General features: G+C 55.5%; 40 protein-coding genes. 19 read left to right on the forward strand and 21 right to left on the reverse strand.

Features of this window, described 5'->3' with window-relative positions:
• Positions 1-605 precede the first annotated feature (605 nt).
• Entirely contained in the window at positions 606-2,603 is a 1,998-nt protein-coding gene (locus Pla100_RS27875) for a right-handed parallel beta-helix repeat-containing protein (RefSeq protein WP_146582248.1), read from the reverse strand.
• A gap of 691 nt (positions 2,604-3,294) precedes the next feature.
• On the reverse strand, positions 3,295-3,585 hold the full coding sequence (locus Pla100_RS27880) for a transcriptional regulator (RefSeq protein WP_146582250.1): 291 nt from the start codon (positions 3,583-3,585) through the stop codon (positions 3,295-3,297).
• 500 nt (positions 3,586-4,085) lie between these two features.
• Here Pla100_RS27880 and Pla100_RS31305 point away from each other — a divergent pair, with 500 nt between their 5' ends.
• Both Pla100_RS31305 and Pla100_RS27890 read left to right on the forward strand, forming a co-directional pair.
• Positions 4,086-7,097 (forward strand): hypothetical protein, encoded by a 3,012-nt coding sequence (locus Pla100_RS31305; RefSeq protein ID WP_197168298.1) that lies wholly within the window; start codon positions 4,086-4,088, stop codon positions 7,095-7,097.
• 90 nt (positions 7,098-7,187) lie between these two features.
• The gene (locus Pla100_RS27890) at positions 7,188-7,649 is read left to right on the forward strand and encodes a ferritin-like domain-containing protein (RefSeq protein ID WP_146582252.1); all 462 of its coding nucleotides are present in this window, start codon (positions 7,188-7,190) and stop codon (positions 7,647-7,649) included.
• Positions 7,650-7,691: 42 nt separating this feature from the next.
• Here Pla100_RS27890 and Pla100_RS27895 read toward each other — a convergent pair whose 3' ends face one another.
• Positions 7,692-8,504 carry a hypothetical protein gene (locus tag Pla100_RS27895; RefSeq protein WP_146582254.1) on the reverse strand — a complete coding sequence of 271 codons (813 nt, stop codon included), beginning with the start codon at positions 8,502-8,504 and terminating at the stop codon, positions 7,692-7,694.
• Positions 8,505-8,865: 361 nt separating this feature from the next.
• A complete protein-coding gene (locus Pla100_RS27900; protein WP_146582256.1) occupies positions 8,866-9,195 on the reverse strand; it encodes a hypothetical protein in 330 nt (109 codons plus the stop codon).
• A gap of 224 nt (positions 9,196-9,419) precedes the next feature.
• Here Pla100_RS27900 and Pla100_RS27905 point away from each other — a divergent pair, with 224 nt between their 5' ends.
• Genes Pla100_RS27905 through Pla100_RS27915 form a run of 3 tightly spaced genes read left to right on the forward strand, consistent with a single transcriptional unit; the run spans position 9,420 to position 11,787 of the window.
• The gene (locus Pla100_RS27905; RefSeq protein WP_146582258.1) at positions 9,420-10,094 is read left to right on the forward strand and encodes a hypothetical protein; all 675 of its coding nucleotides are present in this window, start codon (positions 9,420-9,422) and stop codon (positions 10,092-10,094) included.
• Positions 10,087-11,034, forward strand: coding sequence for a hypothetical protein (locus tag Pla100_RS27910; RefSeq protein ID WP_146582260.1), 948 nt, complete (start codon positions 10,087-10,089; stop codon positions 11,032-11,034). Before Pla100_RS27905 ends, Pla100_RS27910 begins: the two co-directional genes overlap by 8 nt.
• A gap of 6 nt (positions 11,035-11,040) precedes the next feature.
• Positions 11,041-11,787 (forward strand): hypothetical protein, encoded by a 747-nt coding sequence (locus tag Pla100_RS27915; RefSeq protein WP_146582262.1) that lies wholly within the window; start codon positions 11,041-11,043, stop codon positions 11,785-11,787.
• A gap of 17 nt (positions 11,788-11,804) precedes the next feature.
• Here Pla100_RS27915 and Pla100_RS31310 read toward each other — a convergent pair whose 3' ends face one another.
• From Pla100_RS31310 to Pla100_RS27935, 3 genes are all read right to left on the reverse strand, one after another.
• Positions 11,805-12,299 carry a hypothetical protein gene (locus Pla100_RS31310; RefSeq protein WP_197168299.1) on the reverse strand — a complete coding sequence of 165 codons (495 nt, stop codon included), beginning with the start codon at positions 12,297-12,299 and terminating at the stop codon, positions 11,805-11,807.
• A gap of 7 nt (positions 12,300-12,306) precedes the next feature.
• Positions 12,307-12,717 carry a DUF1016 N-terminal domain-containing protein gene (locus Pla100_RS27930; RefSeq protein ID WP_146582312.1) on the reverse strand — a complete coding sequence of 137 codons (411 nt, stop codon included), beginning with the start codon at positions 12,715-12,717 and terminating at the stop codon, positions 12,307-12,309.
• A 316-nt stretch (positions 12,718-13,033) separates the two neighbouring features.
• Positions 13,034-13,513, reverse strand: a complete 480-nt coding sequence (locus tag Pla100_RS27935; protein ID WP_146582264.1) for a hypothetical protein — start codon at positions 13,511-13,513, stop codon at positions 13,034-13,036.
• A 262-nt stretch (positions 13,514-13,775) separates the two neighbouring features.
• Here Pla100_RS27935 and Pla100_RS27940 point away from each other — a divergent pair, with 262 nt between their 5' ends.
• Positions 13,776-14,330 (forward strand): CBS domain-containing protein, encoded by a 555-nt coding sequence (locus tag Pla100_RS27940; RefSeq protein ID WP_231603713.1) that lies wholly within the window; start codon positions 13,776-13,778, stop codon positions 14,328-14,330.
• An 18-nt stretch (positions 14,331-14,348) separates the two neighbouring features.
• On the opposite strand, the gene uppS is transcribed toward Pla100_RS27940, so the two are convergent.
• On the reverse strand, positions 14,349-15,074 hold the full coding sequence (gene uppS / locus Pla100_RS27945; protein WP_146582266.1) for a polyprenyl diphosphate synthase: 726 nt from the start codon (positions 15,072-15,074) through the stop codon (positions 14,349-14,351).
• A gap of 120 nt (positions 15,075-15,194) precedes the next feature.
• Positions 15,195-16,463, reverse strand: a complete 1,269-nt coding sequence (locus Pla100_RS27950) for a lactate racemase domain-containing protein (RefSeq protein WP_146582268.1) — start codon at positions 16,461-16,463, stop codon at positions 15,195-15,197.
• A 242-nt stretch (positions 16,464-16,705) separates the two neighbouring features.
• On the opposite strand from Pla100_RS27950, the gene Pla100_RS27955 reads away from it, so the two are divergent.
• Together Pla100_RS27955 and Pla100_RS27960 are read left to right on the forward strand one after the other, a co-directional pair.
• Entirely contained in the window at positions 16,706-17,620 is a 915-nt protein-coding gene (locus Pla100_RS27955; protein WP_146582270.1) for an ATP-binding response regulator, read from the forward strand.
• Positions 17,621-17,669: 49 nt separating this feature from the next.
• Positions 17,670-20,102 (forward strand): PAS domain-containing sensor histidine kinase, encoded by a 2,433-nt coding sequence (locus Pla100_RS27960; RefSeq protein WP_231603714.1) that lies wholly within the window; start codon positions 17,670-17,672, stop codon positions 20,100-20,102.
• Between the two features lie 54 nt (positions 20,103-20,156).
• On the opposite strand, the gene Pla100_RS27965 is transcribed toward Pla100_RS27960, so the two are convergent.
• Positions 20,157-21,074 carry an outer membrane protein assembly factor BamB family protein gene (locus Pla100_RS27965; protein ID WP_146582274.1) on the reverse strand — a complete coding sequence of 306 codons (918 nt, stop codon included), beginning with the start codon at positions 21,072-21,074 and terminating at the stop codon, positions 20,157-20,159.
• Positions 21,075-21,188: 114 nt separating this feature from the next.
• On the opposite strand from Pla100_RS27965, the gene Pla100_RS27970 reads away from it, so the two are divergent.
• On the forward strand, positions 21,189-22,715 hold the full coding sequence (locus Pla100_RS27970) for a sulfatase family protein (RefSeq protein ID WP_146582276.1): 1,527 nt from the start codon (positions 21,189-21,191) through the stop codon (positions 22,713-22,715).
• Here the strand turns inward: Pla100_RS27970 and Pla100_RS27975 are convergent.
• A complete protein-coding gene (locus Pla100_RS27975) occupies positions 22,712-24,370 on the reverse strand; it encodes a putative transporter (protein ID WP_146582278.1) in 1,659 nt (552 codons plus the stop codon). The two genes, Pla100_RS27970 and Pla100_RS27975, sit on opposite strands and share 4 nt — an antisense overlap.
• Before the next feature lie 66 nt (positions 24,371-24,436).
• Complete coding sequence (locus tag Pla100_RS27980; RefSeq protein ID WP_146582280.1) at positions 24,437-25,636, reverse strand: glycosyltransferase family protein; 1,200 nt, start codon at positions 25,634-25,636, stop codon at positions 24,437-24,439.
• Between the two features lie 323 nt (positions 25,637-25,959).
• Here Pla100_RS27980 and Pla100_RS27985 point away from each other — a divergent pair, with 323 nt between their 5' ends.
• Both Pla100_RS27985 and Pla100_RS27990 read left to right on the forward strand, forming a co-directional pair.
• Positions 25,960-26,916, forward strand: a complete 957-nt coding sequence (locus Pla100_RS27985) for an HD-GYP domain-containing protein (protein ID WP_146582282.1) — start codon at positions 25,960-25,962, stop codon at positions 26,914-26,916.
• The gene (locus Pla100_RS27990) at positions 26,877-27,305 is read left to right on the forward strand and encodes a hypothetical protein (RefSeq protein ID WP_231603715.1); all 429 of its coding nucleotides are present in this window, start codon (positions 26,877-26,879) and stop codon (positions 27,303-27,305) included. Before Pla100_RS27985 ends, Pla100_RS27990 begins: the two co-directional genes overlap by 40 nt.
• Positions 27,306-27,383: 78 nt before the next feature.
• Here the strand turns inward: Pla100_RS27990 and Pla100_RS27995 are convergent, their stop codons facing one another.
• The 5 genes from Pla100_RS27995 to Pla100_RS28015 all read right to left on the reverse strand — a co-directional run bounded on the left by Pla100_RS27995 (position 27,384) and on the right by Pla100_RS28015 (position 32,728).
• Complete coding sequence (locus Pla100_RS27995; RefSeq protein WP_146582284.1) at positions 27,384-28,631, reverse strand: LamG domain-containing protein; 1,248 nt, start codon at positions 28,629-28,631, stop codon at positions 27,384-27,386.
• 55 nt (positions 28,632-28,686) lie between these two features.
• Positions 28,687-29,376, reverse strand: a complete 690-nt coding sequence (trhA, locus tag Pla100_RS28000) for a PAQR family membrane homeostasis protein TrhA (RefSeq protein ID WP_146582286.1) — start codon at positions 29,374-29,376, stop codon at positions 28,687-28,689.
• Positions 29,373-30,350, reverse strand: coding sequence for an alpha/beta hydrolase (locus tag Pla100_RS28005; protein WP_146582288.1), 978 nt, complete (start codon positions 30,348-30,350; stop codon positions 29,373-29,375). The genes trhA and Pla100_RS28005 overlap by 4 nt, the downstream gene beginning before the upstream one ends.
• A gap of 93 nt (positions 30,351-30,443) precedes the next feature.
• On the reverse strand, positions 30,444-31,571 hold the full coding sequence (locus Pla100_RS28010; protein ID WP_231603716.1) for an A/G-specific adenine glycosylase: 1,128 nt from the start codon (positions 31,569-31,571) through the stop codon (positions 30,444-30,446).
• Positions 31,568-32,728, reverse strand: a complete 1,161-nt coding sequence (locus tag Pla100_RS28015) for a PDZ domain-containing protein (protein WP_146582291.1) — start codon at positions 32,726-32,728, stop codon at positions 31,568-31,570. The genes Pla100_RS28010 and Pla100_RS28015 overlap by 4 nt, the downstream gene beginning before the upstream one ends.
• Before the next feature lie 443 nt (positions 32,729-33,171).
• On the opposite strand from Pla100_RS28015, the gene Pla100_RS28020 reads away from it, so the two are divergent.
• The gene (locus Pla100_RS28020; RefSeq protein ID WP_146582320.1) at positions 33,172-34,605 is read left to right on the forward strand and encodes an ammonium transporter; all 1,434 of its coding nucleotides are present in this window, start codon (positions 33,172-33,174) and stop codon (positions 34,603-34,605) included.
• A 25-nt stretch (positions 34,606-34,630) separates the two neighbouring features.
• On the opposite strand, the gene Pla100_RS28025 is transcribed toward Pla100_RS28020, so the two are convergent.
• Positions 34,631-35,587 (reverse strand): WecB/TagA/CpsF family glycosyltransferase, encoded by a 957-nt coding sequence (locus Pla100_RS28025; RefSeq protein ID WP_146582293.1) that lies wholly within the window; start codon positions 35,585-35,587, stop codon positions 34,631-34,633.
• 105 nt (positions 35,588-35,692) lie between these two features.
• On the opposite strand from Pla100_RS28025, the gene Pla100_RS28030 reads away from it, so the two are divergent.
• The 4 genes from Pla100_RS28030 to Pla100_RS28045 all read left to right on the forward strand — a co-directional run bounded on the left by Pla100_RS28030 (position 35,693) and on the right by Pla100_RS28045 (position 44,782).
• The gene (locus Pla100_RS28030; protein ID WP_146582295.1) at positions 35,693-36,826 is read left to right on the forward strand and encodes a hypothetical protein; all 1,134 of its coding nucleotides are present in this window, start codon (positions 35,693-35,695) and stop codon (positions 36,824-36,826) included.
• Between the two features lie 209 nt (positions 36,827-37,035).
• Entirely contained in the window at positions 37,036-37,956 is a 921-nt protein-coding gene (locus tag Pla100_RS28035) for a DUF1559 domain-containing protein (protein WP_231603717.1), read from the forward strand.
• A gap of 176 nt (positions 37,957-38,132) precedes the next feature.
• Positions 38,133-44,261 (forward strand): alpha-2-macroglobulin family protein, encoded by a 6,129-nt coding sequence (locus Pla100_RS28040; RefSeq protein ID WP_146582299.1) that lies wholly within the window; start codon positions 38,133-38,135, stop codon positions 44,259-44,261.
• A 107-nt stretch (positions 44,262-44,368) separates the two neighbouring features.
• Complete coding sequence (locus tag Pla100_RS28045) at positions 44,369-44,782, forward strand: response regulator (protein WP_146582301.1); 414 nt, start codon at positions 44,369-44,371, stop codon at positions 44,780-44,782.
• 107 nt (positions 44,783-44,889) lie between these two features.
• Here Pla100_RS28045 and Pla100_RS28050 read toward each other — a convergent pair whose 3' ends face one another.
• The 3 genes from Pla100_RS28050 to Pla100_RS28060 all read right to left on the reverse strand — a co-directional run bounded on the left by Pla100_RS28050 (position 44,890) and on the right by Pla100_RS28060 (position 48,323).
• Complete coding sequence (locus Pla100_RS28050; protein ID WP_146582302.1) at positions 44,890-45,612, reverse strand: hypothetical protein; 723 nt, start codon at positions 45,610-45,612, stop codon at positions 44,890-44,892.
• Between the two features lie 381 nt (positions 45,613-45,993).
• Positions 45,994-47,301, reverse strand: a complete 1,308-nt coding sequence (locus Pla100_RS28055; RefSeq protein WP_146582304.1) for an App1 family protein — start codon at positions 47,299-47,301, stop codon at positions 45,994-45,996.
• A gap of 134 nt (positions 47,302-47,435) precedes the next feature.
• The gene (locus tag Pla100_RS28060) at positions 47,436-48,323 is read right to left on the reverse strand and encodes a dienelactone hydrolase family protein (RefSeq protein ID WP_146582306.1); all 888 of its coding nucleotides are present in this window, start codon (positions 48,321-48,323) and stop codon (positions 47,436-47,438) included.
• A gap of 110 nt (positions 48,324-48,433) precedes the next feature.
• Here Pla100_RS28060 and Pla100_RS28065 point away from each other — a divergent pair, with 110 nt between their 5' ends.
• The 3 genes from Pla100_RS28065 to Pla100_RS28075 all read left to right on the forward strand — a co-directional run bounded on the left by Pla100_RS28065 (position 48,434) and on the right by Pla100_RS28075 (position 53,194).
• Positions 48,434-50,914: a ligase-associated DNA damage response DEXH box helicase gene (locus Pla100_RS28065; protein WP_390620671.1), complete on the forward strand. Its 2,481-nt coding sequence runs from the start codon at positions 48,434-48,436 to the stop codon at positions 50,912-50,914.
• 115 nt (positions 50,915-51,029) lie between these two features.
• Complete coding sequence (pdeM, locus tag Pla100_RS28070) at positions 51,030-51,704, forward strand: ligase-associated DNA damage response endonuclease PdeM (RefSeq protein WP_146582308.1); 675 nt, start codon at positions 51,030-51,032, stop codon at positions 51,702-51,704.
• 101 nt (positions 51,705-51,805) lie between these two features.
• Complete coding sequence (locus Pla100_RS28075) at positions 51,806-53,194, forward strand: chromosome condensation protein (RefSeq protein WP_231603719.1); 1,389 nt, start codon at positions 51,806-51,808, stop codon at positions 53,192-53,194.
• Positions 53,195-53,367: the final 173 nt, after the last annotated feature.

Consider the following 53,367-nt stretch of genomic DNA (forward strand, 5'->3'; position numbering starts at 1 on the left):
CCTATCCTCGCGCCCTGATCACACCCAAACCGAACCCGAATTCGGATTCAGCTGGGGAATAATGCTAGCAAATACCGACGGAAGAATAACCCCGACTTCTATGGAGGCAGTATGACTGGACGATTGAAACGACCTTCCAAGAGATGCGTGAACACTTCGGCCTGGAGACAACACGCGGTTGGAGTCGCCGCACAGTGCTGCGAATGGCCCCCTGTTTATTTTTACTTTACACGATTGTCGTTTTGTTTTACGACACGATGCCTCAAAGCAGCGGGCACTTTCGGCAGCGTCACTGGGTGGGCAAAGAGTCGGTGACGCTGAGCGATATGATCATTAGCGTACGGCATCATTTGTGGATGGAATGGGTTTTTGCACAAGTGCCCGGAGGTGGTGCTGTCCAAAAACTCCCACCTCCAATCCGCAAACTGCTAGACTTTGGCCTTACCCAGGCTGCGTAGCCTGGAAAAAGTCGAGCTAAGAGCCTATTCGAAAAGGGGTCTGACCCTTTGGAGGCGAGTCGTTATTCATTCGTTTGAGGGTATCGCCGGAGAGGGTCAGACCCCTTTTCGGATAGGTTCTAAGGGCTACTTTTCAACACGAGATTGTTACTCTCGCGTTGAAGCTGGAACGGGATTTGAAATCAGTTGCGTTGCCGAGGATCGTGGTCCGATGCTCAGCCAACTTTCAGTGTCTTGCACGACGGACCGTACGGTGGAGTCTTTGGTTAGTTGTTCCAGATTCCAAACAGATTTTTCGTTTGGAGATTGCGGATGCCGTAGGTTGTTGACCATGCTCGGTTCGCTCGCGTCAAGTGATTCGTCCAAAGCGATCCCGCCGCTCTCGATCAAGACGTTCCTTTCCAGTCGGTTTCCGATCGCTCGACCGGCTGAGTCACTTTCGCATGCCTCCAGCTCGGGATACCGCTTCATATAAAGCGAGCGGCTGGCCCCGAGTTCTTGAAGTAAGCCCTTGAGAGAGTCGTCGCCTTGGTCGATTCGCTCGGCGGCCCACGTTTGGCCGCGTGAGTCCAGTTGAATCCCGACGGGGCAATTGACGATGACGTTGCCCGAAACTTGATTGTCACGCCCGCCTCCTACGGCAATGGCGCGGCCCACATTTCGGATGACGTTCTCTTCGATAACGGTTCCGCTGGCAAAGTCATCGAGGTAGATTCCCATTACGTCGAGCATTCCTGAATGTCCGACATCCGATATCAGATTGCGCCGAATGACGTTTCCTCGCTCGGTCCAATCATGACCAAGGTAGATCGCTCCAGTATCGACGGATTCTTTGCAGACATTCCGAATTTCATTGAACACGACCTGGTGGTCATTTCCGTCAATTCGAATGGCAGCGTCCGAACCATCCCAGATGCCACAGTTTGCGACCGTCGAGCCAACGCCGGCTAGATAGATGGCGGCGGAAAAGCCAATACGGGATCGGCCGAAGTCATGAATTCGACAATGCGAAATGGTGTGTTGGCAAGGCACTAAGGTTGTTCGATCGCCCGCTTCGACTCGAACCGCATAACGGCCCATGTGCTCGATGTCACATTCGGTCACATGAATCTCACTGCCGCCGTACAGATGGACGCCGGTGTCGCCGACTCCCCGAACCGTACATCCTTCCAATTCGATGTGATGGGATCGGACCAGTTCAATACCGATGTGCGTCGATTGTTGGAACGTAAGATGCGAGAAATGCAGGTCATGGGCATCGTAAACCGCAAGCAATGCATCGGTTTGTGTAATGGCGGGGGCCGCATCATCAGGCATCCACGTGATCAAGAGTTCGTGATCGCGGTCGTAGTACCATTCACCGACTTGATCGAGAAACTCGATCGCATGCACACCACGATGGCGAACGATTTCATTCCGGTTCGCTTCGCTGGTCAACTCATCCTGATCAATACCAATCGCAAGTCGAGAATCTGCCCACGGAGCCGCGAAGAACCCGTGCAACCATGCTTCAGAAGCATGCAAAGCAGTCGGCAAAATATCACTTTGAAAATGCCCTTCGTGCGACCAACTGCCATCGGCCCATTGCTCGTTCGGGGTCCTTGCCGGTCGCATGAAAATCGAATCGGCGGCAACTTTGGCAAACGTATCCTCACGCCACGACGCGGACGCGCAATTCATTGTTTCTCGAGGCACGAGCCATCCGGTCGCATTTGATTGCGCCGACACAGGGAGTCGGCTCAGGAGTTCGTGCGGAATCGTAACGGGGTCGGAGGACGTCGTGGCTCCGGAAATCACCACCTCTTCGCCGGGCACAGCTCGCCAAATCGTCGGTGATCCTGGTCGCCCGCTGTCTTGCAAACCGAACGTCCAGCAGGACGATCGCTGGTACTCACCGCCATGAATCCAAATGGTATTCGGCTCATCGCTTGTCGAATTTGCCAGATGTTGTCGAACCGCTTGTTGTGCGCGTTCGAGGGTGCGCCACGGAAGCGCTTCGGTTCCGGGGTTGGTGTCATCGCCTGTCAAGGCAACGTGCCATTGACCCGCGTGAGACATCGAGTCTCCGGCTAGACAGAGCAGGGTAGCTGCAATCGATTTCAGAGCGGAGTTTCGACCGTATCGAACGTTTCTAACAACAGGCATGGGGCGATTCGAACACAATGGTTGTAAACTTCGGAACAACGAGATCGCATCAAGAAATCCAACGGCAACAGCGTCGATCGTTCGGTGCGACAATCTGACTTAGCTTGCATGGACATACGTTCGCCGAAGAAACCTGACGAAAGGGTTCGTTTGGTTGCGAAAGAATCGATTGACCGGGTTAACCGCCCCAAAATGCCCCCAGGTTAGCGGCGCAGCACCTGGCCCGAAGTGGCTCAACGGCGTGGTTGCCAGCCGTTCGCTTCACGGCTCCGGATGCCCCATTCCGTGAACCAAGCCAACCTGCGAACCATGGAAAAGAAGGTGTTCGCGATCGATGAGGAAGATTGCTGCACCGGAGAAAGGTGCGCCGCGTTGAATTAGTGGAACAAGCAATTCGCGTCATTCGATGGCGCTCGCCACAGGCCTCGAATGGCGGCTTACTTGCCGTAAGCCCGCAGCTAGCACCCTGTTGATTTAACCGTAACCCGACGCGTCAGAACGCGTTGATTGAATTCGCATCGTAACCCGAAGCGTGAGCGAGGGATACATACAGAGGATTTAATGGCGTTTCATCCCTCGCTTACGCGTCGGGTTACGATAAACCAATGCCACAGGCAAAAGCGAAACTTCAAAACTCACCCGTCGGGTGACGATGCCGACTAGATCAACTGCTTGCTCTTGGACTGAGGTCCTACAGACGGCCGTCTTGTTCGAGCATTTCTTTGTATTGGTCGCGTTCGCGGCGGGTGGCTTCGAGGTCGAAAATTAGGTATTTCATGTCCAATCGCAACTGCGAGAGGGCCTCTTGGACCAAATTCAGAATTCGTCGGCGACGGGTGCTGCACTCGACCACGCGAGCCAAAGCTGGGGCGACCGCATCGCGGTAGCGGGCAGGAAGGGCTTCGATGGCAGCGGCCATTTCTTGCAATTCCACTGGCGTTTCGTCGTTGAGCTTAGGTTGGTTGGCGGCGATCTTGGTCATGAACAAAGCTTCCAGTTGGAGTGGGGCCGACGTCGGCGGGCTGTGTTGGGTTTGGATGAAAGCCTTCCTTTGCATTCGAGGTGCCACTTCATTGCGGCAGCGGTCTTGTTTCTCGTAAGTCGCTGTGATTAAAGGGTTTGCAGCTTACGGATCGTTTCGTGGTGTTTTTACAACGTTGACTTGAAACAACATCGTTTCAGTCTGGAAATCTCGCCCAAGGTTTGGTATCCCAAGGACTTAGGTTCGATTCTAGTTCGTTTTACGGGCTTGTTGAGTTTTTTCAACAAAACGTGGTCGATTCGCCTCAAGGTCGTCTCGACATCATGATCGCAGTGGATTGTTCCGCCACAATTGCATCAGGTCAACGACTTCACCGCTCTTGAATCCATTTGGTGGACTTTGCCGTCATGGCTGTGCCGGGTAGGAAAACTGTTCAGTCGATGCTGCCATGCGGAAACCGCCTTGGTGCCTCGATCGGGCTGTGTTGGTGCCTGTTGGGAATGAGTTTTTTTGGCTTCACGCCGATCGCCTGTGGACAGTTAATCGATTCGTTAGACGCTTACCCGCCGCGATGGTCACTCGACGAGAGTGACTGCGACGCGCGAATCACCGAACAGGCACATGCGTCCGACGCCGAGGCCGAAGGCGGCGGGTGCGAGACGATCACGGTGGTGGCAACGCACGGCACCAAGGCGATTTTGTCCTACCCGATCGAGCCCGTCCGGCCGATCGACGAACTGACCGCCGTCGTCAGTGTCAAGGGACTGCACAAGGGTGTCCGGATCGGCTTTCGGGTTCGGTTTCCGTATTTGATGGATGAGAAAACGAAACGTCCCGCCTCGGTCATCGTTTTCGGTTCGGCATACAGTCACGTGGGCGAATTTCAAAAGCTGGGCGTCAGCGACATCGTTCGTGATCTGAAACTCAAACAGGTCGCGCTGCGAAATGAATATGGGATCGACGCGGACGTTGCCTCCCCGTACGTCGACGCGGTGGTTCTGAACGTCTACGGCGGTCCGGGAACCAGTTCGGTGCGGATCGACGAACTACGCGTTGACGCGATGGTGCCGTTGATCGACGAAGACGACTCCTCCGGTGCCATCCGTGCGGCCGATCTGGCCAATCGCGGCGTGCCGACGCAACCCAAGATGACGGACAATCCCGTCGAACGGATCAACGCCAAACCGAACTCGGACTTGAGCCGCGAGGACCCGTTATCGGCGAACGTTCTCGAACCACCGAATCCCCGCTCGTTCGCGAGCAACTCCGTGTTCCCTTTCGGGAAAGTCACTCGAATCCTGCAACATCATGACGAGCCGCTTTCGTGGGTCCGGTCGTTGGGTTTTGACGCGGTGTGGTTGTCTTCGCCGCCAACCTCCGCGATCCTTTCGGAGGCCATTGCAGCCCGGATGCAGATTTACGCGCCGCCCCCATCTTCACCCGACCCCAAACTGCAACCGCTGCTCGAACCCGTTGCTGCCTGGATCGTTGCGGGCGATAAGCCGATGGACTCGGCCAACCTCGAAACCATTACACGCGACGTGCAACGTTTGCGACAGTTTCCAGTGCGATGGCAACGACGGCTTGTCGGGAGTCCGGTTGAGAACGTCCGTGAATACGCGGCGATGCTAGACGCCGTGATGCTGGACGCGCCCCCGAGGATTCGAAATCTATCGGCGATCGAAACGAAAACGTTCCGATTGGAACAAATCACGCGAGCCGGCGGCAAGCCGATCGCGATCGGTATCGGAAGCATGCCCAACCCGACGGCGGTGGCGCAAACCGATGCGATCGCCGCCCGGATCGGAACTCCGGTTTGCGATTCGTTTCCTTGGCAGGGGATGTGGCGACAAGTCGCCGATGGCATCGGCGACGGCACGTCCGCGATCTTGTATCGATCGCCTCGGTCCTTAGCCGAAGGCTCGCCACTGCAACAAAACCGGGCCATGGCGTTATCGTACGTCAACCGATTCATCGCAGCGATTGAACCATGGGTGGCGGGCGCGACGCCCGACCCGACACCGCTGATCATCGCCGATGCCGGTTCGACTCAACCGATCTATGTCGGTCATCGATTCGTGCTTGGGCCGACGACGATGATTCTGATGACCTCAGCGATGCATCGAGGCGACGAAACACTGGCGGGTGATGGAAAGACGTTGTCCTTTTCGCTTCCGCCAGAGGACCAGGGCAAGATGGTTTGGCGTTTGACTCATTTCTCGTCCGAACGTTTGATGCCCGAAACGACTTCGGCTGGCACGAACATCGAGATCGTTTCCCCCGATTTCGTGGAAGTCATCGCGATCAGCAACGAGCTATCCGAAGCAGGTAAGTTAGCGTCATCTTCCCAGCGTTATGCCCGTCAAGCCGCAGTGGATCGTTGGCAATTGGCCGGCGATGCGATCCGGCGCAGCGAATCGTTGTGGCAACAGGCAATCGCGGCCCGGGTTGTCGACCGGCGTCCGCCATGGGATTTATTGCAGGTCGCCCAGTCGACACTGTCCGATGCCGAGCAGTTGGTCCGAGGAGGACAGGCTGGATCATCACTACGGCTATCGCGCAGGGCCGACGGCTGGGTCGCGAAGGCCGATTGGATGCTGCGAGATGCGTTACTTGAAGGCATTCATCCCAACGATCCGATCGCTTCGCCCGGTGAGAGCGAACCATCGCCCTTCATGCCGGGGCGTTTCATCAGCAGTCCGCCACTGATCGCCGCGAATCTGGAAACTCAAATCGCATGGTCGCCACTATTGAAAACGCCTATCCATCCCAGTCTCAAACAAATCCCGTCACGCCCGAACCAGTTAGGCGGCCGTTCACGATGGGGCGAAAACTTGATTGCAGGGGGTGATTTTGAACGGGCCGAAGTTTTAAGTGGAAACGCAAACGCGGGCAGCTTGATCGAGGGAGCCAGTGTCTTCGATGGTGCCAGTCTCTTCGATGGTGCCAGCCTCTTCGATGGTGCCAGTCTCTTCGATGGTGCCAGTCTCTTCGATGGTGCCAGTGTCTTGGAACGTGAAGGCTGGACACTTGGCACTCGCCACTCAAAATGGGCCGCCTGCGAAGCCGCTTGGATCGATCGTGGGGCGTTTTCTGGGAAAGGGGCACTGCGTTTGCGGGTAACTCCCCGTAATGATGCGACATTACCAGGCGGTTATGAGGGTACCTGTTTGATGATCCGTAGCCCAGCGGCGAAATTTTCAACTGCCAGCGTGGTGCGGATCGATGCCGTCGTGCGAACGCTCGGATTCACTCGCCCACATCAGGGATTGCTGATCTACGATAGCATCGGCAGCCAAGAGATGGGCGTCTTGGTCGGTCCACGCCCCGAGTGGACGCCGGTGACACTGTTTCGCCAAACCAACGGCGCGGGAGAGATCCACGTGATGATGGAACTCATCGGCGGAGGTGAGGCGATCATCGATCAGGTCCAAGTACGCGTTTGGGAAACGATCGCCGATCCCGCTGCCTCGATGCGGCCGATCGACACGGCCCTTTTCGATCCGTCATAATCCTCTAGTATGTCTGAACTGATAATCGTTTCCGAATGAGCGGCCTTACGACCGCACGATTTCGATTGATATCCCACCCTAGAGAGAACCATGGTTAGCCAAGAATTGCTCGATTGCTTAAACGAGATCCTCAAGCACGAATGGACGGGCGTCGCCCAATACTCACAGAACTCTTTCATCATCGAAGGCGTCTGGCGAGAAGTCTATGCATCCAAATTTGAAGGCGATGCCAAAGAGTCGTACAAACACGCCACGTTGATCGGCAATAAGATTGTTTCCTTGGGTGGCGTCCCCGTCGCAACCCGCAACGAGATCAAACAAAGCAAAGACCTGCGAGAAGTGCTGCAGTTCAGCTTAGCGTTTGAATCCAAAGCGGTCGAAATGTACACCAAAGCGATCGAGTTGGCCGAGCCTCATCGCAGCCTCGTGATTTTCCTCGAAGACATCCTGCTCGAAGAACAAGATGGCGTCGATGAGTACACGAAACTCTTGCGAGAAGTTCCTGCCGAACACGCCGCGATGAGCGGCGAACCGGTTCGCAAAAGCGGTTGATCGGAAAGCTATCTCCGAACAAAACCTAAGCCGATCTGCCGACTACACCGACGTGGTCGGCTCGGCCTTGGGGGCGGGGAGTTCTTCGACTTCGTTGGCGTCCTTAGGAACGTCAGCACCCCCAGAATTCTCGTTGGTTGGAGTCTCTACCGACGCTGGCGATTCCTCACGTGGCGTTGCATCGGCATTTGGTTCTGCGTCGGTAATCGCGACCGGGGCCGATGGGGCCTCGCGGCTCATTCCGCTCAATTGCCCCAACACCTCGCGAAAACCGTCTAGGTTGACCAGCCAAGCCAAGTCCGGATTGGCGATCACGCCTTGATAACGCAACGATAGTTCTGCCAATTCGTTCGCATCCGAAGTCTGGGCAACCCGCTCGGGCTGCAAATACTCCAACCAAACATCGCCATCAGGTCGGACCGACAACGCGGCCGCCAATCGATAAGCGGCGTCGGACAACGACCCCGTTCCGGGATAGGTCGGCAATGGTGCGAAATCAGCAGCCGATGAAGGAACGAGATGCCGTTCGGCCCGGTACTCGAAACCCGGCGTGCGGATGTCAATCTCGGTCGGCGTGATGTTCACCGAAAACGCATGCGGTACGTAACTCGCCACCGGGTAAGAGGGCGTCACGGGGGGAAACGGCGTGACACGAGACCATCGTGGAATCGCACCGATCCAAGGGTTGTCGTAGAACGCGATCGGCGGAGGCGGCAAAACGATCGGAGCACCAATCGGAGCACCCCAAGCCGCGTGACCAGGAAACCCCAATCGCGGACCGAAATATTGAGCCGTCGCCGTAGACGAGGCCCAACTGGATGAGACGATCGCGGCGGTCAGAAGAAGGCGTTTCATGGTTCGCAGCCGAGCAAGAAAAAGGAGTCGTAACGGTGGTGGAAGTTCGATCCCTATTTTACCCCCGCACCTCCGGTTGTGTTGCAAATTTCAGTACTTCACCGAGCGAAACTATGCAGTATCTGCTTGAGTTCACCGACGCGGATCTGATCGCGGCCACGCTGGCCGATAACGAAATGACGCTCGATGACTTGCGCCACGATGTCCAGCTATTGGCTCGGCGTCAATAGTTGCGCACCGACATGGACGCGATCGTTCCGCTCGAAGGCGAGGCCAAGAAGGCTGGCCAAGCAAATCGAGGAAGCCGAGCAAGCGTTCGCGATGGCGACTGCCAAGCACGAAGAAGCCATGTCGCCGCTCTTCATCCGTCGCTGGCGCGATCGCCGCGATCCGCAAGCGAGCCAACCAAGCCCGCATGGACTTGCGGTAAACCTGCGAGGACCGTGAACTGGTCACCGAGTACGACGAGTTCATCGAGCAGCTCAACGAAGCCCAGCACGAACTGGCCCGCCTCGATGAGGAGATCACCAAACGCAAAAGCTGGATAAGCCAGGACAAAGAAAAGGCCAAGGCGACGCCGTTCCGCCAGGAAGCGAGCCGCTACACCTCGCAGGTGGAGGAGCACGAGCGAATCCTGGCCGACCTTCAGGCGAAGTTTGAGCCTGCAGAAAACGTGGTCCGTGCTTTGCAAGAACGGGTTTCCTCGATCGAAAATCAAATGCTCCAGCCTTAGCCGCACCCCTCGCATGTGCAGCTCCTGCCTCTGTTTCGGGGAATTTGCAGCGTGCGAAGAGTCAGAACTCGCTGGGACCGAGGCAAATCCCCACCCTCGGTTCCAGCGATCTGGACACGTAAGTACCCTGCTTGGTAAGCAGAGTGGGCTAAACTACCATAAACTGAAAAAGTTCCGAACCAATGGCTGTCAAGATCAAACCAAATCCAGAGCAACTTAGCCAGCTTCTTCGCTGCGCAGAGCTCGATAGCGGGAAACTGGCGGATCTGGTTATTCACCTTGGGCAACTCGCTGAGACGCCTCTGGTTCCTGAACATCTACTTAGCGAACTAAAGACGCAGCTCAGTGAAGAAGATGCGGAGCTTTTGCTGTCGCAGATCCTTTCGCTCAGCATGCTGGTTCGCGTAAGTGAGTCGAAATCGGTTGATGTCATGAAGGCGTTGCGAGTCGCGATGTCTAGCGAAGATCAGCAAGCCGAATGGGACTCGATTGCAGGATCAATGCAGGGTCTGGTTGACTCTACGCCCGTTCGTCTTGTGACGAAGGCAATGGAGTTGAGCTACGACTATGCGAACCTTCTTCGGAAGGCACGGATCATTACGGATTTGCGGCCTCTCTTCGACGATGAGGGGGAAAAGGTCGAAGGCGGCGTGGTTACCCATACATTGCGCATAACATACTCCAGCGATGATGGGGGGCACGAAGTAAGCCTCGCACTCGACATAAAAGATGTTGAGAAGCTACATGAGCAATGCGAGCGAGCAATTAAGAAAGCAAACACTATCAAAGACGAGTTTGTTCAATCGACCGGGAAACCATGTCTGATATCTGGTGAATCGGAGAAACGCGATGAATAGCTTAACCATCGGTCCACGAGAATTCCTCCAACAGGTCCGTCAACTCGAAGGCGAAGTAAGTAGTACCAACGACCAGAAGGCTTGGTATTGGAGATCTACTCCTCGCAACTCACGGTTGCAAGCATTGGTCAATTGGCCACAGCGGGTTCTACTATCCGGAATTCGTGAAGCGACCATGGACGCCGCTGAAACTGAATCAAAAGACGTAGGTGAAACTAAAAAGCGAGCTTGTGGTTGGCTGCATTCGACGCAAACAAAATCGACTAGCAGTGCCGATGTGAGAATTTTTGCCAAGTTGCCAAGCCCGGACTTAAAGGCATTTGATGTCTTTGTGACTGCTGTTTCGCACGAGGCGTCTAAAACTGGTGTCGAAGCGTGGAACAAGATTTTTGCATATACCGACTTTGACGCAATGCCCCTCTATGTTTCGATCCTGACACTTGCTGCAACGGAAGAGAAGAACGTTGACCTCCCAGCTCGGCGAGTATTCGTCGAGCGGTGTCGCCGTTCCATACGAGCCAGAGGAATCGCGGATGGGTTGATCGAAATTGTTCAAGACAGAACTCGATCGGTTCCTCGGCGCGATCAGTACTTGCGAACTGCTCATATGGTTGCTTGCTTGGAAGAGCAGACCGCGACTAAAGACTACATCAAGGCAGCCATTGCGTTTGAGAAGCTGGGTGACATTCGATCGGCGCTTGCTTGTGTCTACCGAAACACGCGTTATCGCTTGAGAGATGGCCAGGCGAAAGAACTCGATGAAGACGTGCGGACCCTCGATATCGATGAAGCAGGTGTCGACACCATGCTTGCGGTGCTAACTGCCACCGCACCAATCAAATCGAGCTTGCCTAGTCGCAAAGCACTCTATCGAGGAGTACGCCGAACGCTCAAGAAACGTGGCCAATTGGAATATGGACTGCTCGACGGTCTGAAGTAACAAATCATGGATCGGGTTCATCGACAAGCGGATAAATCGGTTGACCAGCTTCGGCACGTCGCTGTTGTGATTCGTGAAGTAGGCGATTCCGGTGACGACCAGCGACATTCCGGTATCACTTATCGAGTCGACGAGTCTGGTCCGATTCAGTTCTTGCATTTAGGCTGGCACCGCCAATTGGCGCAGCAAGGCCATTTGTCGAGTAAGTACTTTTGGGTTGATCCGCAAGTTCCGACAGCGAGACTTCGACAAGTTGCTGCGATCTGCGAGGATATTGCTCACGCGAATCTCGTTGAGCAAATTCCGTATTCGTTCGGATCTCCTGTCAATGCGTTCGATGATCGCACGAAGAAGTTCCTTCTTGGTCCGACAACGACCGGCTTAACTTGCGCGAGTTTCGTGCTGGCAGTTTTTGAACGCGCACAACTGCGGCTAGCTCGTTACATGGGTTGGGCTGCGCCCGATTTGGATGACATCCGTTGGCAGCAGAGCGTTCTTGAGGCGTTGCGAAACGATCCACGCGTCTCGCCGGAGCACATCAACGCCGTCGAACGCGAAGTTGGAAACTCTGTTCGGTATCGTCCCGAGCAAGTGGCTGGCGCTGCGGCGATCCGAAAACGACGCCCTGTTAAGTATCAGTACGCCAAGAGCCTCGGAAGCGAGATCGTGCGTTTCCTTCGAGGCGAACAGCCAATTGGCGAATATCGATTGTCGCGTTGGGATCGATTGCTTGATCGGCTTGGTTTGGCGTAGTTCGACGCTCGCTCAGGCTAGGTTGCCTTTGACTTGGGCTTTCGCTTTGAAGACTTCGCTTTGATGTTTGACTTGGCGGCGCGGATGCGTTCGAGCAGCACGCTCGCCGGTTCGTCATTCGGATCCTGCGGAACGAGTTGGCCTCGGAATGCTTTAGCGAGGAGCGATGGGGTTAGACGATCGACTAGCTGAAGCGTGGCTCTGCAGCGAGCGGTGATGTTATCAATATTCGCAAGGAGCTCAACTGTGTGGTCCCGTTGGCCACGGTGGCCAACGCGGAACCTCGAAACGCCCAACAACGGGAACACAAACATGGCTACCAAGAAGACCACCACCGCAACCAAGACCGCCCCCGCCAAGAACGCTTCGGCAAAGAAGCCGGCCGCCAAAAAGCAGCCCGCCCCGAAGACCGCCAAGGCGACCACGCCGAAGAAACCGGCCGCCACAAAAACGACCGACAAAAAGATGTCGCAGATCGACGCGGCCTTGGCGGTTTTGAAGAAGGCCCGCAAACCTCTTTCATGCAAAGAGATGGTTGAGGCGATGCGCCTCCTGCCTGATCTGCTGTATCAGCGTGTCGCGGCTCCAGCCCTGTTCCAGCGTTTGACGTGCGTACCAGACCCGCGAGGGAAGATGCTTGATTTTTTGCATCAAGATGACGTTGTGCGCCCAGCTTAGTTTCGTCACCGCACTCAACACGACCACGTCGGCCTGGGATAGTGCGACAGTGGGCGTTTTCGGCTCGTTGGTCAATTGGGCAACGGCCCGTTGCCCAAATAGGACCAGAAGGGGATACGCGTGGAAAAACTGAACCATCAGTTTGAGATTTCGGGCGGAAAACCCCTTTTCCTCGGGCAATTCGTTCTTTAGGTCCGTAGCGAGTTTTTCCAACACGCCCGCTCCCCACCCCCGCAGCCTCCTGTCGGGCAGCGATCATCCGACCGATGCCCCAATTGGTAGAGAGCATTTCCGCGTGAGCCGCCATCGCGGCTCGCTGTTGGCCCTCCCGGACTCTGGCTTTGATCTCACCGAGCAGCTCGGGGTAGGAGAAAGTTGAATGATGAATGTTGAGTGATGAAGGCTTGGACTTGGCTCCTTTCTTCACCACCGCTCTTTTCTTCGTTTCATCATTCATGATTCAAACTTCATCCTTTCCCAAAAGCGCCGCTTCGAGTTGTGCCTTGAGCTGGCCGCGTGTGTCGGCGATCTGCTGGAACAGGCTTGCGTATTCGGGTAAGCGAGCCATCTACAGGTACATGGCTTGGAAGCCGTCGCCTTTTTCGATCTGCTCGGACATTGCCTCGATCCGTGCCTTGGTTTTGGTCAAATCACCGGCCTGGATGTATCGGTCGAACTCGATCGCCACGGCGTGCTTGACCGATTCGGCGAGAAACTCGACCGACGGCTCGTTCAGCCATGGGCAGGTTTCCTTGCTCAAGGTGATGCTCAAATCGACCGCTTTTGTTTTGACATCTTGCTCGCCGGTCATCACCACGCCTTCGACATCAAATTCCACCAAACCACTGTTGGGATCATTCGTCAAATGAAACCGGCATATGGCATGATGCAGATAATAGGTGTTGTGCGCACCGTGTTTGGAGAGTGCCGATTTGACTTTCAGTACGAACGCTTCGTACTTCGGCGACGCATCCAATGGGACATCCAGTCGCCCCAAACTACGCAGTGGCAAACAATCGAATTCAAACTCCACCCAACGACCAAACATCTCAATGACCTCTCAATGAACGATATCGTGACAACTTTCACATGGCGTTTCGTCTCGCCGCCCGAATTGGTTTCGAGTGCACTGTTTTGACCGATTTTAGCGGAAAAAGCGAGGAGAGGCAGCGATTGTGAAAAAAGCGACAAATCCGCAAGCGAACCGATGCGACAGGGCAGCTCGCGAATCGTGACAGAATTTTCTTGACGACACCGTCGCGTTTCGGCAACAGTGAATCATCGGCCTGCGGTGAAGCGGCCATTGACTCATGTTTCTATCCCCGATTCAAGAGAGTGACACGATGACCAAAGCCATGGGCTCGTCCCAACTTCCCACGATGGATCCGTCATGCATGCCCGCCGTGACGGCTCGCGAAATGATGGTTCGCAATCTGATCACGCTCTCACCAACGATGGACGCGCTCGATGCGCTCGACGTGCTGTTGCGCAATCGCATCTCCGGTGCACCGGTGGTGAATGAGGACGGTAAATTTCTGGGCACCTTCTCGGAGAAATCGTGTATGCGTTTCACCGTCTCGATGGCCTACGACGGAATGCCCAGCACGGACGTGTTCTCGTTAATCGATGCCAATCCTCCCACGATCATCGAAGAAACCGATTTGCTCACCATCGCTCAAACTTTTTTGACCGAATCGTGTCGGCGACTTCCGGTGCTCGACGGTGATGGTCGACTACGCGGACAGATTTCACGTCGCGACGTGATGCGAGCCGTCCGCAGCCACCTGCACAAACCCGTCAAAAAGTCCGGAACGTCCGGGTTGTTCTTTAGCGCGATCTTGTCGAGCGAAGAACGTCGGGTTTAGGCCTCAGTCGCGGGTGCCTTAGAGTAGCCCGCCGAAGCGACGCTGACGGGACGCGAAATCCTCGACCGCGTCGCGAAAATCGTCTTCGCCGAAATCGGGCCAACATTTGGTCGTGAACCAAAGCTCCGCATAGCTGATTTGCCACAACAAATAATTGCTGATTCGAATGTCGCCACCGGTGCGGATCATCAAGTCCACTTCGGCAAGTCCTCGAGTGTCGAGCTGCTGGGCGATCGTCTCTTCGCTAATTTGATCGATCCTGAGCGATCCGTTTTGGACTCGCTCGGCGATCGATCGTGTCGCCCGGGTCAATTCGTCGCGACCACCGTAATCAACCGCCAAGACCAGCTCCGTGCCGGTGTTGTCGCGACACAACCGCTGAGTCATTTCGACTTCACGAATGACCTCATCACCGAGTCGATCCAGTCGTCCGATGAATCGTAGTTGCAAGTTTTGATCTCGAAGCGTCTGACGTTCATCAATGAGGTACTGACGCAGCAAATGCATTAAGAATTCAAGTTCGGTCTTGGGGCGTTTCCAGTTCTCGCTCGACAAACAATACAAGGTCAACGCCTCCAGTTTCCACTGGGCGGCAAGTTCGGTAACTCGTCTCACCGAAGCCGCACCGCGGCGATGGCCTTCGATGCGGGGCAGCCCAAGACTTTGCGCCCATCGCCCGTTGCCATCCATGATAATGGCGACGTGGCGCGGCATGACTTCTGAGGGAGGATCCGGTTGGGACATGTCGGGATCGAATAGGAAGACAGGAAGACAGGAAGACAGGAAGACAGGAAGACAGGAAGACAGGAAGACAGGAAGACAGGAAGACGGGGAGACGGGGAGACGGGGAGGCTGGTGTGAGGGTCAGTTCAGCGGGGCTTCCCAGAGACCGAGTGCAGGGTTTTGTACAAAGTAAAACTCACTTCCGTCGATATCGGTGTGAAAACCATCCTGCAGCTTATTGACGTCATAGCGTTTCATGAGCTCGTCAAGATTTCCAGGGGTGAAACCGACGCCACGAATTTCTTCGTCCGTCAAATGGCCGGCCGCATAGACGACTTCGAATCGGTTCTCGGGCGAGCCGTGAACCAAATGAGCCGCAGCAGAAGGATCGTTCGCCAAGTCTTCGTTCTCGTCGACCAACCGCATGATCTCGGATTTCGTTCTGTAGCCGTACTTGCGAATCAAATGATCGATCCGCTTGTCCTCGCCGAACTCCTCCACAGCGGGACCAAGGACGGTTAACCGCCCGCCGGTCGCGATCGCCTTGCGAGTCCGATAGATGGCCTTGTTGCCAAGCCAAGTACTCTTGAATTCGCTCGGGTCCAAGTACGCCACAACATGTGTGGGCGGTTTGGGGAGATGAGTGATGTTCACCTGACGAGCCAACTCGGCGGCTCGAAAGAACGTGTCATGGTCGTCGCCGATGAATAAGCCGCGAGTGTGCTTCGTTCCGTCTTTGAGCTGCTCGATGACGGTCAGTGCGTACAAGATCGGAAGATCTTGGCAGAAGTGATCTTGGGCGTAATTCAGGATCTGCCGCAACGGTGTGTTGGCGATCCCCAGTGTTTGATCGATTCCCACCATGGCGCTGAGATAGTGACTCTCATTAATGCCGCTGACGCCGCCGGTTCCGACGAACACGTTCTTGTTGTAGTTGGCCATCCCGATGACTTCGTGAGGAACAACCTGGCCGAGCGAGAAAATCAAGTCATGGCCCCCGTCGCGTAACAAACGATTGACCTGCGCGGGCCACGCTTTATCGTAGATCCCCCCGGTTACCTCGCGGACGAATTCGGCAGGAACCTCACCCAACTGCACAACGTCGTCACGCCAACGGTGAACCCGAAAAAGATCGTGCGGCACTCCAGGAAACATATGGTCGAGCTGAGCGGGGCTCATCGCCGAGTGCGTTCCCAAGGCAGGCATGATGTCCCGGACACGGTCTCCCAAAAGCTCGTGGCACAACACCGTCAACTCTCCGGCCCGGCTGAACAAACGGGTTTGATCGGGCGGTAGCAGCAACACGTTCTGGACCGGAGTGATCGCCGCAAACGTTTCCTGCAAAGCCGCCCGCAGGTCATCGGTGGTCAACGATTGGGTTGGCGAGCCGTTGGAATAAAAAACTGTCAAGGTGAATCGTCTCCGACTAGGTGAGGGTTTGAAGCGGCGCAGGGTTGCGGTCCAGCGGTCCGGAGGGCCGGCTATATGGTTGCCGCGCCCGCAATGCGATACAATGCCGCATTAGGCCGATTTGGTGCTGGCGTTCGGGTCGTTGTCCAGTCAATTGTGAGCGATCAACGTCGAGCGGCAACGCCACTCGGATCGGGTGCGGCGTTTTCAATCGCGGTTTTCTTGGATCACAGGACTCTATCATGGCGAAAGTTTTACTTGTTGAGGACAGTCCGACCCAGGCCATGGAAATGACGATGTTACTCGAAGCGGCCGATCACGAAGTCACCCATGTGCTCAACGGCCGTTTAGGGTTGGAACAACTTCGCCAAAAGTCGCTTGATGTCGTTGTCACCGATTTGGAAATGCCCGAACTGAACGGGCTGGAATTGGTCGAAAATATGCGGATGAATTTCTCCCATATTCCGACGATCTTGGTGACCGGGCACGGATCGGAAGACCTCGCCGCCGAAGCCCTGCAGCGGGGTGCGGCCGGGTATGTTCCCAAAAACCAAATGGCCCAATCACTCAATGACACGATAGTGGACGTCTTGGGGGTGATTCGCACCGACGCCAGTTATGCGCGGTTGATCTCAACGCTCCGGAAAAACGTATTTCTGTTCGAACTACCCAACGATCCGATGTTGATCCAACCATTGATCGGATTGCTGATGCAGGTCAGCGCCGGAATGGAACTCTTGCCCAGCGTGGAGATGGTCCGCATGGGCGTGGCGGTCGAACATGCGATTGCCAATGCGATGTGCCGCGGTAATCTGGAACTGTCGACCGATCAATGCCCGAGTCATCATGAGATGGCCCGAGACGGCGTGTTGAGCGACCCTATGCGAGAACGCCTAGGCCAAGCCCCCTACAAAGATCGTACGGTCGAGGTCGAAGCAACCGCGACGACGAAGCAGATTCGTGTTCGGGTGAAGGATTCCGGAAAAGGCTTCGATACTTCGACCGTGCCCCAGCCAGGAAAGATGGACGCACACGCGATTTTCAATGACGATGCGAAACTGCAAGGCAAGGGGCTCGTCCTGATGGCAAACTTCGTCGATGAATTGACGTTCAACGATCAAGGAAACGAAGTCACCTTGATCAAACGATGCGGTTAATCCGATGAGTCCCGGCGAAAATGCTCCGCGATCAAACGAATCGAACGAATTGAATTCGTTTCAAACGTCGGCGACTTACCGCGCCCTTGCCAACAGTTTACCGCTGAGTTTGTTGATTAAGGCTCGCGACGGTCGACGGGTATTTGCCAACGAAGCGTATCTCACATGGCGAGGATTGCAGTGGGACGAAGTCGTCGGCAAGACTGACCGGGAGTTGTTTCCGGAATCGATCGCATCGCAATACATTGCCGATGATCAGCGAGTGATGGAAACAGGGCAGTCGACTCACGCGGTCGAACAGACCCGAATCGCCGACGGTAGCCTCGGGTGGATCGAGCGAGTCAAGAGTCCCGTATGTGACGCGCACGGAAAGGCGATCGGAATCCAAGTTTTGTTCTGGGACGTCACCGCCAGAATCGTTGCCGAACAAACGATTAAGTTCGAACAGTCATTGTTGACGACGTTGCTGCAGAGCATTCCGGACTCGATCTATTTTAAGGATACCGAGAGCCGATTCATTCGCGTTAGCCGCGCGATGGCGACTAAATTCGGACACGCCGACGTCCATACGGTCCACGGTCGAACCGACGCTGACATCTTTACGCCTGACCACGCCAAGCAAGCCCGCGACGATGAGGTTCACATCATCGAAACCGGCCAACCGCTCGTCGACCGTATCGAGCGAGAGACTTGGCATGACCGTGACGACACGTGGTGTTTGACGACAAAAATGCCGCTCCGTGACAGCGATGGTAAAATCATCGGCACGTTCGGCATTTCACGGGACATCACAGATCTAAAGAAAAGCGAGGCGGCCTTGAAAGAAGCCGTTCGCATGGCCGATGCCGCCAATCGCGCCAAGAGCGAGTTTTTGGCCAACATGAGCCATGAGATTCGAACTCCCATGAACGCGATGGTCGGGATGGCGGACTTGCTCGCCCAAACCGAATTGGATGAAACTCAGCGCGATTACGTCGACACGATTCGACGCTCGTCCGATTCTTTACTGCGGTTGCTCAATGATATTTTGGACTTTTCCAAAATCGAAGCTCGGCGTTTGGAACTGGAAGCCGTTCCATTCTCCCTCGGCTATGAAGTCCAAGCCGCCTTGTCGACTTTACGATTGCAAGCATCTGAGAAAAACCTGAAGCTTAAGTTCGAACAGGATGAACAAGTACCGAGTCATTTCATCGGCGACCCCGGCCGGTTGCGACAAGTGCTCGTCAATCTGATCGGCAATGCGGTCAAGTTCACTGATGTGGGCGGAGTTACGGTGAAGTTACATCGGCAAGTCGACGTCGACGTACAGGACGGCAAGTGTATGATTCGCCTAAGCGTATCGGACACCGGTATTGGAATCCCCGCCGATCAACAGGCGGCCGTCCTCGCTCCGTTCACCCAAGCCGACGCGTCGATGACCCGCCGCTTCGGTGGCACCGGATTAGGACTGAGTATCAGTCGACAGCTCGTCGAATTGATGGGCGGTTCGTTGCAATTGCACAGTGAGGTCGGGGCGGGTACGACGTTTTTCTTTGATCTCGAGTTGCCGATCGCGGAAGTACCCGATTTAATCCAACGCGATGGTGATCGCGAAGACGATCTCGGGGAAGCCGCGGACATCGGATTGACCCCCTTGAGGGTACTCGTCGCCGAAGACGGAATCACTAATCAGCACGTGATCGCTGGTTTGCTCCGTTCACTCGGTCATGAGTGCTCGATCGCAAGTGACGGCCGAGAAACTCTGGTTAAGTGGCGAAACGAACAATTTGATTTGATATTGATGGACATGCACATGCCCGTCATGGACGGTCTTGAAGCCACCGAAGCGATCCGGCAACAGGAACTCGGCACCGAGTATCGGATTCCGATCATCGCGTTGACTGCGGCTGCGATGGCCGAAGACGCCAAGGCTTGTCGAGCCGCCGGTATGGACGACTACCTCACCAAACCGATCCACCGCCGACGCTTGCAACAGGTCTTGGCGAAGTATTATGAACCAATTCGTGCACGAGAGAAATCGCCGCGAATTGCCGCGACACCAACAAACGTTCCAATCGGGAAAGGTGCCCCGAGCGGGAAAGGAGCGTCGTCGGACTCCTCCGATGATCTTGCTTTATCAGCGGTTCATGCGGGATGCTTGGACTTGGATTCGGCCAGGTCTCGAATTCCCGGTGGCGTTTCAGGAGTGATGCGATTGGCGACCGTGTTTCGCGGTGAATGTGAGTCCTTGGTCGATCAATTAATGGGAAATCTCAGGGCGGGCGAAAACGATACGGCCCGTCGCAACGCGCATACGCTCAAGGGAGCCTGCGGTCTGCTCGGCGCCAAACAACTGCAACTCGTTGCCACCGAAATTGAAACCGCCGGGCGAGAGGAAAGGCTATCCGATCTGGACGAGGCAGCACGTCTGAGTTCATCCCTGCAAACCGAAGCCGGCCGTGTTATCGCCGCGATCGACGAATTACTCCAGCCGCTCGCTTGACGAGGTTGCCGTTGGCGACGTTACGGTTGACCGCGTTTGCAGCTGTCCCCTAGCCTACCGATCGATCATCTTGCGGACCTTTTCCGCAAGCGTTGGTTCGACATAGTCAAAACATGCCATCCCGTTGCCGACCAGGTCGAAACGATTGAATTGCCAGACTACCTGACGATCGGAGTCCAACTCGATCAACTGCGGATTATTCGGGCCGGCATGACAGTTGTCGATCATCACATGGCCGTTCTCGAGTTCTTTCAAACAGGCGGTCCAGTGCAATTGAATCTCGGTTCCCGGTAGTCGGCTTTTGGCTTCCCAAACGACTTCTTTTTGGGGAGTCACTTCGACGATCGAATTACCCGAGCCGGAATTGATCATCGTGTTTCCGGACTTCAATCGAATCGCACCGTAGACGCGTGTTCCGATCTCATATTCCCAAACGATCGTCCCGTCGGGCGTGTATTCCGTGACGGTCCCCGGACCTTCGGCGCAGACGAGGAAGTTTCCATTCTCAAGAACTTCCGCTTGACGGGTTTGCCCACGTCCGTTTTTACCCAACGGCGTTTCGCTGACTACTTGGCCATCGGGATCTACCAAGACGATCCTTTGTTTTCCGGACTCGGCTACCATCGTGTTGCCATCTTCCAGACGCGTAAACGCATGAACGCCCGCTCCGTGATACTTCCAAACTTCCGTGCCATCGAGACGGATTTCCTTCACGTTGTCCCAATCGTCGTGATAGAGCACGTTTCCGTTGTCGAGCATCTGAACCTCGTGATGCCCGGCGTGTCCGCCGTCGGGTCCCTCGGTTTCAAATCTCCAAACGACGGTTCCGTCGAGTTCGCACAACGCGACGACGTTCTTTTGATAGGACGCACTGACCAAGACGAGCGGTTGTGAATCAGCGGACGCGACCGTGGCCGCAAGGAATACCAATAAGGTCGAACCCAAAATCGAGCGAATCAAGTTGATGTGCATGGTGCCGGTTGCAAAAAAGGATAAGGCGTCCGTCCCAACGAACGCGAGTGGATCAAGATTGTACAATAGAATGATTCGCTACTCAGCCAATCGTCCCCAAGTTACCAAGATCTTATGACAAATAATCGCTATGCATTCGGATTCGTCATCGCATTTTTCGTTTCAGCAGTCAGCAACGCAGATAGCGATGCCGAGGAAGCTCGAACGCAAGAAAATCGAGCGAAGGCAATGAATTTGCTCGTCATCCAGACCGACGAACATAATTTTCGCACGCTCGGCTGTTATCGCGAAACGCTTACTCCGGACCAGGCCCGCATTTGGGGGCCCGAAGCCATTGTCGAGACACCGGCGATCGATTCCCTAGCACATCGCGGCGCGATCTGCACATCGTTCTATGCAACCAGTCCCGTCTGTACGCCGTCGCGGGCCGCGTTTTTTTCCGGGCGATATCCGCACAACACGGGGGCCCCTCAAAACGATCTGCCACTCGATTCGGACGTCGTCACGTTTGCGGAAGTTTTACAGCGGGTGGGGTACGCAACCGGATACGCCGGCAAATGGCATCTCGATGGTCCCGGAAAGCCACAATGGGAACCCAGTCGCCATTTTGGATTTAAGGATAATCGCTATCTGTTCAATCGCGGCCACTGGAAAAAGTTCGAACTGACTGCGTCTGGGCCGCGGGTGGCAGCGGTCGGACGCAACGGGCAGCCAAGCTACGCTCTCGACGACGCGGATGAAACCACCTTCAGCACGGATTGGTTGGCGGATCGTGCGATGGACTTTATTCGTGAGCATGCGGAAGAACCATTCTGTTATCACCTCAGCTTGCCCGATCCGCACGGCCCCAACACCGTGCGTCCACCCTATGACACGATGTATCAGAATCTACCGATTCGACCGCCACTCACCTTTTCGATGTCAAAGCAGAATCCGGCCTGGGCGGGACCAGAAAGCAAGAACGCGTCACTGAAGTTCAATGCTTCTCAAATGGCATTGTATTTCGGAATGGTCAAATGCATCGACGACAATGTAGCCCAAATCCTAGCAACATTGAACGAACTTGATTTGACCGATCGAACGATCATCGTCTTCACCTCCGATCACGGCGACTTGTGTTACGAGCACGGCCGACTCAACAAAGGCAACCCATACGAAGGCAGCGCCAAAATTCCCATGATCATCTGTGCCCCTGGAATCATTCAACCGGGAACAAGGATCGATCAAGCCCTCGGCACAGTCGACTTTGCACCGACGATTCTCTCCTTAATGAATCAATCGGCTCCATCGCAAACCGAGGGCCGAGACGCGTCGGTATTGTTCGCTCAAGTGCAACCTGATTCAGTATCTCGGCCACGACCCTGGAATGACATTGCATTCTTGCGCGCATCCCAATCCAAACCGACCTGGGTCGCCGCCGTCACCGACCGATTCAAATTGGTCGTCGCAGCGAACGAAGAACCTTATTTGTTCGATCTGGAGAGCGATCCAGACGAACTCGGTAATCAAATTCAGCGGACCGAACACGCGACTATTGTTCGAACACTGGCCAATCAACTCTTGCACTACGGCGAAACCACCGGCGACCCGCAATTACAAAAAGGCGTGTTGAAAGATCAACTAACCAAGTTGGCTAATTAAACGAGCAGATAAATGATCGTCTGGGCGGCGACGATTCGCATGACCATTGTCAACGGATAGACGGCTGCGTAGCCGGTCGAGGTTGCCGCCGAGTCGCTCAGCGAGTTGGCAAAAGCAAGCGCAGGCGGGTCGGTCATACTGCCCGCGATCACGCCACAAAGCGTCAGGAAATTCAACTTGAACACCATCCGGGCCACGACACCGACGATTAGCAGGGGCACCATCGTGATGAACAAGCCAGCCGCCATCCAGATTGCGCCCTGAGTCGTCATGGCAACCGCAAAGAACGTCTTGCCAGCCGACAATCCTGCGCTGGCCAAAAACAAGATGATGCCCAGTTCTCGCAGGGCGAGGTTGGCGGAATAGGGGATATGCCAAACAAACTTTCCGAGCTTGCCCAACAGACTGAAAATGATCGCGGCGATCAGCGGTCCACCGGCAAGTCCGAGCCTGACCGGAAAGGGAACGCCTGGGATTGGCAGTGGAATCATCCCCAACAAGATTCCAACGGCGATACCTAGAAACACAGGTGCGAACTGAGTTTCGTTGAGGGCCTTCACCGAGTTTCCGAAAATCGCGGTAACACGATCAAGCGACGCTTCGTCGGCGACCACATTGACGACGTCCCCATAGTGCAAACGTGTCGAACCTCGGGCGGGCATTTCGATCCCCGAACGATTGATCCGAGTGATCGAGGCGTTGTACATATGATCGATCGAAAAATCCCGCAGCGGTCGATTGATCGCATCCGGCTCGGTAACGACGATCCGCCGATAGCAAGCATTGCCGGTCATCTCCATCAAGTCCAAGCTCGACGGTCGACCGATCAATGGCTCGAAACGATTCAATCCTTTGACCGTGCCGACGACCTGAATCACGTCGCCAGTGTGTAAAGTGGTTTCCTCGGTCGCAACAATGACGTTGTCCTGGTCTGCGGGTTTGATGCGGGAAATTCGCACGCCCGTTTCCTCGATCCCCGGAATGTCCCCGAACCGCGTGTTCATCAAATGATGATTGTCGACTTCGATCGCACGTCGAACAATCGGATCGGGTCGGTGAGCATCTCGGTCATCGATCGAACGTGCTTCCGCTTGCATGTCAATTCGAAAAAGTGATCTCAAGATTAACATGCTCGCGATGATGCCGACGATACCGCCCGGATAGGCGACCGCGTAGGCCGACGCCAACATGCCCAGATCGGAGGAATCGGGAGCAACGGTCGCGGCGGCTTGTTGGGCTGCACCGAGCGACGGCGTGTTCGTCGTCGCGCCGCTGAACAAACCGCCCGCCGCAAAAGCAGGCAAATCTAACATCGCATGAAATATCAATACCATCGCAACACCTAAGGCGATGACTCCCAAGGCGAGCCCGTTGAGCAACCATCCCTGTTCACGCCATAACTGCACGATTCCCGGGCCGAGCTGCAGACCGATTGTAAAGACGAACAAGACCAAGCCGAACTCTTTAGCGAATTCGGCGACTTCCGGTTCGATCGCGAGGTTTTCATGGCCGGCGAGCAGATGCCCCGCCACGATTCCCACGAAGAGCACCCCGGCGGACCCTAAACCGATCTTACGGAAACGAATCGCGCCGATCATCAAACCGCCGACGGCGACACTGACAAGCGCGAGGATGGAAAAGGTGACTGGATTCAAGATCGAAGCACACGTGATAAAAGTAAATGAACGGTCATGGTTTCAATCGGCTCGCTACGCACTCGACTACCCAACACACTGCCGCAAACGTTCCGGGAAATCGGGAAACGCAGCACGCACGCGGGTCCAGTTCGGGATCGCCGGGTTCCCACTGGGGTCACTGGCAAAGATTTCACCGGCCTGAGTGACGCACTGCGCAAACGCTTCGATCGCGACTTCCTCACCGTGGCGATCATAAGTGAGCGAATTGACCCGCGCGTCGGTCGCGTACTGGCGAATGCAGTCCTGAGCGATCCTTAGGAACGACGCTCGAAGCGTGACAAAAATAGAATGGGAAAGAATGATCCCTTGGCTAGCAAGCGTCCGATAAATCGTCGTCAAAATATCCAGCGCCATCTTCATTAAACCACGTCCCGAATCATCGATGGACATCTCTTGGTGTTTGTGCTCATACATGCACGTTAAATCAACTTGGCAGACGCGCTTAATCGACGTGTTGCGGTAGACCTCAGACAATGTGCCGACCTCGAGTCCCCAATCGCTGGCGACCCGATTGCTGCGAGCGAGGTTTCGGGTCAGTGAGAATTCGCCTGACAATGGGTAACGAAAATTACTCAGAAATCGAACAAACTGATTTTCGGGAAAGCTCTGCATCAACGCTCGCAGAAAAGGGGCGACCAATAGCCGTACGACGCGACCGTGCATTCGATCGGTCACGCGAGCGTAATAGGCTTTGCAAAATTCGTAGTCCAAACTCGGATGGACCATCGGCAAACACAAACGTGCCAACAATTTGCGGCTATAGTCGACGATGTCACAGTCATGAAGGACAAAGGTTTCAACATTAGGATCGTCCAGTAGATAACCGAACGCTGTCCATACGCTTCGTCCTTTACCGGGAGTCGACAGCGGAATTCCCGCGTCGATTAATTCGCCGTAAAGTGATTGAACTTCGGGGCCGTCCGTCCAGAGGACTTTAGCTCGGTCCCCCAATGGTGCGATCTTGGTTTTGGTTTCATCGAAATCTGCGACGTTAGGGGCGACGCCAAGGCTGACGACGATCGAGCCGATGTAATCAGCGTCGATCAATTCGTCGACGATTTGCGTGAACGGCTCGGCTCGCATGTCCGAAGCGGTAACCGGCAACACCAATCCGATTTTCTGCTTCGCGGTGGACTCGCGAAGCATCGATTCCAGATGCTCTAAACTTCCACTACGAAGATCATGAATCGTCGTGATGAGATCATGTTGATAGAAATCCGGCATGTTGAAACGAACCTCGTACGCAAGGGGGGACGTCGCCGACTCACCGCTGGCGTTTGTCGGCCGCCTCACTTTGACTGAACGCCCGTCGGCGATCAACGCGGGGACTCTTTAACGGCGTGATCGATGCCGATTGCCCGTCATGCCGACGGATTCAGGTCCGCAAAATGTGTTCAATCGGAACCAATGTCCGCATTTCAAAACTCTGGGTGAATCCCTCTAGCTCGAAAGGCCGAAAAAATTGAAGTCCGGCATCGCCTGCGTCGTTCTGTATCGTAGGCTTCAACGGCGGAAAGTGGCTTACCGTGGTTTCCTGTTTTTAGTTCATGTTTGTCAACGAACTCATTGCGATCAGCGTCTCGACGATCTCGCCCACGGCGTCGATCGGTGCGGACCTTTATTGTCGTATCGATAATAGTGACCGTGCACAATTGTATCGTGGCGCGGATTATCCGATGAAACCGGAAGACCTCAACCGGTTGCGGTCCCGCGGGGTTCATCAACTCTTCATCGAGCGAGAGTCCCGGGCGAGATACCAGGACTATCTGCGGGAACTGGCCCAAGGCGGTGGTGACGAGAGCGCATCGGGCGAACATCGAGCAGCCGCGCTCAACGAGGTCGTTCTTGATGTCTTAGAATCGAGTTTCAAGAAGAAGGACACCAACGACAGTATCGACGCCGCCTCGCAGCTCGGTGCGATCGCCGCGAACTTGGTCACCAGAAGCGATTTCGCAGCGGGAGATCTTTTCCGTGTGCTACACCACGACTACGCCACGTTCACCCACAGCGCCAACGTAGCCTACTACTGTGGCATCCTCGCGACAGAACTGGGGTATGCCAAATCGGACGTCGAAACCATCATCGCGGGTGGCCTGTTACACGATCTAGGAAAACTCGAAATTCCCGACGCGATCCTGTGCAAGCCGGGTAGGCTTGACGAAGACGAGTTCAATGCGGTCAAGCGACACCCCAAAACAGGCTTTCTACAACTATGTCATCGCGAGGATATTTGCGAAGGACAATTGATGATGGTGTACCAACACCACGAACGACTCGACGGGAACGGCTATCCGGTCGGAATCACCGGTGACGAAATACATCCTTGGGGAAAACTGTGTGCGGTCGTGGATATCTACGAAGCCGTCACCAGCCAACGCCCCTATCGAACTCCGATGACGCGTCAACAAGCAATCGATCTGTTACGGCGCGAAAGTGGCAAAGCATTAGAAATGGAGGTGGTCGAATGTTGGATCTCGATTATTCAAGCCACTATGCCGACCTAGTCGGCACCACCGACTGGAAGATCGAACTACCGGAAGACCAAAAAGATTTCTTCTTGCAGTCCGGTATCGTTTCCACGGTCAATCCGGAGCATCGCGCGTCGCAGCGACGGATCGTTCGCGTTCGTGGATTGATGATTCTCGAAACGAAACTGCCTTCGATCCCACGCGAACGGCAATGGCTGGGCGTCTATACGAAGGATTTTTCGAAGGATGGTTGCGGGCTTATTTCGCCGATGCAGTGGTTTCCTGAAGAGATCGTTCGTTTGATCCTGCCGACGTTCTGGCTCTTGCTGAAAGTCGAACGATGTCGGCGTTGGAATCGTCATTGTTATGACGTCGGCCTTGCGTTGCTGCAACGTCACGATCCCAATCCGAACGCGTTCATTTAGGACGGTCAGTCGCGGTAGCAGATTGTGTCAAGGCGAGTCCGAAATGGGCGGTATTCAAAACAGATAAGGATGCACCGACTAACGCCGCAAACGAAGGTTTGCCAACATTTGAAGTTCGACCTGCGTTAGTGCGCGATCAAAGACCGCGACGCCACCGATCCACCCCGTGAAGCCAACGCTTCGTGAGCTGTGGATGACACGACCGATCGTGAAGGGGCCGCCACTTTTGGCGTCCTTCGGCGTGTAAAGACCGTGCGGATACCACCATGGGTTCAAACGCAATGCAACGAGGTCCCGGGAAACCTCTTTGCCTGCTTGCATGGTCACTTGAATCTTGGTGTAGCGGTGCTCTCTTAGTTCCACTCGCTTGCCCGCAGACTCAGAAATAACTTTCACGCTCAATGGACTGTCCTCGGGCGGGTTGTAGTACTGGTCCTTCGGGAATGTGGCGTCTTCTTCCGCTTCCTTGTGCGGTGTACGGGAGAAGTGTCCTTGCATGTAAGCGTTGTAGGCTGATGAGATGAGTTTGTCGTTCTTCGGCTGGTCGAGCCAACGATCGCCGGAGACGCCATCGAGCCATCCGGTCAATTCATCGTTCTGGTGGTCAAACGTCATCGCAAAGCAATGCCACGAATCGTCGAGCACATCGACGGCTGAATCGGCGGGCACTTCAGGGGACTGAGCGAGCGAATTGCATTTATGCAATGCGTACTTATTGAGAAACGAACTCGCGCCGTTCTCCGAAACATGTCCGCAGGCGCTGCCTTGTTTATTCAGTCCGGCAAAAAGGGCGTATTGACGTTGGCCCCGCTCGACTTTGGCGATTCCAGTTGTTTCGGTTTGTTTCAGATCGGTTCCTTCGTGCCAGATACCCGCCAACGCATGGTTCCCGCTCTCACGAATGGCCCACACGACCACCGACACCGAACGACCATCTCCTTTGATATCCAGAGGCGTGTCATGCAGTCGTGAACGCGGAATCAATAAGAAAGGCCGGAAGTCAGGATCCGATTCTTTCGCAATGCGGATGGCATTGCCGAACGGCCCGCGACCGAGTTGGGGGAAATCGGCGTAGGTTGCCTCACGGCCGGTACCCCAGTAATCCTTAACATAGTTGGCTGCATCAAGTGGATACTCGTTTGACGCTCCATCGGGAACGTGGGCGGTGAAGCGACGCAGACCATCCGGTTCACGTTTCACAAAGTCCCAGAAAGCGACAAGCCCAGGGATGCTGCGTACGGTCGCCTCATTCGCGACGCGATCCTCGGCCATCGAATAGCATGCACTGTTCGCAACGACGGCCAAAACGACCAGAATGGTTCTCATCGAGGGTTCTCTCAATTCAGTGCTTCGATTTTGCAGAGCCGATTGCCCCGATTGTTCATGATTCCAGTCCGTGCCCCTCGGGGAACAGAACGTACCACGCGATTCCTGCCAAATGCACGATCGACGCGGTGATCACAAATAGGTGCCAGACCGCGTGCAGGTAGGGGAATTTTCGATCGTTCATGAGGAAGATCACGCCGACGCTGTACGTGACGCCGCCGGCAAACATGGCGATCGCTAGTCCCATGGGCACTCGTCCGATCAACGGAATCGCCGGCAACCAACCCAACGCAAGGTAACTCCACGTGCTGATCGAATGGATTCGATGCCGCAGGATTGCTTTGTTGACAAAACCAGCAATCGCAGCCGTCCACATTAACGTCAGCAGAACGGTCCGTTGCTCCGGTGCAGCGTATTGATACGTGATGGGAGTGTAAGTGCCGATGATCATGAGATAAATCATCGCTTGGTCCCATGCCCGCAAGTGATCCAACAAAGGTCGCTGCAAAAAGGTGTGCGACAACGTAGAGCAAACGAACGTTCCGATAACACTTGCCCCATAAGCCGCACAGGCGATCGCCAGTCCGACTTCGATCGCGAACGCTTCGACGACCAACCAGATCGCCAGCCCGGTCCATATCGCCGCGGCGACGCCGTGCGTCAGTGCGTTGGCCCATTCTTGGTCCGGTTGGATGGGCGGCGGAGCATGAACGATCGGACTGGCCGATTTGCTTGAACTGATCATCGTGTTTCCGGTGATTTCGTTGATGCCGCGATCCAGCCGTTATCGCGAATCCATCGAATGCAAAGTTCCGGCCACAAATCATCGGCGCGACCGTCGAGGCGTGCCCCGAATCCATGACCGCTTCCAGTGAACACGTGCAACGCCGACGGTACGCCCGCCGCGTGCAACTGACGGAACATCGTGACGCTGTTCAAAACCGCGTGAGGGTCATCTTCGCCGTGGGCAAAGAACATCGGCGGCGTATCGGAATCCACCTCGATGCCTTCGATCATCTGATCCTGTTGTTCTTTTTCGACGAGCCAAGCGGGATAGACCAAGCAAGCAAAATCGGGACGGCGGATCGTTTCGTCGGACGCGTCGACCGACTCGTAGTGACGTGTCTTGGACGTTGCCGTTCGCGCGACGGCGTTGCCACCGGCTGAAAAGCCCATCGCTCCGACGTGTTGAGGTGTGCTCGAGGTGACTTTCCCGTCGCGGACCAGCGCGATCGAACGTTGGATGTCTTGGACGGCCGGCTTCCACTTCTCATCGCCCATCGGGCCGGTCGGGACTCGGTATTTCAGTACGATCGCGGTCACGCCGCCGGCTTGGAGTTGTTTGGCAACTTCGATGCCTTCGAGATCCCAAGCCAAGATGGTGTATCCCCCGCCGGGGGCGATGATCACGGCCGCGTTGGACGGCTTGCCGGTCGCATCGGCGGCTTCGAATACATGCAGTTCGACGTTGCGGACGTGTCCGAGACGGATGATCGGTGCCCCGGCGACGAGATTGCTCTTGGCATCGGAAAGGTCTCGCTCGGCTTCTTCGGTCGCCTTCCAAGCCGGCGGTTCACCCGGCCAAATTTGCACGACATGATCAGCACGCGGGATCGGAGTTTCGGCAAATAAGGCCGCCTCTGTGCGATGCAAAAGAATCGCCAGCAGTAAAGCGACTGAAATATTGAAAGTTCGTCGTCGGGGAAGGATACAACGCATTTGAGTCGTCTCGGCCGAAAGGGACACGGTTGGGGGACCAATGAGTCTAATTGACAATGACCATCGTGTAAGGAGTCTTTGGATTGTCCAGATTCAGAGACGGTCGAGCAATTTGCGGCCCGTTGTGCTCATCGGCAGCTTCGTGAGCTGTGCGGCGGTCACGAACTGGTAGTTGTCCGGTAGATCGGTGGCGTCACGTGTCCACGCCGCGACGTGTGCGTGTAGCGTAATGCGGTATTTAGTGACGGCGTGTTTGATGGTTTGCACGACCGCGCCCAATTCAATCGTGCCGCCTAATTGATGTTCGAGCCATTGAGTGAACTGGGCCGCATTTTCGGCCTCGGGCGGGCCTGCTTTGGGGAAATCCCACATTCCGGCAAAACGTGCCCCGGCGGGAATTTGCCGAACGAGCAAACGGCCGTTGGGACCGCGAACGACGGCCGCGAACTCGTTGCGAGCTTCGTACTGGGTTTTGGTGACTTTGCCGGGAATGATCGATTGCAGCCCCATGGTGTTGGCGTCGCAGAATTTCGCGACCGGACAAACCAGGCACTTCGGTTCGCGGGGAGTGCAAATCAACGCCCCGAGTTCCATGGCGGCTTGGTTAACCGCCGCCGGACCGCGATCACGGCAGGCCAGCGCGGACTTGCCGGTCGGCAACAACGATTGTGAAAATTGCCAAAGTTGGTTTTGAGACGTTTTCTCATCGACGGGAGTTTGCATCGCGATCCAGCGACTGAAGACTCGGATCGTGTTTCCTTCGAGAATCGGTAACGCTTGATTTTGCGAAATCGACAGAATCGCGCCTGCCGTGTACCGGCCGATGCCGGGTAGTGCGATCACATCGTCGTAGGTTAACGGGAAGCGAGCATCGTGGAGTTCGACGATTTTCTGAGCCGCCGTTCGTAGACTGCGGGCGCGGCGGTAGTAGCCGAGACCTTCCCACAAACGCATCAACTCGTCTTCATCGCTGGCGGCCAACGATGCTTCGTCAGGATACCGTTTGATGAATCGCTCGAAGTACGGGATCACATTCGCAATCTGAGTTTGCTGACACATGATCTCGCTGACCCAAACCTTGTATGGCGTCGGGTCGCGACGCCATGGTAAATCGCGAGCGTGTTCGGCAAACCATCTGACGAGCGCCGTTCGCAAACGACTGCGAAGTTTGGCGTTTTGGATCAATTCGGATTCGTGCTGAACAACCGGCGGCAAGTTCACTTGTCTTCCAACTTGCCTAACCGAGCGGTCGTTTGAGAGGTCACGTCGTTGCGACGGTACTCGATCTCGAGCGTGTCACCAGGCACGTGGGCATTGATCGCTTCTTGCAGGTCTTTGAATTGCCGGATCGGTTTTCCATCGGCTTGGACGATGATGTCACCTGGCAGCAAACCGGCCTGTTCGGCCGCTTTGCCAGGGATGACTTCGTTGATCAAACACTCATTAAAGTTGTCAAAGCAGCGAACGCCCAAGAAACCGCCCTGTTTGAGTTCGATTTCGAGTCCGGGCATGGTCCGGCGAAGCGCGTCGACGTTTTCGATCGGCGCGGCGGTGCCGTTGAGAGTTAAGGACACTCGAATCGGCAAAGTTGCCAATTGATCGACCAATTCACCGCTCATCGGAATGTATCGCAATTCGAGGTGCCGCAGCTCGTTCATTCCGCCGAGCGTCTTCATGGCGTCGGGATTCAGTTCGCCTTGCATCAGAGTCAGTGTTTTCAGGTCGGGCATTTGAATGACTCCGGCCAACACGTCCGGCCGAATCGCCTCACCTTTGATGCGGGCATATTCGATTTGGTCGATCCAACGCAGCAAATCAATTAACCGAGAATCGCCGTCAAACTCGTCGCCGATTTCGACAAGCACCTTGGGCATTTCGCGTGCTCCGACGATGAACTCGCCGACGCCAATGAAGACGCCATGGTTGAGCAGCACCTGAGCGGCTTCCTTGCGTCGCACTTCTCGGACTTCGCGTTCGACGAGTTGGGCACGGACTCCTTGGCTACCGCCCGACGCGGCGATCCGTCGCAAAGCGTTCCAGGCGGCATCCGGGTCGACGTCGGATTCGCCCGCCTGGGAAGCTGGGGGCTTTTCGATGTAAACGGGCTGGTCGATCGCGATTTCTTGAAGGATCGCCATGACGCGTTCGGTGGTTTCCAAGTCTCCCGAATCCAAGACGGCGGTGAGCTCCTCGACCGCTGCGGGACCGATTTCCATCAATTCGGCAGTGACCCTTCGACGCCGGAGGTATGAGTCACTGGAGAGTTCCGCGACGAGTTTTTCGATGTCGGTGGGTCTGGAATCGGGGGCGGTGGTTTCTTGAGCGGCAAGATTGTCTGCGAAAACAACGGCAAGGAACCAAGCAACGGCGTGGCTCATCGGTCCGAGCGGAAACGATCCGGCCCATGAAGGACGGGCGAGCGAGGTGATGGAACGCCGGGGATCGCTCGGAGGTGCGGAAAAGACCAAGGGGCTGCTTTGGGAAGGGCGAAAGATGAATACGAATCGCTCGGGTATCCGACCCACTCGCGTGACCTTATTATTCTAGCGAATTGACCACGGTGACCAACGACCCGTGAAAGACGTTTGACGTTTTTTGCGGATCAGGCGGGTTGCGTCATCGGATTCCCCACCCCCACTCGGAGTCGACTGATCCCATGATTTCCTGTCTTGTCTCGTGTTCCCGTCCCGTTCCATTGCTCCTCTCGTTCGGAATTGACGCCGAACGGGGCCGCGTTGTTCGGCAACGAGACCGCGTTTTTGTGCGTTGGCCGATGGTCATGATGTTGATCCTATCGGGTTGCCTTTTCGGGGCCACCGCGATGGCTCAAGAAAATACCTCCGAGGACAGCAAGGCTCCCGGCGGGAATACGACGGTCGTGGAAGAGCCCGTCGCCGAAGCCCCCGTGCTCGACGAGTCGGCTCCGGCGGAAATTACTTTGGAGAGTTTACAAGCGGGTGTGGAAGATGCGGCCATTGCCGGTCACAACGGTTGGATGTTGGTTTGCTGTGCGTTGGTGCTGTTCATGACCGCGCCGGGGTTGGCGATGTTCTACGGCGGATTGGTGCGTCGCAAGAACGTGCTCAGCGTGATGATGCAGTGCATCTTCTTGATGGGATTGATGACCGTACTTTGGGCGTTGTACGGGTATTCGTTGGCGTTCGGCGGCGACGGACGTTGGATCGGTAACGGCGACTACTTATTCATGAACGGCGTTCAACGTTATTGGGACGATGCAACCGGTGCGGCGGTCACACCGATGTACAACGGAACGTCGATGACGATGCTGACCCATATGCTTTTCCAGGGCATGTTCTTCATCATCACGCCGGCTCTGATTTGTGGCGCGTTTGCCGAACGGATGAAGTTTAGCGCGATGGTTGTGTATTCCATTCTTTGGGGCACGTTGATCTATTGCCCGCTGTGCCACTGGGTTTGGGACGGCGGACCGCTCGCGTTCGGTGACAACGGAATCGCCGGCGGCGCGTTGGACTTTGCCGGTGGAACGGTCGTTCACATCAGTAGCGGGATCTCGGCGCTGGTCGCGGCGATCTTGATCGGTCCTCGAATGGGATATCCGAAAGAACCGTTGCAACCCCATAACTTGACTTACACCGCCTTGGGTGCGGCGATGTTGTGGTTCGGTTGGTTCGGGTTCAACGCGGGCAGTGAGCTGGCGTCGGACGGATTGACCAGCAGCGCGTTCGCGGTAACCCACTTCTCCGCCGCCGCCGGTGCCGTCGCCTGGGCGCTTGCCGAATGGATCACACTTCGCAAGCCGACCGTCTTGGGTGCGAGCAGCGGCGCGGTCGCTGGTTTGGTTTGCATCACGCCGGCGGCAGGTTTTGTGCAGCCGATGCCCGCGTTATTCATGGGCGCGTTGGCGGGCGTGGTTTGTTTCTGGTCGTGTTCACGACTCAAGCACATGGTCGGCTATGACGACGCGCTCGATGCGTTCGGTGTTCACGGAATCGGCGGGACGCTCGGTGCGATCCTTACCGGTGTGTTCGCAACCCGCGCCGCATGGGACGTCAGCGAAGGAGTGCCGATCGGAATGATCGAGTCCGGCGGCGATGTGAAGTTGGTGATCGGGCAAATCGTTGCGGTCGTCATCACTTACGTCTTTGCCGGAATCGGTAGTTTGATCCTACTGAAGGTGATCGACGTGTTGATCGGATTGCGGGTTCCTGCCGAAAGCGAGCAACGCGGCCTGGATATCGTCGACCACGGCGAAGAGGGTTATCAATTCGCCTAAGCCGGCAACGCCGCGGGGGTACCATTCACGGACACATGCCCCAACGTTTGACCGTTTGTTGCCAGTCGCCGATGAGCGATTTGGCAAGGAACCAAGCGTTGGAGGCGTACCGTGGAATCAACCGCGTCGGATCGCTGAGCATGCGATAGGCCCATTCCATTCCGAATCGTTGGTAGATCTCCGGAGCCCGGGTGGCGGTTCCAACGATAAAGTCGAACGAGGCTCCAAGCTGAATGCAGCACGCCGGACCGAGCAAACGTCGGTTTTGATGGATCCATTTCTCACCCTTGGGTTGACCAAAAGCGACCAGAAGTAGATCGGGTTTGGCGTTTCGGATCATCGCGAGTTGTTCAGCGTGTTCTTGTTTGGATAGCTTGCGAAACGGCGGGCAATGAGATCCCGCGATGACCAGTCCGGGATACAGTTCTTGCAATCGTCTCGCGCATGAATCTGCCACGCCCTCGGCACCGCCGAGAAAATAAACTCGCCAACCCTTCTTGGCAGCACGTTCGCAAAGATGAAAGATCATTTCACTGCCGGCGACCCGTTCGGGAAGTGGGTTGTGTTCGAGCAGACTTCGCCACACGATCGGCTGACCGTCGGCAAGGATCAAATCGGCGTCATAAGTGATTTGACGGACGACCGCATCGCGATCGTGCAACATGCAATAGTTCACGTTTGCTGTGATCACGTAGCTCGATCGCCCCGAGCGAACGAGTTCACCGATCGCATCGACGCTTTCGGCTAATGTCAGACGATCGAACGGAACATTCCAAATCGTGACGGTTTCGCGAACCGAACGAGAAAGTGCCGAGTTGGCCGCCGGGGCAACATATTCCACTGGCGAAGCGACCGGTTTTTCCGATCGTCGCGGTTGTGAGGTCGGAGCCGGTGCGTTGGGAACGGGTGCCTTGGGGACAACGACGGGAACAACAACGGGAACCGCAGTGGCGGTGTAGGTGGGGTCGATCGCAGAGTTCATGTTGATTGGAAAGTTGGGACATTCGGCTACGAAAAATCGGTCTCTAGCGTTACCCTAGGTCACAAAATGCCATCGATCCGGTTCTTTATCCCCAAAGCATTCTGAATGTTGCTGCTGACTTTCGAAGGTCTATCACCCGCTTCGCTGTCGTGTTACGGAGCGTCGTGGAATCGCACCGAATCGATCGATGCGATTGCCGCAGACGGGGTCGCTTTCGACCGGGTGATCGTCAATCACACCGATCCGCTACGGCAAGTATCTGCATGGTTGCGTAAGCCCGGTTTCATCGCGGACCGATGCACGCTCGTCACCGACGACGAACGATTCGCTGACATCGACGGAATCGATCGCGTGGGCGAGTTAGTTCTCTTGCCGGTGCGGGCGGGCGGGGTGGCCGATTCGATCGAAGGCACTTCACTCGCGGCGCTCGCGGCGGTGGCGGCGGAACAGATCGCGATGGACGAACATGTTTGGCTGCACAGTCGTTTTCTCACGCGTTGTTGGGACGCACCGCGGAATCTCTTTCCGATCGAGCACCTCGATAACGAGGACGACGGACCGTTGGATGAATCCGAAACGATCGAAGAGGAAATCGCGCACGCCGAACGACCGACCGTGGAAACCGCGCGGGTGCCCTCGATCTTGGACGTCTGGCAACCGCCCGCCGTAACGCTTTCTCAAAAAGACGACCCCGACTGGATCATGGCCTGGATGCGAACATATGGATGCCAAGTCCGATTAATTGATGAAATCGTCGGATTGCTAACCGACATGGCGGCCGAACACCATCGTGGCGGAATTGCGGTCGCGGGAACGAGTGGATTTGCACTCGGCCAAAACCAAGCGATCGGTCATCAACAAGGACCGCTGCGATCGTGTCACCTTCATGTTCCGTTCTTGATCCAGCGTTTTGATTTGGCGACATCCGATTGCACCGGAATCCGAAACCGCCAAGTGATTGGTTTGGATCGATTGGGCTCGATCATCGACGACGAGCATCATTTCGACGCGATCAACGGTCCGACTCAATGGGCCAGTCCAGCAAAAGAAGACTCCATCCTCACATACCACGACGATCGTCCCGTCGCGATCAATACTGATCAGTGGTTCTACGTCGACGAGGATCACGACGGGAAGATAGGGAAGTTATTCTTAAAGCCCGACGATGCCAGCGACGTCAACGACGTTGCCCGTTTGCGTTCCGAAACGAGCGAAGAGTTGGCAGCAAGGCTGGCTTAAAAAAAAACACCTCCATTGGAGGCGAACCGCCCACCCGGATTCGTTATACTCACGAGAACTAAGTATCGCGGGATCAATAAGTGAAACATTTGTAGTGGATCTTGTTAAAGATCCTCCTGCAAAGGGATCTTTAACAAGATCCACTACGTCAGTTGATGATCCCGCGATGCTAATTACTGAACGTTTGGTCTCAGGCGAATCGAATGAACATGTTTGGTACTCGGACTCGATCGCGGATCGGGTTTACGTTGATCGAGTTGCTCGTCGTGATCGCCATTATTGGCGTGCTCGTTGGTCTGTTGTTGCCGGCCGTTCAGGCGGCTCGGGAGGCTGCCCGTCGGATGAGTTGTTCGAACAACATTCGGCAAATCGGTTTGGCGTTTCATAACTATCATTCCGCCTTTGAGATGCTACCGCGACAACAGCAACCCGTTCACGGCCATACCTGGGCGGTGGCACTGCTGCCGTTTATCGAACAGCCCGGTATCTACGAACGATACGATTTCCATGTTGATTGGGATGCGATTGAAAACCGCGACATCATCGCGACCAACATCAATAGCTACTTGTGTCCGTCGACTCCTGACAATCAATTGCTCGATACGACCGGAGGATTCGACTCTGCTACGACCGATTATGCTCCGCCCGGATCGATCGCTTCTGATTTAAACAACTCGGGTTTGATTACTCGGCGGTATAACAATCGTGGGCTACTCTCCGGGACACACTTGGACCGATTCCGTGACGTCCTGGACGGGCTGTCTAACACTCTGTTCTTGACCGAATGTTCAGGACGGCCGCAATACTTCGTTCTGAATCGTTTAGGGCCGCAGGTCAACGACGACGGGTGCAGCAACGCTAACGTAACTGAATGGCTGTCCAAATTGGGAGGATGGGCCAACCCCGGCAATGGGATTCCGATCCACGGGTTTCAAGCGGATGGACTCAATTGCACGGGCCCCTACGTGATCAATAAAACGAACAACAACGAGTCTTATTCGTTTCACACCGGCGGGCTACAAATCACTCTCGCCGACGGCAGCGTGCGGTTCATCAGTGAACACATCGACGCGGAAATCTACGCGTCGCTGGTGACGTATCAGGAACGCGAAGTGATCGAAGAATTTTAAAGGCGATCGCTAAACCGAAAAATTTCACCTAATGAATTCGGTTGAGACTCGTTATCTTGATGGTTCCCCATCTCTTCTCCGGCTTTCGCCACATCCACGGCACGTCCACCATGAACGCACGCCCACGACTTTTCGGTTTCTTCGCAGTTCTTTCAATCCTAACGGCGGCTCTGGCTATGTCCGATGCTCAAGATCAAACGCCTGCGGAATGGAAACCGGTTTCCGAAGCGATCAATCGCGGTTTGCCCAAAACCGCGATCGCTGAACTCGACAAGATTCTAAAAGAGTCGATTGCGAAGGAGCAAAATGCATTAACCGTCCGAGCCCTCGCCACTCGGGCCACGCTCGATGGACAACTCGAAGGCCGAGATGAAATCCACCGGATCACGCGGTTACAATCCGAACTCGAAACGGCCCCCGCCCCGACCCGACCGATCCTTCGCGCGATTCTCGCGAATTGGCTTTGGGGATACTACCAACAAAACCAGTGGCGGTTCCGCGACCGGACGGAAATCGACGAAACCGGGGTTCAAGATGCCGCCAATGATGCTGATGAAGCGATCGAACCATTGCCGATCCGTTCGGCCGAGGATCTGGCGACGTGGAGCCGACAGAAAATCATCGCTCAAGCGACACTGATGTTCCAAGCCGCACTCGCCGATGAAGCGGTTCTGCAAAACACGCCGATCGCAACTTACGACGACCTGCTCGTCGGCGGCAACGCCCCTGAGGAATATCGCCCGACGCTGTGGGACTTTGTCGTTTCCGATGCGATCGAGTTTTACCGGGATGCCGACGAAACGTATGCCGGACCAGCGAATGAATTTGAACTGCCATGCGAGTCGGCGATTTTTGACGACACCGATCAATTCCTTGCTTGGGACGTCCCCAACACAGACACACAATCGCCGCTGCATCGTGCGACCCGTTTGTATCAACAATGGATCGCCTATCACACCAAAAAGGGCAATCAAGCCGCTCGACTCGATGCGGACTTGCATCGTTTGCAGTTCGCCGCCGAAGAGGCCATCGGCGAGTGCAAGGACGAGCGATACCTTGAGGCGTTACGAGTATTCGCGAGTTCCAACGCGTCACACCCGATTTCAGCGAGAGCTCAATATCAACTCGCTTCAAACGTCAATGATAACGGTGACCCGGCGACTGCCCGACAGATTGCTCTGGCCGCCACCCAAGCCCACCCGAAAAGTATCGGAGCGGCGCAGTGCCGATCGCTCGTCGATCAGATCGAAGCCCCATCGATCTCCGTGACCACCGAGCGGGTTTGGAACCCGGCTCTTGATCAAGAAGTTCGACCGGAAATCAACGTTACTTACAAGAACCTCGAGAAAGTCTTCTTTCGCTTGGTTCCGATTGATGTCGAGAAGGTTTTGAAGAACGGCCGTGACGCGACGCAGTTGAGCGGCAACGAACGGCAGGCTTTGATCAACGCCAAGCCCGCGAAAGCCTGGGACGTGTCCCTGCCCAAAACCGACGATTATCGCACCAACACGAACGCTGTGTCTGCGGTCATGGATGGATTGAAGGGCGGCTATCATCTGATCGCCTCGACGTCCGCATCGTTCCCCAACGAAGACGAGTACACCGCCTTCACCGAAGTCTGGGTGTCCGAACTGTCGATGGTCGTGCAACTTGATTATGGAAACGGAGCTCTTCAAGGATTTCTCGTCCGCGGTAAAACGGGGCAACCCATCGCGAACGCCGATGTCCGAGTGACCGGCCGCGATCAAAACCAAATACGTCGCGGCCAGCCCGACAGTGTTTCGATCAAAACGCTGGCGGAACTCAAAACGGATCGAGAGGGCAAGTTTACCTTCACCGGAAAATCGATTCGCGACATTCGTTTTTTCGCCAAGAGCGGAAACGAAAGCTTGCTGTCGGATGAGTATTACACCTATCAGAACAACGACCGACCTCAACCAACGCAAACCCGCAGCTTCTTTTTCACCGACCGGGCCATCTACCGTCCCGGTCAAACGGTGAAATTCAAAATCATCGCGACGCGTTCCAATCCGCAAACAAATCTCTACGAAGTCGCCACCGGTGCCACATTGAACGTCGAATTGATCGACGCCAACGGCAAAGTCGTCCAGACCCAAAGCCTACGAACGAACGAGCACGGCAGTTGTCACCATAGTTTCAATCTTCCCTCCGGCGGATTAACCGGACGGATGATGTTGCGAATCAACGGCGAATACAGCGGTGCGGCTTCGTTCAACGTGGAAGAATACAAACGCCCGAAATTCGAAGTCGAATTGGACAAACCCGAAGCGCCGGCCCGGTTGGATCAGGAAGTGACCGTCCCGGGGGTTGCCAAGTCATACACGGGAGCACCGATCGACGGGGCCTCGGTCTCGTACACCGTCACCCGCCAAACGCAAATGCCGCCTTGGTTCGGATGGCGTTGCTGGTGGATGCCGTTGCCACCGGCGTTCCCGCAAACGATCGCGACGGGCGAAACGTCAACCGACGAACTTGGCAAATTTGAGGTTCAGTTCCCAGCGATTCCGGACTCGTCCGTTGATCGCAAGAACGAGCCGGTGTTTCGTTATACCGTCACGGCCGATGTCACCGACACGACCGGGGAAACTCGCAGCGATACCTACACCGTCGCGGTCGGATACGCGATGATTACCGCAACCCTCGCGGTCGAAAACGGAGACTGGTTGACCGACGAAGAGCCGATCAAGATCGACGTTCGCACCCGAACGTTGCAAGACGCGCCCGCATCGGCGAGTACCAAGATTCAAGTCCACCGATTGCAACCGCCTAATCGAATCGGACGTAAGCCGATCGGCGATTCCATGCCGATTCCGTTTGGCGATGAGTTTGGTGCCAAGAATGCCGATCCAGAAAACATCGTGGTCGATCATGATCCCAATTCATGGCCGGTCGCCGAGACGGTCGAAGTTTTCGAAGTGACGACCGACGCGAGTGGCAATGGATTGGTGAGCGTGAAGCTGAAGCCGGGTTTCTACCGTACCGAATTATCGGCCGTCGATTCAGCGGGCCAAGAAGTGTCGGCGATTCTGCCGATGCGCGTGATCGATCCCGACGCGACCGATTGCGACTTGCCGATCGCCTCGTTCGTGACCATGCCGACCGCGACGGTTCAGCCCGGCGAGACGTTTCTCGCGATCTGGGGAAGCGGTTACGAGACCGCCCGAGCGTTCGTCGAAATCGAACATCGCGGCAAGATCTTGCAGAGCTACTGGACACCGGCTGGTCAAACGCAGGTCAAGATCGAGCAAGCGGTCGATGAGTCGATGCGGGGCGGGTTTCAATTGCGGGTCTTTAGCGTCCACGAGAATCGGCTCTACGTCGAGCAAGCACGCATTGACGTACCTTGGTCGAACAAGAACCTGAGCGTGCGATGGGAGCGATTCGTTTCCAAACTCAAGCCGGGTCAAACGGAAACCTGGACCGCCGTGATCGAAGGTGCGACCGAGGATGAAAGCGGTAACGTGCGGATCGCCGAGATGGTCGCGACCCTTTATGACGCGTCCTTGGAATTGTTCACACCTCACCGTTGGGCCGGCGGCTTTGGGTTGTTCTATCAAGACAGCGCTCGCAAACACAACAAAGATCAAAACTCGCTCGCGACGTTGCAATTGATCAGTGCTTTGAAGACAACGATCTCGCCGTCGTCTGCGATTAGTTACCGCGACTATCCGGCCGAATTGCTTTCGATCCATGGATATGGCCGAGCATTGGAAATGAGGAGCTTTGGGATGCAACGACGCGGCGGCATCGCGATGGCGGATTCGATGGGCATGGAAGCCGAAATGGCATTCGCGCCCGCGCCGGCGGCCGCACCCATGATGGCGAAATCGGCCGCGATCAGCGGCGACTTCGCGGTCGCGGGATCCGCAGCCGAACAAGAGCAAGACGATGCCAACGGATCCGGTCCGCCTTCGAATAAGCCCGATGTTGATCTGTCCGATGTTTCGCCTCGCCGAAACCTGAACGAAACGGCATTCTTCTTTCCTGAATTGACCGCCGACGAGAACGGTCTCGTGGCGATGAAGTTCACGATGCCTGAAGCGCTCACACGTTGGCAATTGATCGGATTCGCCCACACCAATGATCTTGCCGGCGGTTCGATCCGCGACACCGCCGTCACCAGCAAAGACTTAATGGTGCAGCCGAACCCGCCACGGGTCCTCCGCGAAGGTGACCAGATCGAAATGACCGTTAAGGTCACCAATCAATCGCCGACGGCGCAAACGGGTACCGTTGCACTGCAGTTCAATGACGCGAGAACGGGCGAGTCGGTGGATGCCAAACTAGGCAATGCCAACGTGCGGCAATCGTTCGATATACCCGCCGGACGTTCGGAATCGTTCTCCTGGGCGATTTCGGTTCCCGACGGCATCGGCTACCTCACTTACAAGGCGGTTGGTTCGACAGGCCGGTTGTCCGACGGGGAAGAAGGCTATTTGCCGGTCCTGTCACGCCGGATCCTGGTACACGAGTCCATCGCATTGCCGATCGACGGAGCCGAAACGAAAACGTTCACGCTCGACAAACTGCTCGAGTCCGAAGACAGTTCGATCGATAGCGAATCGTTGACCGTTCAGATGACGTCCAACCCGGCTTGGTACGCGATCATGGCGTTACCGTATCTGATGAAGTATCCGCATGAATGCAGCGAGCAAACGTTCAACCGCTTGTATGCCAACCTGCTCGCTCGCCACATTGCCACGTCTGATCCGAAGATCGAGCGGGTTTTCAACCAATGGCGCAATCAACCGGTCGCGGCCGGGCGAGAAACGCTTGACAGCCCGCTTGAACAAAACGAAGACATCGCGTCGATCGCATTGACCGAAACGCCTTGGGTGCTTGAGGCGGAATCCGAATCGGAAGCCCGTCGCAATGTCGGCATTCTGTTCGATCAAAACCGCACGAATGACCAAGTCGATCGATGGACACGCCGACTCGCCGAGATGCAATTGCCCGACGGACAATGGCCGTGGTTCTCGGGCGGCCGTTCCAATTCCTTCATTACGCTTTACATCACGACCGGTTTCGGACGCTTGCGTCACCTCGGTGTGGAAGTTGACATGCGTTCGCCGCTGAAAGCATTGCAGTCGCTCGACCGATTCGCACTCGAACAATACAACGAACTGAAGAATCGAAAACCGGTCCGCGACCATAACTATTTGTCGCCGTCGATCGCGTTGTACCTGTACGGGCGAAGCTTCTATTTGAACGATCAACCCATCGATCCGGACGCCAAGATCGCGGTCGACTATTGGCTCGATCAAGCCGTCGAACATTGGTTGTCGTTACGCGGTCGCATGAGCCAAGCCCACGTGGCACTGGCGCTGAAACGTTTCGGTCGGACCAAGGAAGCACTCGCGATCACGACTTCGTTGAAAGAACGCAGTGTCACCGACGAAATCGGTATGCACTGGAACGATGAAGTCCGTGGTTGGTTTTGGTACGAAGCCGATATTGAATCGCAAGCGATGATGATTGAAGCATTCGATGAGGTGGCCGACGATCGATCGTCGGTCGAGTCCTGCAAGGCATGGTTGCTACGACAGAAAGAAACGCGTTCGTGGGACACGACCAAGGCGACCGCCGACGCTGTTTACGCCCTGTTGTTGCGAGGTGTCGATCTGCTCGCCGATCAAACGCTCGTGGACGTGAAGGTCGGGCAACAACCCGTCGATCAGTCCGATGTCGAAGCCGGCACTGGATTCTTTCAGCAACGTTTCACCGCAGATCAAATCGCCCCTTCGATGGGATCGATTACCGTCACCAAGACCACCCCCGGGATCGCTTGGGGCGGGGTTCATTGGAAGTACTTCCAAAATGTCGATGAGGTGAAACCACATGAAGGCACACCACTGACGATTGAAAAGCAATTGTTCGTTGTGCGCGACACACCGACGGGCGAAGTGATGCAGCCGATCGTTGCGGGTGAATCCAAGCAAGCGGTTCAAGTCGGTGACGAGATCGTTGCTCGTTTGATCATCCGAACCGATCGTGCGATGGAGTTCATCCATTTGAAAGACGGTCGGGGCAGCGGAACCGAACCGACGAACGTCTTGTCGGGATACCGTTATCAAGACGGGATCGCTTACTATCAAAGCACGCGTGACGCGGCAGAGCATTTCTTCATCGATTACCTGCCCAAAGGAACCATCGTATTGGAATCGCGAAGCCGAGTGCAATTGCGGGGCGAGTATCAATCCGGCTTGGCGACGATCGAGTTGATGTACGCGCCCCAGTACAACAGCCATTCGGAAAGCCACGTGCTCAAAGTCAAGCCAAACTAATCCTGGTCTTACCATCACAACGAATGCCATCAAACTTGCGTGGCAGGTGTTGTTGTAACGGCGTTAGGCATGACAATTGCTCCTAAAATAGCAATTCAGGTATCCCCATGTTGAGACGCTCCGAAACGAACGATCCCCCGGTCCACGCTGCCACCGTCTTGGTTGTCGACGACACGGCTTCGGCCCGCTACCTTGTCACCACGACGCTGGGACGATTGGGTTTCTCAACCGTGATCGCCGGCAACGGCCAGACTGCGCTCGAAACTCTGCGAGATTCTCAACTGGACGCGATCGTGACGGATTTGGAGATGCCGGAAATGGGCGGCGAAGAACTGATTCGAGCCGTGAGAAATCATCGGGATCGCAGAATTCGCAATCTGCCGATCATTGTGTGCACTTCCAAGGTTGACGCGTCTACGCTCGCTACGTTGGCACGTTTGGGTGTGAATGCGGTCGTTCCCAAACCGGTCGATGTTCGGTTGTTGGTCGAGCACGCGATCAAATTGTTCAAGATCGCCTGATCTGTCGGCTCGCGCGTTTTGAAGTGACGCTCGTATTGAGTTGTTCAGGTTACAACTTCAAAACTCCCGAGTCGGGCTTCATGACAGCTGCGATTGCCGCTTATGTTTCAGCTTTTGAAAGGGGGCGACGGTTTGTCTTTCAGGACCGTTTGCGACGCATAGGCCAGGACATCGACGGCGATGTCGGCGATGATCACTCGCCCTTTAGCAAGCCAAGCGGCGGCGAAGGACCAAACAGCGATCCACTCCATCCAGAACAAAAAATTGTAGTCGTTGAAGATTTCTTTCCATCGGGCTGGGATGAGGAATAAGTAGGCTCCCATCGTCATCATTGAGAACAAGATCACCAAACCGCTCGTGCGATAAATCCAGCTTCGCTCGCGTAAGTGTGGTTCCTTCTCAAGAACGGAGTCACGTGGGAAATGGTATAACGAGTAAACAGCAAGGGTCAGAAAGAACACGCCACCGCTGAATGTGTGCAAGTATCCATGAATGGTTCGCTGGAAAAGCGGATCGCTATTAAAATCGAGCGGAAACAAAGCCACGCCCAGTGCGGAGGCGCCTCCGATATTCGCCGTCCAATTTTCGATCCGGTCATATCCTTGATAACAGAACAGGAAGACGCCGATTGCACACAAAGTGCCGACGAAAATATCCCGCATCGGGGTATGGTAGTAACTACTCATGTTTTCCTGAACAGAAACCCCGGCAATCCAACCGCCGACTAGCAACACAAGCGGAAGGGCGAGGCCGCTCAAGCCGACCGCGCGCCGAATGGTCAAGTAAGATGCCACCAAAGTACTCGCCCGCTCGGGTGAATCGTCAATCATGAGCGTCCAGCGCGGAGGAGTATTCGTAGGTAGAAAACGGAGGAACCGGCAACGGGCCATGCACGGGAGTCGGAGCCAACTTTAGTGTACGTCCCTGTATCGGAAACAGATCACGAAGATCAAAATGGTTTTCGCCTTTTCGATCAATCGGCAAAAGTGAAGTGAAAGGCCCATTTAATTTCGTGCAGTCCGATGCGATGGTCAAGATCGTCGGAATGATTTCAGGGTTATCGCTAAGCTCGACACTCTATCTTCGCCGGGCAGTTGCGGTCCACTCCGGTCGCGATCAGTTCATCCGCCCGATCGGCGATTCCGGTACGCGGCTTCATTGGCGGCTTGCTTTTTTGGAAAAACGCAGAAGCAATCGTCGACGTGACCGACTTATCGATCCTCCTCGGATTCAACACTGACGCTCGGTGGTACGTCGCCGGCGGATCGCGTTTCAAGCGCGTTACGTATCGCGCCTTGGTCAACGGCACGCCGAGTTTGTCCTTGGGTGCGTTGTTTGACTTCTCGCGTTTTGGGGTTTCTCGAATGTTGATGTTCAGATTGTTGTTCCAGAAGGACTTCTTGCAGTGCCGAGCGGGAGATCAGGCCGTGTTCGGCAGCGTGTCGCGCCATCGCAAAGCTATCGGGGGCCAGCATCAACGAGCTACCCGCCGAAACGACTTGTTTCGCCAGTTCCTCGATCGCCCGGACTCGGTCGTCTGAACGACTGACGTTGCGGATATAGACCGCTTCAACTCGACCAGGATTCTCCTGGACGATCTGCGCATAAATTTCGGGATCATGCTGTCCACTGTCGCCGATCAGCACGAATGGCAGGTCATGATACAGACTCAGCATGTCGCGAATGAGATTGAGTTTGTGATCTTCCGCCGGCGGCGGAAATGGACGCTGTAGCGACATGCCCCACTCACGAAGAAACAAGATAGGGCCGACGGGAATTCGGTGGAGGCGAAAGAACTCCTGCAAAATCTCATAGATGCTCCAAGGTCCACGCGAAACGTAAAGCATGGGATTGAACTGCGTTTGCGAAGGACCGTTGTACAAGCCGCGATACAGCGCGGCAACGCCGGGAAACGCGACACGACTTTCAGGCCCTAACACGAACAATCGCCACATCATCTTCAGTTTATTGACGACGCCAGTGAGCATCACCGTATCGTCAATATCGCTGATGATAACACGCACCGCATTGGTCGACGGGACGAAGACGTGCCCTTGAACGCGGACACCAGCATCGTCGGCTAATTCCGTTGGTGCGACTAGTTGGAATTCAACTTGGTGCCACTGTTTATCCGGGCTGGGGCGTCGTGGCACTTGCAGGCGAGCCCGAAAGTAACCGTCTCGATCGGTCTGCACTCGTGCGATCGCGACATTGACAGTTGTCGGCGAATCGTGCTTCACCGTTAAGGTGGCATTCCCGACACCTTTGCGAAACACGCGACGAATCACATCAAGCAAATCCCGGTTCGCAAAAGACGCATTAAGCCGAGATGCCAAGCGTGGCTGCTGGAAAACACGTCCGACCAAGAAAAGCTCGTCCGCCGATCCATAACCCCGGTACGGCTGAATCAACACGCCGCCTTTCCCATAATCTTTCCGCACGGGCAAGGCGATCACGTGCGCTAAACGACGTACTAACCGACGACCGGATTGGTAAATGCTACGAAAACTGGTGGACATGTGAACGATAGGCGACCACAAAACGGTGGGTGGACTCGAAACCAAAACGCTAGCAGGAGCGCCGAACGGCTTGGTACCGCAAATGAGATGCCGCGTTAGAACCACCCGCTTGCCGTCGAATGGGAAGTATTGAATTACGAAAGATACTTTTTCAACCAAGCGATCGTTCGTTCCCAAGCTAGTTTCGCTGCCGCCTCGTCGTAGCGCGGCGTCGTGTCATTGTGGAATCCATGATTGACGCCAGGGTAGATGTGTGATTCGAAGGTCACGTCGTTTTCGCGCAGAGCTTGCTCGAATGCGACAGCACCGTCGAGAATGCGGCGATCCAGTTCGGCGTTGTGGATCAGAAGCGGCGATTGAATTTTGGCGACGTCGGCCGCGTCGGGCTGGCTTCCGTAGAAAGGAACCCCAGCATCAATGACCCCGGGTATGAGGGTGACTAACTGATTCACCATCCCACCGCCGAAACAAAACCCGATTGCCCCCACTTTTCCGGTGGATCGCTCGTGCGAATCGAGCCATTTCGCCGCCGCAATGAAATCTTGGGTCATTTCGTTTCGATCGCGTTTCGCTTGCATCGCTCGTCCTTCATCGTCGTTGCCGGGATAACCTCCCAGAGGCGTCAACGCGTCAGGAGCCAACGCCAAAAAACCGTCGACGGCTAAACGACGCGCGACGTCTTCGATGTAAGGATTGAGTCCTCGGTTTTCGTGGATGACGAGCACCGCCGGAAACTTTTTGTCTTCGGCAGGTCTAGCGAGCAAGCCTCTCATTTCGCCCGCACCCTCGGGCGATCGATAAGCGATCATCTCCGTTTCAATGCGAGGATCGGAAGGATCAATCTGCTGAGCCCACGCGTAGTTGGGACTGAGGTTCTCGAGCAACGTTTCAACGGTTAAACCTCCGACGGCAAACGCCGTTAACCGTGCGATGTAATCGCGGCGGGACAAACGACCGTGTGCGTAATCGTCGTAAAGGTCGATCACTTCTTGGTTGAACTGGCTAGCTTGTTTTCGTTCCATTGCCTGGTTTCCTATGCTGGTATGTGGTGAGATCCTTTTCATGGTAGCGGATGAGTCAACGAGCGGGATCGTGGATGGCACCGGTCCTTCAGAAACCGAGTATTGACTAGATTAAATTGTCGCAGAATTCCCAACCCCGAACCGAAATCGATCGTTTTTTTCGTGCCGCCGGCAACGTTCCGTTTGCGTTCCAACGTTCAGCTTGGGCGGCTTACGGGCGTGGAGAAAGCGGGTTGATCCACTCAGCCACCGGAACAGGCAAGACACTCGCGGTATGGCTCGGACCGATCCTCGACTGGCTCAAACAAAATCGCGACCGATCGAAGTGGGATTCCAAGCATCCACCTGGATTACGCGTGCTTTGGATCACCCCGCTCAAGGCACTTGCCGGTGATACGATTGAAGCACTGCAAGCACCGCTCGATTTCCTGGAAATGCCTTGGCGTTTGGAGGGCCGAACCGGCGACACGAAACAGAGCCTCAAGGCGAAGCAACTCAAAGTGCTGCCGACGGCAATGGTGACGACGCCGGAAAGTCTTTCGTTGATGTTGACGCACGAAAAACTTCACCGCCAACTCGCCGGATTGGAAACCGTCATTGTCGATGAATGGCATGAGTTGCTCGGCACCAAACGTGGCGTTCAAACCGAACTAGCGTTGGCGCGGTTGCGTTCCCTGGCACCTTCCCTGACGACTTGGGGCGTCTCGGCAACACTGGGGAATCTTGACGAAGCGCTCTCGAGTTTGGTCGGGCCGGAGAACGTCGGCCGTGCCAGAATCATTTCCGGATACAAACGCAAGAAGATCGAGCTGTTTTCGATCTTGCCTCCTGTCATTGAACGGTTTCCGTGGTCGGGTCACATCGGCACGCGGATGATTCCCGAAGTCGCCAAAGAAATTGAATCGGCGGCAAGCTCGTTGATCTTTGCCAACACGCGATCCCAAACCGAAATCTGGTACCAAAAATTGCTCGCCCACCGTCCCGACTGGGCAGGTCAAATTGCGCTGCATCATGGCTCGCTCGATCACAGTGTTCGCAAATGGGTCGAAGACGGGCTCCGAAACGGGACTCTCAAAAGTGTTGTCTGCACGAGCAGCTTGGACCTTGGCGTCGACTTCACCGCCGTCGATTTGGTGATTCAAATCGGCAGCCCCAAGGGAGCGGCGCGTTTATTGCAACGGGCCGGTCGCAGTGGCCACAGTCCCGGTGCCACGAGCCGACTAGGTTTTGTACCAACCAATGCACTCGAGCTGATCGAACTGGCGGCTGCTCAAGATGCCATCGCAGCGGGCAGGTTAGAATCCCGTCCTTTGTTACCGGCACCACTGGATGTTTTGATTCAGCATTTGGTGACGGTCGCCATCGGTGGCGGGTTTGAATCCGATTCGATGTTGAGTGAAATCCGCAAGACGCGGGCGTACGAGTCCCTGACCGATCAACAATGGCAGTTCGCATTGGATTTCATCGTCCGTGGTGGCAGCACGCTCGACGCCTATCCCGAATTCAAACGTGTCGACGTCATCGACGGCCGTTACGTCGTGACTCAAAAGCGTGTCTCGTCGTTGCACCGAATGAACATCGGCACGATCGTTTCGGATGCGTCGATGCAAGTCAAATTCATGACCGGCGGAACGCTTGGGACGGTCGAAGAATCGTTCGTTTCAAAACTCAAAGAGGGCGAGAAGTTCTTGTTCGCCGGACGGTTGGTTGAATTGGTTCATATCAAGGAAAACCAAGCCTACGTCAAGCGAGCCAAAGGAACGCCCGACACGGTTCCGCGATGGATGGGAGGTCGTTTGCCGCTCTCGAGCGAATTGGCTTGGGGACTGCGAATGAAACTCGAGGAAGCCGCGACCGGAACATTCCGAGGCCGAGAGATGAAACGACTTCGCCCGCTGCTCGAGTTGCAGAGTCGATGGAGCTGTGTGCCGACAACGAATCAGTTATTGATCGAGTTGATTAAGACTCGTGACGGGTATCAGATGTTCGTCTTTCCGTTCGCCGGACGGTTGGCACACGAGGGATTGGCGGCAGTGATCGCGCATCGTTTATCGAGGATTCAAAAGATCTCATTCTCGTTCGCATGCAACGATTACGGGTTGGTATTGACATCACCGATCGAAGCCCCACTTTGCGAAGCGATCTCGAAAGGATTACTGAGTCCGGATCGGCTCGACGAGGACATTCGTGAATCACTCAACGCGACCGAGATGAGCCGTCGGGCGTTTCGTCCGATCGCCCGAATTGCGGGCCTGATCCAGGGCGGCTACCCCGGACGCCCCAAGCCGAGCAAGCATTTGCAAGCCAGCAGTAATCTGTTTTTCGAAGTCTTTCGAGAATACGATCCGCAAAACCTGTTGCTTCGTCAGTGTGATGACGAGGTGCTTCAACAACAACTCGACCGGCAACGGATGTGGGACGCCTTGATGTGGATCGAGCGTGCCAAGACCATCATTTGTCGACCTCCCAAGGTAACCCCGCTGGCGTTCGGTTTGTTGGTCGACCGGTTGCGAGATCGCGTCAGCAGCGAGACATTGGCCGACCGCGTCGCCAGAATGCAAGCCAGTCTCGAAAAAGCCGCTCAGGGGTAGAGTCTTCGACTCAGCGATTGGCGTTTAGCGATTGGCGTTTAGCCAATAGCCAATAGCCAATAGCCAATAGCCAATAGCCAATAGCCAACCGCCAATAGCCAACCGCCAATCAACCATGCAACACGGACTGACGATCGATTTGGCCGGGCAATCGTTCGTGCTGTTAGGACAGAAAGGGCTGTACTGGCCCAAGCATCGTGCGTTGTTGGTCGCCGACCTGCATTTGGGCAAGGATGCGACCTTTCGTCATTTTGGCATCGGCGTCCCACGAGGTTCGACAAAATCGACATTGCTGTCGGTGTCGACGATGTTGGAGTCGACTGGCGCCGAAGAGTTGTTCGTACTTGGTGACTTGTGTCACGCTCGCAGTTCTTTGTCGGCGACGACGCGAGACGCATTTGCGGCGTTTCAGAACGAACATGGCGGGGTAGCGTTTCACTTGATCGAAGGCAACCATGATCGATCGGCGGGGCGGCTACCCGATGATTGGAGGTTCAATGAAGTCGGCACCGCCTTTCATTTGGATGGTGTGACGATGGCTCACGAGCCCGCCGATTGCCCCGTAGGGTCGTCGATTTTAATTACCGGCCATTGGCATCCCGCGTGGCAACTGCGTCACGCAGGCGAATCAACCGGTAAGCTACCTTGTTTTTGGCACCATGCGGCGCAGCGATGTCTTGTCCTTCCCGCGTGTGGACATTTTACCGGAACCGAGCTAATCACACCTCGCAATCAAGACCAATTGTGGGTGATCGTGGAAGATCAAGTTATTTCGATTCTTCCGCGCTGAGACCAAGAGTTTTTTCCGATCAGGCAAGAATCATCGGGCATGCCCCCGATGGAGAGGTACGTTTTTAAGCCTACCTTTTTCCCTGCCTATTGATCCCTCGCATGTCTCTTGTTGAGCCGAATCCGATACCGGTCGTTCCGCGACCGCGTCGTGTCCTGCCGCTGAACCTCAGCGTGTTTGAGGATTACATGGTTTGGGACGACCGTCCGGAATATCCGATGACGTTCGTCGTGCGGATGGAATTCGAAGGGGCGATCGATCAACTCGCCATCGAAGAATCGTTGCCGAAGGCTTTGACACGGCACCCGCTCTTGCAAGCGATCGTTCGACCGGCCAAGGGAAAGCGAGATGGTTGGGTCGCCGCACCGGACGCTCGCGTATCGATCCACTGGGGAGCACTCGATGAAGCCGTCGAGCTACCCGACGGCGAGGCAATTGATATCCGCAACCAAGTCGGACTGCGAGTTTGGATCCGCCACGATGATATGCGGGCGGTGATCACGACTCAGTTCCACCATGCGACCTGTGACGGGATCGGCGCTTACCAGTTCTTGGGCGATTGGTTGTGGCTGTACGCGGAGGCGATCGGTCAACCCGTGGACGACCCGTTGCCTGAATCGGACATGACGACCCTGCGGGAACGAATCAAGAACAGTTTCGACCCCGCTCTTTATCAAAACGATAAAGGGAAGTTCGATTCCAGGCCGGCCCAATCACTCGGATGGGAATGCATTAAAGGCGTGCAACCATTGTCTGCACCCAAACGAGTTCGCGGCAACACCAAACAGGCGGCCTTGTTTCCGGGGCTGTGCAGTTTTGAGTTCGATCAAAAGGGCTATCGCGAACTTCGCCGCGTCGGTGAACAGCGAGGTCAAACCACCAACGAACTGTTGATCGAGCGGTTGCTGATCACCCTGCGGGCTTGGAACGAAGCGAACGGCCAGCGGACTCAGCATGATTTTTGCATCATGATGCCGATGGACTTGCGTGAGATCGAGTCCCGAATGGCGACTGCCGCGAACTTGGTCTCGTACGCACTGATTCGTCGCAAGCAATCCGAATGTGTCGAATCGGAGGCACTCAACGATTCGTTGCGGCAAGAGATGCTCAAGCTCAAACATACGCGCCGCCGAACACCGTTCATGAGCATGATCGCGTTCGTCAATCGGTTCCCGACCTGGCTGAAACGTTGGGCGAGTTCACGTCGCTGCATGGCGACGGCGATCGTCTCCAACACCGGCGACCCGACGAAACGATTCGGCATGGCTTTCCCCAAAAACAATGGACTACTGCAAGCGGGAAATCTAACGATGACGGACATTTATGGGGTTCCACCGATGCGTAAAGGCACGCGACTGACGATTTCGATTTTTACATATCGACGTGTCTTGAAGATTTGCTTGCGATGCGACCCGCACTTGTTTGATGAAGCCGACACCAAGCGGTTCGCCGACGCTTATCAAGGGTGCATCGAAAGTTTGTTGCCCTGAAAGACTGTTTCAAAAAAGGGGTCTGACCCTTTGGAGGCGAGGCTATCGATAGGGGTAGGGAAGTCCGGTTGAGCCGGACTCCCCTCCCTCCGAACCGTGCGTGCGGTTTTCCCGCACACGGCTCTCCAGTTAGTGGTCAATCACGGATTGAACGTAACGAGTGTGGGCCGCCC

Source organism: Neorhodopirellula pilleata, from assembly GCF_007859915.1.
Classification (GTDB): Bacteria; Planctomycetota; Planctomycetia; order Pirellulales; family Pirellulaceae; genus Rhodopirellula; species Rhodopirellula pilleata.

Excerpts from the sequence above, each read along its gene's own strand:
- Pla100_RS27875 (WP_146582248.1), bottom strand. The coding sequence starts at position 2,603 with ATGCCTGTTGTTAGAAACGTTCGATACGGTCGAAACTCCGCTCTGAAA.
- Pla100_RS27880 (WP_146582250.1), bottom strand. The coding sequence starts at position 3,585 with ATGACCAAGATCGCCGCCAACCAACCTAAGCTCAACGACGAAACGCCA.
- Pla100_RS31305 (WP_197168298.1), top strand. The coding sequence starts at position 4,086 with ATGAGTTTTTTTGGCTTCACGCCGATCGCCTGTGGACAGTTAATCGAT.
- Pla100_RS27890 (WP_146582252.1), top strand. The coding sequence starts at position 7,188 with ATGGTTAGCCAAGAATTGCTCGATTGCTTAAACGAGATCCTCAAGCAC.
- Pla100_RS27895 (WP_146582254.1), bottom strand. The coding sequence starts at position 8,504 with ATGAAACGCCTTCTTCTGACCGCCGCGATCGTCTCATCCAGTTGGGCC.
- Pla100_RS27905 (WP_146582258.1), top strand. The coding sequence starts at position 9,420 with ATGGCTGTCAAGATCAAACCAAATCCAGAGCAACTTAGCCAGCTTCTT.
- Pla100_RS27910 (WP_146582260.1), top strand. The coding sequence starts at position 10,087 with ATGAATAGCTTAACCATCGGTCCACGAGAATTCCTCCAACAGGTCCGT.
- Pla100_RS27915 (WP_146582262.1), top strand. The coding sequence starts at position 11,041 with ATGGATCGGGTTCATCGACAAGCGGATAAATCGGTTGACCAGCTTCGG.
- Pla100_RS27935 (WP_146582264.1), bottom strand. The coding sequence starts at position 13,513 with ATGTTTGGTCGTTGGGTGGAGTTTGAATTCGATTGTTTGCCACTGCGT.
- Pla100_RS27940 (WP_231603713.1), top strand. The coding sequence starts at position 13,776 with ATGTTTCTATCCCCGATTCAAGAGAGTGACACGATGACCAAAGCCATG.
- uppS (WP_146582266.1), bottom strand. The coding sequence starts at position 15,074 with ATGTCCCAACCGGATCCTCCCTCAGAAGTCATGCCGCGCCACGTCGCC.
- Pla100_RS27955 (WP_146582270.1), top strand. The coding sequence starts at position 16,706 with ATGGCGAAAGTTTTACTTGTTGAGGACAGTCCGACCCAGGCCATGGAA.
- Pla100_RS27965 (WP_146582274.1), bottom strand. The coding sequence starts at position 21,074 with ATGCACATCAACTTGATTCGCTCGATTTTGGGTTCGACCTTATTGGTA.
- Pla100_RS27970 (WP_146582276.1), top strand. The coding sequence starts at position 21,189 with ATGACAAATAATCGCTATGCATTCGGATTCGTCATCGCATTTTTCGTT.
- Pla100_RS27980 (WP_146582280.1), bottom strand. The coding sequence starts at position 25,636 with ATGCCGGATTTCTATCAACATGATCTCATCACGACGATTCATGATCTT.
- Pla100_RS27985 (WP_146582282.1), top strand. The coding sequence starts at position 25,960 with ATGTTTGTCAACGAACTCATTGCGATCAGCGTCTCGACGATCTCGCCC.
- Pla100_RS27990 (WP_231603715.1), top strand. The coding sequence starts at position 26,877 with ATGTTGGATCTCGATTATTCAAGCCACTATGCCGACCTAGTCGGCACC.
- Pla100_RS27995 (WP_146582284.1), bottom strand. The coding sequence starts at position 28,631 with ATGAGAACCATTCTGGTCGTTTTGGCCGTCGTTGCGAACAGTGCATGC.
- trhA (WP_146582286.1), bottom strand. The coding sequence starts at position 29,376 with ATGATCAGTTCAAGCAAATCGGCCAGTCCGATCGTTCATGCTCCGCCG.
- Pla100_RS28005 (WP_146582288.1), bottom strand. The coding sequence starts at position 30,350 with ATGCGTTGTATCCTTCCCCGACGACGAACTTTCAATATTTCAGTCGCT.
- Pla100_RS28015 (WP_146582291.1), bottom strand. The coding sequence starts at position 32,728 with ATGAGCCACGCCGTTGCTTGGTTCCTTGCCGTTGTTTTCGCAGACAAT.
- Pla100_RS28020 (WP_146582320.1), top strand. The coding sequence starts at position 33,172 with ATGGCTCAAGAAAATACCTCCGAGGACAGCAAGGCTCCCGGCGGGAAT.
- Pla100_RS28025 (WP_146582293.1), bottom strand. The coding sequence starts at position 35,587 with ATGAACTCTGCGATCGACCCCACCTACACCGCCACTGCGGTTCCCGTT.
- Pla100_RS28030 (WP_146582295.1), top strand. The coding sequence starts at position 35,693 with ATGTTGCTGCTGACTTTCGAAGGTCTATCACCCGCTTCGCTGTCGTGT.
- Pla100_RS28035 (WP_231603717.1), top strand. The coding sequence starts at position 37,036 with ATGTTTGGTACTCGGACTCGATCGCGGATCGGGTTTACGTTGATCGAG.
- Pla100_RS28040 (WP_146582299.1), top strand. The coding sequence starts at position 38,133 with ATGTCCGATGCTCAAGATCAAACGCCTGCGGAATGGAAACCGGTTTCC.
- Pla100_RS28045 (WP_146582301.1), top strand. The coding sequence starts at position 44,369 with ATGTTGAGACGCTCCGAAACGAACGATCCCCCGGTCCACGCTGCCACC.
- Pla100_RS28050 (WP_146582302.1), bottom strand. The coding sequence starts at position 45,612 with ATGATTGACGATTCACCCGAGCGGGCGAGTACTTTGGTGGCATCTTAC.
- Pla100_RS28055 (WP_146582304.1), bottom strand. The coding sequence starts at position 47,301 with ATGTCCACCAGTTTTCGTAGCATTTACCAATCCGGTCGTCGGTTAGTA.
- Pla100_RS28060 (WP_146582306.1), bottom strand. The coding sequence starts at position 48,323 with ATGGAACGAAAACAAGCTAGCCAGTTCAACCAAGAAGTGATCGACCTT.
- pdeM (WP_146582308.1), top strand. The coding sequence starts at position 51,030 with ATGCAACACGGACTGACGATCGATTTGGCCGGGCAATCGTTCGTGCTG.
- Pla100_RS28075 (WP_231603719.1), top strand. The coding sequence starts at position 51,806 with ATGTCTCTTGTTGAGCCGAATCCGATACCGGTCGTTCCGCGACCGCGT.